Here is a 54,851-nt window from a genome sequence, read left to right on the forward strand (position 1 = left end):
CCGATGCCCTGTAGGAGCGGCCCATGGCCGCGACTGCCGTCGCGTGGGACCTGCCGCGTCGGGTCCGCGCCCGGTCGCGGCCATGGGCCGCTCCTAAAGGATGCGAGACCCGCGGCTGGGGTGGGGTCGTCCATGTCGGCCTTGTCGGCGAGGAAGGCGGTACGGCAGCGCGCTTGGCCGCTTGGCTGGCCGAAGAAGATCGCTGGAGCACAGCATTCCCCGGCTTGGGTCTCTCCGGTCCATTCCCCGCCGCCGACGTCGTCCGATGCCCTGTAGGAGCGGCCCATGGCCGCGACTGCCGTCGCGTGGGACCTGCCGCGTCGGGTCGCGCCCGGTCGCGGCCATGGGCCGCTCCTACAAGGGATACGGGATCCCGCGGCTGTGGTGGGGTCGTTCGTGTCGGCCTTGTCGGCTAAGAGCGATGGGACGGGCCGGGCCAGTCGCAGCTCAGTGGCTGGGGGACGCCGAGCCTTTTGCGGCCTGCTCGATCACATCCGCCACCGCCTTGGGCTGGGTGAAGTACAACGCATGGCTCGCCTTGACATAGCTGATCTGCGCGCCGATGCGCTGCGCCATGTGCACCAGCATCGCCTGGTCGAAGGCCTTGTCTTCGGTGGCGATCACCGCCCAGCTGGGCTTGCTGCGCCACGCGGCGTGCTGCACGGGGGTTTCGAACTCGGCCATCGTGATCGGCACCTGCGAATCGCGCAGGAAGGCGGCGTCCTTGTCGCTGGCGTCGTGGGCGAAGCCGGCCTTGAACTTCTCTCCGTTGAGGTAGCCGATGCCGTCGGGGTGCACGTCGATCACGAACTCGGGCGTGGCGGCGAAGCCCTGGTACTGCTGCGCGGTGGTCTCGCCGGCGTCGGGCGCGAGCGCCGACACGTAGACCAGGCCGGCCACCTTGTCGTGCACGCCGGCTTCGGTGATCACGGTGCCGCCCCAGGAATGACCGACGAGGATCGCGGGACCGTCCTGGCGGTCGAGCACGCGGCGGGTGGCGGCGACGTCGTCGGCCAGCGAGGTGAGCGGGTTCTGCACGATGCTCACGCGATAGCCGCGGGCGGTGAGGTCGTCGTACACGCCGCGCCAGCCGCTGCCGTCGGCGAAGGCGCCGTGCACCAGCACGATGTTGCGCACGGCATCGGTGCCGGGATCGGGGGTGGGCGCTGTGGCCTGCGCATGGGCGACGGCGGTGGTGGCCATGGCGGCGGCCAGGAGGGTGGGGAAGATGCGGGTCATGGCGGTGTCCTCGGTGGAGTGGCTGGCCGCCGCGTCAGGGTGGCCGGTGACGTCACTGTGCCGGGGCGGCCGACGTGCAGGCTGCCTCGGCGTCCGGGAGACTTGATCGGGCGTACGTCGCGGCACGCCGCTTGCATGGCGGACGGATGCGGACGCCCGCGTTCCCTCGGAGCGCCCGCAACGTCCGGCCCGTGGGGCCGTTCCTGGAATCCGGTGCCATGCCCAGCCTTCAGAGCCAAGCCAACGTCCTCGCCGGCCCCTGGCCGGCCCAGACCCCGCCGCGCGCCGCGCCGGCACGCACGCCCGAGCGCCGCAAGCCGGCACCCGCCGGCGATCCGGTTGCGCTGCGCGACGGCCTCACGCCCGCGCAACTGGTCACCCTGGAAGCGATGGAAATCTTCCGCTGGCGCCTGGCCTTCGTGCGCCGTCCGCTGTTCCAGGCGCCGATCCCGGTGCTGTTCGACAAGGACGACACCCGCCACGTGGTGATCCGCGAAGACGGCACGCTCGACGAGCATCCGACGTTGAAGCTGCGCGGCTGAGGGTTGGGGAAATGTCCACGGCCGGGATGACGACGGCGCTTCGAGTCCGCTACGACGGACGGGAGGCCCGGCAACGAGAAGTGTCGACCGGGGTGGCGACCCCGAGCGCCGGCAACTGGTGCACTATTGCCTCGGGGACGTCGCCTGGCCGCGGACCGGCCGGCCGCTCCGGGGGAAAAATACGCGGCAGGCGGAAGGGTCTGGCAACGGGGGCGGTGACGCCACGGGCAGCCCGACCTGCCCGGGCCGTTTTCTCGTTCGACACCAACAATCATCCACGCGCAAGGGGAATGTCATGAAACGAACCTGTGCCACGTCCACCAGTTCGATCGTCGTATGCGTGCTTTTGCTGCTGGCCAGCGGCAGTGCGTTCGCCCAGGCTACCCGCACCTGGGTGTCGGGCGTGGGAGACGACGCCAATCCCTGCAGTCGTACCGCGCCCTGCAAGACCTGGGCGGGGGCGATTTCCAAGACCGCCGCCAGCGGCATGATCAACTGCCTGGACCCGGGCGGGTTCGGCGCGGTCACGATCACCAAGTCGATCACCATCGCGTGCAAAATCGTCGAAGGTTCTGCGCTCGCGGGCGGTACCAACGGCGTCCTGATCAATGGCGCGGGCATCGATGTGGTGCTGCGGGGGCTCGACATCGACGGAAGCCCGGCCACTTCGCCCGGCCTCAACGGCATCCGCTTCATCCAGGGCGCGTCATTGCTGGTGGAGGACTCCACGATCCGCGACTTCAAGGGAGGCGCCCCGTACGGCAACGGCATCCAGATCAACCACGCATCGGGTATCGCCAAAATCCATATCGTCGACTCGTCCATCAGCGGCAACGGCAGCGGCACTGCCGGGGCGGGCATCCAGATCAGTCCCACGGGCTCGGCCGGCGCCAACGTCACCATCACCGGCACGGTGCTCACCGGCAATACCGTGGGGATTCGCGCGGATTCGGCCGGCACCACCGGGCAGATCCACGTGACCGCCGCCGGCAGCACGATGAGCGGCGCGCCGTACCACGGCGTGGTGGCGCTGGGTTCGGGCGGTCAGGTCCGCATGATGCTCAACGATGTGGTCGTGGCCAACAACGCGGGCGAGGGCGTGCGCTCGGTCGGCACCAACGCGGCGATACGCATCGGCAGCTCGGTCGTGACGGCGAATGGCACCGGCCTGGTGGTCGCCAGCGGAGGTCAGATCCTCTCCTATGGCAACAACCAGATCAACGGCAACACGGTGGACGGCGCCGCCACTGCCGCCGCGCTGAGATAGCGTCCGCGGACGCGGTGGCGGCCATGCGAGAGCGCGCCATCGTGCGGCGGGGCGTTTGGCGCCAGCCGCGCGCATGGCCGCGGCATACACGGGGCGGCCGGGGCGCGCGCGACGCGCGTCTACCGGGCGTCCGCGGCACCGCACCTCATCGATGGCCGGCTCTCGGCTTCGTGTCCTAGCGGACCTGGAGCTGGCCGCAGACGCTGGATTTCCCCGCGACGTCGAGCTGCACGACATCGCCACTGCGATACAGCGACAGTTCTTCACCCAGGTAGGCGTCGCGCCCCCCGTACGAGGCTTCCTCCGCGCGCGTCAGCATGGTCGAACCCGACGCCAGCTTGACCAGCGCGCTGTGCCTGTCGTAGGTCACGGTGAGGCCGCGGCCGTCGTCGCAGGAGTAGACCACCATGCTTCCGGGAGACGAGGCCATCCCGTCCGTGGGCCGCGCCGGCGCGGCCGGCCCGGATGGCGGCAAGGTCGCGACGGTCGGCCGCTGCGTGACCGGCTGCACCGGGTCCGCAGGCTCCGCCGGAGGTGGCGATGGCCTGCAGGCGGCCATCAGGAGGGCCAGGATCCCCAGGCAAGCCGGACGCGCGCGATTCATCGTGATGTTTTCCTCGACCCGTTGTTGCACCATCATAGTCTTTGGTGGCGTGCAGGCATCGGGCCGGCGGCCAGAGCGAGCGGACGACATGACCATGCATCGACGACTTCCGTGCCGACCCGCATCCGGAGCGTCACCTGAGGCGCGCAGATGACCCAGCCTGTCCCGGGTGTCGCGCCGAAGACCCATGGCCTGGCGCTGGACATGAAGCCGGGCGATGAACACTACCGGGCCTACGTCGGTCCGCCGCGCGACTACGACCTTGTATCGGCGATGGTGTTCAACCTGCTCACCTGCACCGGCCTTCGCCAGCACCACCGGGTGCTGGACATCGGTTGCGGGTCGCTGCGGGTGGGGCGGCTGCTGATCCCGTACCTCAACGCAGGCCACTACACCGGCATCGAACCGAACCGCTGGCTGGTGGAGGACGGGATCGCCAACGAGGTCGGCTCCGACCTCGTGCGCATCAAGCAACCGGTGTTCTCCTTCCGCGACTCGCTGGACGAGTTCCAGGCACCGCTGGCCGTGGACGTGGCGGTCGCACAGTCGATCTTCAGCCACTGCGGGCACGACCTGCTCAGGCAATGGCTGTCGCAGGTGTCGGCCCACCTGGCAGGGAACGGTGCGCTCTTCGCCACCTTCCTCGTGAGTACGCAGGATTTCGCCGGGACGGGGTGGGTCTACCCGGGTTGCGTGAAGTACAGGCCGGAGACGCTGGAGGAGTGGGCGGCAGAGTGCGGTCTGCGCTTCCGCCTGCTCGACTGGTTCCACCCGCGGCAGCAATGGGCGCTGTTTTCCAGGCCAGGCTACGACGCATCGCTGATCGATGGTGGGCCGATCTCCTGGAACCGGCTCGCAACGCGGGAAGGCCGCTAGCGCGCCTCGCAACGCGTTCGCAACATTGCGCGAACGCTGCCTGCACATGCCTAAATGCGCGGCGCTGCGCGTTCAGAAAATTGTCCTGCCGTAACACGCGCTTGTCACGGCGTGGCGCGCACCTTGACGCACGGCATCGAGCCGGACCCTCAAGGAGCATGTCAATGACGAACGACAACCGCGATCCGCATCGCGACGCCAAGCGCGACGCCGACAACGACGCCAACCGCGATCCCATCACCGGCGCGCCCGGCGCGCATCCGGTCGGTACCGGGATGGGTGCCGCCGCCGGCGGCGTGGCCGGTGCGGCGATCGGCTCGGTCGCCGGCCCGGTCGGCACCGTGGTCGGCGCCGCCGCGGGCGCGGTGGCGGGTGGCCTGGGCGGCAAGGCCGCGGCTGAGAAGGTGAACCCCACCGTCGAAGACGCGTACTGGCGCGAGAACTACACGAAAGAGCCGTACCACAACCAACAGTTCGGTTACGACGACTACGCGCCAGCCTACCGCACGGGCTTCGAGGCCAGGTCGCGTTATGCCGACCGCAGTTTCGACGAGGCCGAGCCGGAACTGCGTAGCGAGTACGAACGCGGCCGCGGCAATTCGCGCCTGGAATGGAACGACGCGCGCGAGGCCACCCGCGCCGCCTGGCATCGCGTGGAACGGGCGCTCCCGGGCGATGCCGACGGCGACGGCCGCTGATCGCGGCGAGGGCGCAGGAGCGAGGCAGGGAACGCCAGACCAGCGAAACCACGAGGCCCCCGCTGCGGGGCCTCGTGCCCGCCTGTCGCATGTTCTGAAGGCGCGAGGTCGCACAGCCGTCCGCGCGCGGGCCGCGACGCAGGCATCGCATGCGCAGAGGTCACGCGCTAGATGGCGATGCGGTTGCCGAAGTCGCGACAAGGTTCCGCCATCGCTTCACCGCTTTCGCCGAATGTTTCACCGGTTCTTGAGGGCGCGAAACGTAGCGTTCGCAACTCAGGAAATTCCCCGACATCCACTGGAGCACATCACATGTCCGTCAAGAATTTCGAAGAATTGTTCATCCACGAGCTCTCCGACACCTACAGCGCGGAGAAGCAGATGTCCAAGGCGCTGCCGCGGCTCGCGCGCGCGGCCGACAACCCGAAACTGGTCGCGGCCTTCGAGGCCCACCTGGAAGAGACCCTGGTGCAGATCGAGCGCATCGACCAGATCGTCGAGCTGATGGGCATCAAGCTCAAGCGCATCAAGTGCGCCGCGATGGAAGGCCTGGTCGAGGAGGGCAAGGACGTCATCGACTCGATCGAGAAGGGCCCGCTGCGCGATGCCGCGCTGATCGGCGGCGCGCAGAAGGTCGAGCACTACGAGATCGCCGCCTACGGCACCCTCGCCGCGCTCGCCAAGCAGCAGGGACAGCGCGATGCGCTCAAGCTCCTGCTCGAGACGCTGAAGGAAGAGAAGGCGACCGACGAGAAGCTGACCATGCTGGCCGAGCAGGGCGGCAACGAGCGCGCGCAGATGGACAGCGAGGCGGCCTGATTGCGCCGTGCCTCATGCGCTTCGCGCCACCGACCACCGGTTGGCGCGACGGCGCGGCGGGACGATCGGGCGCCCGTCGAGGGCGCCCGTTCTTCCGGAACCCGATGGACTCCGATCGCGCTTCAATCCGTCCGCAGGCGGTCGGGCACGTCGAAGATGCGCAGGGCGACCTCGCGCGTCACCACCTTGTAGAGCGTGCGATCGACTTCGCGGGAAATCTCGTCCCAGAGCGAGGTGTCGTACAGATCCCGGCACGCGTCGCTCAGGTGCAGGAACTCGCCATGCGCCTTGTAGGCTTCGAGCGGCGGGGTGAGGCCGCGGGGGACGACGACGAGCGTGCCGTCCTGGCACTCGAAGAGGGAAAACGACACAGCAACTCCATGCGGCCACGGATTGCGACGGGTGCACTGGCCCCCTGTTGCAAAGCAAATCTAGCGCCATGCACGCGCCAGCCGGATGAACGGCGTGCCGGGACCATTCAGGTAGATGCCATGCCGCGACCCCACGAGGGTGCGAGGGGCGGGAGAGGCCTTCGTCTCTCCTCCTGCGACACCTCCCGGACAGGCTGGCGCGCATCACGAGGCTCCCGATGACCAGACACCACGCTCCCCTTGCCCGCGTCGTCGACGCCATCGCCTTCGCCGCGCATGCCCATCGCGCGCAGCGGCGCAAGGACCTCGATGCCACGCCCTGCATCAACCATCCGGTCGCGCTGGTGCGGATCCTGGCCGTCGAGGCGGGCATCGACGATACCGACGTGCTCTGCGCCGCGGCCCTGCACGACTACCTCGAGGACTGCTGCGGCGGCGATGACGGCCAGGCGAGCGTCGACGAAGGCCGCGACCTGCTGCGCAGGCGTTTCGGCGACGCCGTGCTGCGCCTGGTGGACGCCGTCACCGACGACAGGGCCCTGCCCAGGGCCGAGCGCAAGCGCCTGCAGGTGGCACACGCCGCGCAGATGCCGCACGGCGCCCGGCTGATCAGGCTGGCCGACAAGATCGCCAACCTGCGCGACCTCGTCGAATTCCCGCCTGCCGACTGGCCGGCGTACCGCCGCCGCGAGTACTTCGACTGGGCCGCGAGCGTGGTCGATCGCCTGCGCGGCACGCATGCCGGGCTGGAGGCGTTGTTCGACGCGGCTCGCGCGCTGGGCCCGGCGCCGCCGGTGCATGCCGACGCCCCGGCCGGCATCGCGGCCATCGGGGACGCCAGCCTGCACGCCGCGCAGTAGCGCCGCTGCCTGCGCCCACCGCGCAGGCGCGCTCCGGGGCCCGGGCCGTCGCTCGCGAGCACGTCCCTTTCCGGATCGTGGCCAGGCCGCACGCGTCTGAGATGGCGCAGCGTTCACCGCTCGCGCTGCGCGACGCAGCGGCATGCCGTCGCATGCGCACGACCCGCCGCCGGGCGCGTCGCGACATCGGCTGCACGCGCGGTGCGCAATGGTCGGGCTCGACATCGTTCCCCGGGTCGCCGCCCATGCACCTCATCCAGCTCTTCCTCCCCCTCCGCGACCACGATGGCGAGGCCTTCCCGAAGGCGCTCTACGACACCGTCCGCAGCGAGCTCACCGATCGCTTCGGCGGCGTCACCGCCTTCCTCCGGGCACCTGCGGTGGGTGCGTGGGAGGACGACGGCGGCGCGGTGCAGCGCGACGAGGTGGTGCTGTTCGAGGTGATGGCGGCGCATGTCGACCATGGGTGGTGGGCGACGTACCGCGAAACGCTGGAGCGCCGGTTCCGGCAGGACGAGGTGCTGATACGCGCGAGTGCCGTGGAGCGGCTGTAGGCGGCGAGCGCGGGTCGGGGAGCCGCCGGGCGCCAAAGGTCGGGAGCGGCGCCGCGGATGGACCAGCGCTGCCGGCAGCGCTGGCGCGCGTTCGCCTCCCCGGGGCCGGGGGCGGGCGAAGGAAGAGCGCGCCGCGAATCGGGGGCCAGGCCGCGATCAGGCGTGCAGGCTATGCCGAGGTGTCGAGCGAGACGTCGATCTGGTCGAGCCGCCAGTCGATGGCATGCGCGATCGCGCGTACTTCCTCCACCTGGGCCGCGGTGAGGGTGCGGTTGCCCAGCAGCACGATCCCGGAGAGGTTGAAGCCTTCCTCGTGCAGGCGCACGCCGCAGCCTTCCATCCAGGGCAGGGCGGCGATCTCCCTGCACAGGCGGGCGGGCAGCGGATCGGGATCGCTGCGGTCGAGTTGCTGCGGCCGCGCGTCGTGCAGGTCGCGGACCGCACCGCGCAGGTTGCTCACGCCGTCGTGGAGGATGCTGCCGGCGATCGCCAGCGCGGCGACGGCATCCGCCCACCACAGGCCGAAACCGATGCCGGCGACGCCGACGATGCCGGCGGCCGCGGTCATCCAGTCGGCCTTGCCCATGTCCGCGTCGGTATGCAGCGGCTTGAGCGAGAGCTGTTTCGCCAGCGCGAGCTTCTTGCGGCCGAGGACGATCGGCGGCACCGCGGAGACCGCCAGCGCCGCCATCATCGCCCAGCCCTGCCAGACCACGTGGCCGGCCACCACCACCGTGCCCACCACCGGGCGCGTGGCGCTGAGCAGCGTGTGCAGGCCGTCGTACACCAGCGCAAGCCCCACGCCGGCGAGCGCAACGGCGGAGATCAGGAAGTTCACGTCGAACGCGCGCTCGCGTCCGGTGATGTATTCGTGGTCCACGCCCTTGCGGCGGAATCGGCTGGCCACCAGGAAGGCGATCGGCGGCACCAGGCTCAGCAGGTCCTCGACCAGCGCGGTCTTCATCGCCTGCGAACCGCCCATCGCGAAGTACATCAGCGCCGACACCAGCGACATCCACAGCAGTGTCCATCCGCACAGGCGTTCGGCGCGGCGCAGGGCGTGCTGCTGTTCCGCCGGCAGTGCGCGGGACGGTGGGCGCTTGGCGATGCTCATTGCGCGCCCTCGTGCCGGACGAGGTGGCGGTCGAAGGCGAGATGCCATTGCGACTGGCCCGGCGGCAGCGCGATCCGCCGCTCCGGCAGCGGCGCATCTTCCGCGGCGCGCTGGTGCAGCGGTCGCGACCAGCCCACCTTCGGCGTCCACGGCGAGGTGCGGTGGTGGCCGCCGATCACCGCGTGCAGCCGGGTGCGTTCGAGATCGCGCATCAGCGCGTCGTGGCCGCCCGGCTTCCAGGTCACGCGGTAGCCGTGCGCGTCGGCGAAGCGCTGGACCAGTTCGGCCTCGGGGCCGGTGACGTGACCGTCGGCCGCCACCTGCACGTAAGGCGGGTCGTGGCTGGCGCCGACGCGCATGCCGGCGTGGGCCGCCTGCGCGGTGAGGTCGTCGGCATCGCGTGGATAGCGGTCGCACGCCGACAGCGCGAACAGGGCCGCGAGGGCGCATGCGCAGAACGAGGTGGATCTGGCCATGCGGCCTTATGGACGTTGTGGCGTGAACAGGCTGTCGCTGTGGCCGGGAAGAACCGGGTGCTCGCGCGCGACAGGCGTCAGGCAGCCCGTGCTCCGGTGCGCGGATCCGGTCGCGGAGCCGCTTCGCCGGTCTCCGGCGCATCGACGACCGGTGCCACATCGTGCGGCGGTGGGGGCGCATGCAGCGTGTCGGATGTCGACGGCCACGCGGTGAAGCCGAACTCCGCCAGTACGCGGGCGGCCTTGAGTTGGAAGCGGAAGGCGTCTTCGGGCCGGCAACGCGCCTTCAATGCCTGGATGTCGGCCAGCACCCGCGCGTGGAAGTGTTCGTCGTCGGTCAGCGTCATGCAGGCCTGCAGGCGGCGGGTGAACTCCGCCACGCAGTCGTCCAGGAGCCCGGATGCGTGCGTGGAGGCCGCAACTTCCTCGTCGGTGGGCGGCGTGATGCAGGCCTGCCGAATGACGAACGCATCGGTGCGGTCGATCCGGATGTCCGGGGCGGCGTCTGTATCGTGCCCGGACGCGATGGATCGATGCGGTGGCCACGCTGGCCGGGTGGGAGTCGTATCGGTGGCAGGCCCGGTGTCTGCGGAGCGGGAATCGTGCGCCGGGTAGGGATCGTGCGAACAGGAATCCTGGTCCCGGTGGACGGGGTCCCGATGGACCCGGATGGAGGAATCTTCCATGGAATCGAGGTCCACGACTGTGCTCCCAATGCGCTGCAATGACTGGTGGAGGTGAAGAGTGGGCCGGCGCTCGCCATGGCGTCGTGAAAACGCGTGTCGTCGAGATTCAGCTGCATAAACGTTCGCGGCGAAGGTCGATTCCCTTGAATGTGAATGCAAGGTCGCCGCACGCGTTGGCTGAGCATCGTGTGGCGTGTCCTGCCTGCGGCCGACTTTCTGCCTGTCTGGAAGCAGGCGTTGAACACGGAGGATGCGTGATGAGCGGATGAAGAGAAATCATCCGGACCCCACGTTGCGTCCCCGGCGTGAACGTTTCCTGATGCGGCCCCGCACGCTCAATGCGGCTTTCACGCGCCGCCATTCATAGTCGACCGCGTACACAAACCTGTACCACCACGCCGCCCGATCCGGCTCGCCGGGCGGCAGGCACGGCCCGCGGCAGGGCGGGCCCCTGCGACACCGTGCTGCCTGGCGAAGCTGCTGCTGGATCGCCGTCCGAGTCGGAGCGAAAGGAATGGTTTGCATGTCACCTTCAGATGGCTCGGACAATCAGGATCTGCGCGTGTCGACCGGCAACCGCGGTCTCGACAGCATCCTCGGCGGCGGCCTCGACCGCGACCGCATGTACCTCTACGAAGGCCGGCCCGGCGCGGGCAAGACCACGCTGGCGATGGAGTTCCTGCTGGAGGGCGCGCGCCAGGGCGAGCGGGTGCTGTACATCACCCTGTCCGAGACCGAGCGCGAACTGAAACTGGTCGCCCGCCGCCACGACTGGGACCTGGCCGGCGTGGACATCGTGGAACTGGTGCCGCCCGAGACCACGCTCGACCAGAGCCAGGAAATCACGCTGCTGCACCCCGCCGAGCTCGAGCTTGGGGAAACCACGCGACTGATCCTCGACCGGGTCACCGCCTCCAACCCCAGCCGTGTGGTGATCGACAGCCTGTCGGAACTGCGGCTGCTGGCCCAGAGTTCGCTGCGCTACCGGCGCCAGGTGCTGGCCCTCAAGCAGTTCTTCGCCAACCGCAACTGCACCGTGGTGCTGCTCGACGACATGACCTCGGCCGAGAACGACCTGCAACTGCATTCGATCTCGCACGGCGTGGTGCTGCTGGAGCAGCTGGCGATCGATTACGGCGCCGAGCGCAGGCGCCTGCGAGTGGTGAAGATGCGCGGCATCGAGTTTCGCGGCGGCTTCCACGACATCAAGATCTGCAAGGGCGGCATCGACGTCTACCCGCGGCTGGTCGCCTCCGAGCACCACACCATGTTCTCGGGCGAATTCACCCCCAGCGGCAACGCCGCGCTCGACGAGCTGCTCGGCGGCGGCCTGGAGCGCGGCACCAATGCGCTGCTCATCGGCGCCGCGGGCGTGGGCAAGTCCTCGCTGGCGCTGAACTACGCGGTCGCCGCGGCGGAGCGGGGCGAGCGCAGCGCGATCTTCGCCTTCGACGAGGGGCGCGGCACCATCGAGGCGCGGTCGAAGGCGCTGGGGCTCAACCTGTCGGCGGCGATCGACGAGGGCCTGGTCGTCTTCCAGCAGATCGACCCGGCCGAGATGTCGCCGGGGGAGTTCGCGGCCATCGTGCGCCGGCGCGTGGAAAAGGACGGCGCGCGCGTGGTGCTGATCGACAGCCTCAACGGCTATCTCAACGCGATGCCGGACGGGCGCTTCCTGATCCTGCAGATGCACGAGCTGCTCACCTACCTCGCGCAACAGGGCGTCGTGACGATCCTGGTCCTGGCCCAGCACGGGATGATGGGGCCGACCGAAGCGCCGCTGGACATCAGCTACCTCAGCGATGCGGTGCTGATGCTGCGCTACTTCGAACATGCCGGCCAGGTGCGGCGTGCGCTGTCGGTGGTGAAGAAGCGCAGCGGCCACCACGAACAGACGATCCGCGAATTCCAGCTGGGTAGCAGAGGCCTGGTCGTAGGTCCGCCGCTCAAGGACTTCAGCGGCATCTTTACCGGTACACCCGTCTATACCGGCAGCGAAGAACCCTTGCTGGATGGCCGCGCCGGTGCAACGGGCTAAGGCCGGCGGCCAGACCATCCTGGTCTTCGCCCCCACCGGGCGCGACGCCGCCACCGCGGCCGACCTGCTGCATCGTGGCGGCATGGAAACCCGGATCTGTCCGGACTACGCCTGCCTGCTGGCCGGGCTGGACCAGGCGGCAGCGGTGTTCGTGGCAGAGGAAGGCCTGTTCGGCCAGCCGCCCGACGCACTGGTGGACTGGGTGCGCGGGCAGCCGCCGTGGTCGGACCTGCCGTTCGTGATGCTCACCAGCCTGCGCGACCATCCCAAGGTGGCCGCCTGGCGCCAGCAGATGATCGAGCGGCTGGGCAACGTCTCCCTGATCGAGCGACCGGTGCAGCCGATCACCCTGGTGAGCGTGCTGCAGGCCGCGCTGCGCGCACGCCGGCGGCAGCTGGAAATCCGCGTGTTGCTCGATGCGCGCGATGCCGCGGCCGCCAACCTGGAGGTGCAGGTGGAGCATCGCACCGAACAGTTGCGCCACGTCAACGAACGGCTGCGCGAGGAGATGGCCGAGCGCGTGCGCGTGGAGCAGTCGCTGCGGCATGCGCAGAAGATGGAGGCGCTGGGCCAGCTCACCGGCGGCGTGGCGCACGATTTCAACAACCTGCTGATGGTGGTGACTGCGGGTCTGGACATGCTGGAGCGTCACGAGGACCCGGCGCGCCGCGCGCGCTTCATGTCGGCCATGCGCCAGGCCACGCAACGCGGCGCCGCGCTCACGCGCCAGTTGCTCACGTTCTCGCGCAGCCATGCGCTGCGTTCGGAGACCGTGGACCTGTCGCAGCTGATCGGCAACATGAGCGAACTGCTCGACCGCAGCCTGCGCGGCGACGTCGACGTGGCCGTGGAACTCGCGCCGGGGCTGTGGCCGGTGTTCGTCGATCCGGGCGAGCTGGAACTGGTGATCCTCAACCTCGCGGTCAACGCGCGCGATGCGATGAACGGGAGCGGCTCGATCACCATCGCCGGCAAGAACGTGGTGAAGGGCGGCGACGGCCCCGGACCGGGCCGGGAGTTCGTGCGGCTGTCGGTGCGCGACACCGGCGCGGGCATGACAGAGGAGACCCGCGAGCGCGCGTTCGAACCGTTCTTCACCACCAAGGAGGTCGGCAAGGGTTCCGGCCTCGGGCTGGCGCAGGTGTACGGCTTCGCCAAGCAGTCGGGCGGGCGCGTGACGATCGACTCGGTGCTCGGGCAGGGCACCACGATCACCCTGCTGCTGCCGCGGTCGCGCCAGGGCGTGGCCGCGGCCGGCGAGGACATGGCGACGGACGGGCCGGCCTCGGCGCCGGGCCACTGCATCCTGCTGGTGGAAGACGATGCCGAAGTGGCGACGCTGGTGGAGGAGATGCTGCGCGCGATCGGCTACGACGTGGTCCATGCGATGAGCGCGAAGGCCGCGCTGGGCGCGCTGGCCGACGGTCGCAGGATCGACCTCGTGTTCTCGGACATCATGATGCCCGGCGACACCAACGGCATCGAACTGGCGAAGGAGCTCAGGCGCCGCAGGCCGGAGCTGCCGGTGCTGCTGACCAGCGGCTTCGCCGAATCCACCGGGAGCGAAGCGGTGGCGCTCGGCATTCCGGTGCTGCGCAAGCCATATGCCATCGAAGAGTTGCGCACGGCGGTGCAGCAGCAGTTGGCGGCGTTCGCCAGGGAAGCCTGAGCTGGCGCGAGCGGGTGGTGCCCGCTGTCGGGCCCAGTGCGGCTCGGCGGATCAGTTCGCTTCGAGCGATGCCTGCAAGGCGGTGGCCAGCGCCGCGTCGCCGCTCACCAGTTCGCGCCAGCGCAGTTCCAGGCCGTTGCGGTGGCCCTTGCGGACCAGCTTCAGTCCCTCGGGATCGAGGGTGAGGGTGTAGGGCTGGTCGTCGATCTGCAATTCGCGCCGCAGGGGCTTGTCGAGGGGCGTCATGTGCGTACCTCCGGTCGAGTGGGCGGGCCGCTGGAAAGCGGGACAGGCCCGCGCACGCTACGGCGCCGCCTGCTCGCGCAGTGGCAGGTTGGTCAGCGCCTGTTCCAGCTCGCGCAGGCCGAAGGGCTTCTGCACCAGCACCGCCTTGGCATGGCGCGGCGGCAGGATGGCCTGGCCGTAACCGCTGGCGAACAGGAACGGGATGCCGCGCGCGGCCAGCGCATCGGCGATGGGGAACGAACTGTCGCCGGACAGGTTGATGTCGAGGATGGCGAGGTCCAGCTCGTGGCGCTCCAGCGCCTGGGTCGCGGTTTCGACCGAGTGCGCGGTCGCCTCCACCCGGTAACCGAGTTCCGGCAGGAGGTCTTCGAGCACCATCACCAGCAGCGATTCGTCTTCGACGATGAGGACCCGGCGTGTCATGGCGTTTCTCGCGTGGCGTCGTGGGGAAGCAGGGTACGGATGCGGCAGTGCACGCCTTCGGGCGGGAAGGCGAGGGCGACCTCGCCGCCGAGGTCGTGGCCGAGTCCGCGTTCGAGCAGGCGCAAGCCGAATCCGCTGCGGGTGGGAGGCTCGACCACGGGCCCGCCGTGCTCCCGCCATTCCAGCAGGAGGCGTCCGCCGGCGTCTCCCTCGCGCGTCCAGTGGATGCGGACCCCACCCCCCGGCACCGACAGCGAACCGTACTTTACCGCGTTGGTGCACAGCTCGTGCAGCGCCATCGCCAGCGCGACCGCGCGTCGGGGATCGAGATCGGCGAGAGGGCCCTGCACGTCGAAGCGCCGGGCCTCGACGTCCATGCAATGCGAAACGCCGATGCGCACGATCTCCTCGACGCTCGCGCCCTTCCACTTCTCGAGGGTCAGCACGTCGTGGGTGGCGGCCAGGGCGCGCAGCCGCGATTCCACCATCTCCGTCGCCAGGGTCTTGTCCGGGCAGCTGCGCAGCGTCTGCGACACCACCGCCTGGACGATGGCCAGCGTGTTCTTGACCCGGTGGTTGAGTTCGTCCACCAGCCGCTGCAGTTGTTCCTCGTGCCGCTTGCGGTCGGTGATGTCGGTCGCCGCGCCGAACCATTCCGCCACCTCGCCGTCCTCATGGCGCAGGGGCACGGCATGGGTGGCGATCCAGGACCATTCGCCCGGCGCGAGTTCGACCCGATGCTGGACCTCGTAGGGCATCAGCGAATTGCGCGCGCGGCGGATGGCCTCGGCCACGCGCTCGCGATCTTCCGGATGGATGCGCTCGGCCGACCACCCGGCGAGATCGCCACGGGGCAGCGTGCCGGCGGCGCGCCCGCCGACCACGGCGACCTGTCGCCAGTCCGGCGTGATCCGGTAGATCAGGTCCGAGGTGGCGTTGACCATCGCACTGAAGCGCTGCTCGCTCTGGCGCAGGGCCTCTTCCTGGCGCTTGCGGTCGGTGATGTCCCGGGTGGTGCCGGCGATGGCCTCGACGGTGCCGTCCGGTCCCAGCACCGGGATGAAGATGTAGTCGTAGACCCGCCAGCCCAGCGTGGCGTGCCGGAACGGGACGTCGTTGCGGATCGGGGCGCGCGTGGCGACGACGCGTTCGATCTCCTCGTCGTGCATCGCCGCGTGCCAGGGTTCGTAGCCCAGCTCCAGGCAGGTCTTGCCCCTCGCCTCGTCCCAGCCGAGCCCCCACATGGTCAGCAGCGCCTCGTTGGCGTAGATGAAGCGATGCTGGAGGTCGAAGACGTAGACCAGGTCCGGGGTGGCGGCCAGGAGGGTCTCGTACAGGCGCAGCCTGGCGCTGTCGGTGATCCCGTCGAACGCTTCGTTCCCGTTCCGGGCTCGTATCGGACCGTCCAAGACGGGCTCCCCCCTCGGTCTGCAGCCGCCAAATGCGAATAGGGAAATGTAATGGCTTTTTCCGGGCTGCCGGTGAAGGTCGCGTTCATCCCAGCATGGCGCGTGCGACCGGCGGGAGCGCGGCGCATCCGTTCTTCGCCACATGTCCGCACATGGCGCACGGCCTGCTGGACGCATGCGGATGGATCGCACTTCGTTCCGTCGCCGGTGCGCGCGCACCGCGGGGCGCGTTGCGCCATGGGTGGCCCTGCGGCATGCGGGCGCTCACACCGCCTGGCCGGCCGGGACGCGACAATGGCGGGCTCCCCTCCGGCTCCCGCGCGCGCACTTGTCCCCCAAACGCCTGCTTCCGCTGATCGTCGCCACCGCGTTGTTCATCGAGAACATGGACTCGACGGCGATCTCGACCTCGCTGCCGCAGATCGCGGCCGACCTGGGCGTGGAGCCTGTGGCGCTGAAGCTGGCGATCACCACCTACATGCTGGCGCTGGCCGTGTTCATCCCGGTGAGCGGCTGGGTGGCGGACCGCTTCGGCGCGCGCCGTGTGTTCATCGCCGCGATCGCGGTGTTCCTGCTCGGTTCGCTCGGCTGTGCGGCGAGCGACGGGCTCGGACAGCTGGTGGCCGGGCGCTTCGTGCAGGGCATGGGCGGGGCGATGATGGTGCCGGTGGGGCGGCTGGTGCTGCTGCGCAGCGTGGAGAAATCCGAACTGGTGCGTGCGCTGAGCTGGCTCACCATCCCGGCCATGCTCGGGCCGATGCTGGGGCCGGTGCTCGGCGGCGCGATCACCACCTACGCGCACTGGCGCCTGATCTTCCTGATCAACATCCCGATGGGCCTGCTGGGCATGTGGCTGGCGTGGCGGCACATCCCGGAGCTGCGCCAGGCGGTGGGGCCGCTGGACGTGCGCGGTTTCCTGCTGTCGGCCAGCGGGCTGGCGCTGGCGATGTTCGGGCTTTCGGCGATCGGCCGCGGCCTGGTGCCGGGCGCGGTGCTGGCGGCGTGCATGCTGGCCGGCGCCGGGCTGCTCGCGGCCTATGTGCGGCATGCGCGCACGTATCCGCAGCCCCTGCTGCGTCTGGATCTGCTGCGCGTGCCCACCTTCCGCGCGGCGGTGTGGGGCGGTTCGCTGTTCCGCATCGGCATCGGCGCCACGCCCTTCCTGCTGCCGCTGATGCTGCAGCTGTCGTTCGGCCTCGATCCGCTGGAGTCGGGCTTGGTCACCTTCACCTCGACCGCCGGCGCGATGGTGATGAAGGTGGTCGCGCCGCGGATCCTGCACCGCTTCGGCTTCCGCCCGGTGCTGGTGTGGAACGGGCTCGCTGCCTCGCTGATGCTGTGCGGCTTCGGCCTGTTCCGCGCCGACACGCCGTATCCGCTGATGGTGGGCGTGCTGCTGGCCAGCGGCTTCCTGCGTTCGCTGCAGTTCACCAGCCTCAACGCGATCGCCTATGCCGACATCGACCAGGCGCGGATGAGCCAGGCCAGCAGCCTGGCCGCGATGGCGCAGCAGATCGCGCTCGCGCTGGGCGTGACCATCGGCGGCTTCGCGCTGAGCCTGGCGGGCACGCTCACCGGCCGCCCGGACGAGGCGCCGATCAACTTCACCTTCGCCTTCCTCACCGTGGGCCTGGTGTCGGTGGTCTCGACCTGGCAGATGCGCAGGCTGGCGCCGGATGCCGGCGCGGAAATGGCCGGCCACGCGCAGGCCGGGCGCGAGGTGGCGGAGCCGAAGGTGGAGTCGCGGCCGCAGGGGTGAGATGCGCAGGCGAAGCGGATCCGAGCCGCTGGAGCGCGTCGCCATGCCGGGTTCGCGCGTCCCGTGCGTGCAGGTGACGCAGCCGACGCGGCGCCCGCTCAGTCGATGACCAGCAGCCTCGCGCCCGTGATGCTGAGCCAGCGGTGGCGACCGGAGCGGTCGCCGAGCTGGCAGGTCATGCCCGGCCGCAGCACGATCGAGCGGCCGCCGCCGAGTTCGGTTTCCAGTTCACCGTCCAGGCAGACCGCCACGTGGCCCTTGTCGGACCAGTGGTCGGACACGTAGCCGGCGCTGAATTCGATCAGGCGGATGCACATGTCGGCGAACGACTGGATGCGCACGTCCGCCCAGCCGTGGTCGCCCGGGAAGCGGGTGGCGGGCAACGAGTGCCAGTCGGTGGCGCAGAAGGGGAAGGGGGTCAGGCGCATGCGCGTTTCCGGCGGCGGCGCGGGGGCGCCGCCGCCGGTGGGATCGGGTCAGGCCGCGGCGCGCCACTGCATCGCGCTGCGGCGTTCGGCCTCAAGTGCGTCGGCGAGCATGCGCTGGCCCGAGCGACGCGCCGAATCCAGCAGCGTGAGTTCGACCAGGTCGCGCTGCGCCACGCTGCCGCCCAGGCGATGGGTCAGGCCGCGGATCGGGCGAAGCAGCTCGACTACGCGACTGTGGTCGTCGTGACCATGCGCGACGATGGCCCGGCACACGGCGTGGCCGGCGTCGGTCAGCCCGGTGCGGTAGTCGCCGCCGGCCTGCGCGCCCGCCTGCGCCTGCAGCTTGCGTTCGACCAGGTCGCTGCGGCCGGCACCGACGAACGCCATCAGCGCATGCCAGTCGTTGAACGCGCTCCACTGCTCGTCGGCGTAAGGCGCCCACCGGTTGGCGAGGTCTCCCCAGCGGTCGCCCAGCGGTTGTCCGCGCAGGCGCAGTCGCCACAGCATCGAGTGCGCGTCCTCTCCGCTTCGCGGCGTCTGGCGATCGCCGCCGCGGTTCGGTTGCGCGGCCCTTGCGCGACTGGCGTGCGCGGGCCCGCGGCGGCTGCTCGTCGCCGCCCGTCCGCGCGCGTGAGCGCCGCGATTCGACGCACCGTCGCGTAGAGCCACATGCCGTCGCCACGCTCAGGTTGCTGAATTGCCCTCACGCGTCCTGCATGAAAGCGGGTCCACGGTAGCGCTTCGGACAACGACGCGCGGCACGAGGAACACGATGACCCACAACCACGGAAAGCACGATCCCGGGCAGCCGGATCGGAACGAGCCGGACCGCAAGCACGCGCCGCGCCGCGACCCCGACCAGCCGCCCGGCGAGCAGCCGCGGCAGGATCCGGGTTCGGGTCCCGATCGCGACCCCGAACTGCAGGGGCATTGAAGCAAACCCATGGCCAGCGACGAGAAGCAGGGTCCCGAGGACGGTGCCGCACGCGAGCAGCGGTCCTATCCTCACGGGAGCGGGGACCGCAACAGCTGGTCGCCCTTCGGCAAGCAGCGGATGCCGATCCACGAGGGCGGCACCCAGCGTCATGCGCCCCCGGAGCCGGAGAAGCCGCCGCCGAAGTCGCGATGAGGGCCACTCGATCGCGCGCACCGGCTGCCTACGCACCGCGCGAACGGGGCGTGCCCGCCGCGCCCTCCGTCGCGCTCGATCTTTCGAAAAGTCCAAGGCCTGCGCGGCGCCTACTGCGGCGCAGACGGCAACGCGACCCGCGTCGCCATGGCGAGCGAAGCGAAGTCGACACGTTTGCCGGTACCCGCCAGGCGACGCGTAACGGGATGCCGCGCGCTGCGGCGCCCGCCGCCTGCCCGATCCCGATCCACCCGTTTCAACGTCCCACGACATGCCTCACGGCAAGGAATCCACACATGTTCACCCACAACAAGAAACTGCAGTACACCGTCCGGGTGTCCGAGCCCAACCCCGCGCTGGCGAACCTGCTGCTCGAGCAGTTCGGCGGACCGCAGGGCGAACTCGCCGCGGCGATGCGTTACTTCACCCAAGCGCTGGCCGAAGACGATCCGGGCCGCAAGGACATGCTGCTCGACATCTCGACCGAGGAGCTCAGCCACCTGGAGGTCATCGGTTCGCTGGTGTGCATGCTCAACAAGGGCGCCAAGGGCCGGCTGGCCGAGGCGGTCGAGGAAGAGGGCGAGCTGTTCCGCTCGCTGCAGGGCGCGGGCAACGATTCGCACCTCACCCAGGTGCTGTACGGCGGCGGGCCGGCGCTGATCAATTCCGGCGGCCAGCTGTGGACCGGTGGCTACATCGACAGCATCGGCGAGCCGACCGCGGACCTGCGCTCGAACATCGCGGCCGAGGCGCGGGCGAAGATCGTCTACGAGCGGCTGATCAACGTCACCGCCGATCCGGGCGTGAAGGAGGCGCTGGCCTTCCTGATGACGCGCGAGATGTCGCACCAGAAGTCGTTCGAGAAGGCGCTGTACGCGATCGAGCCGAACTTCCCGCCAGGCAAGCTCGCCGGCATGCCGGAGTTCGAGGAGATGTACGTCAACGCCTCGCAGGGCGAGGGCGACATGCGCGGGCCCTGGAACAGCGACGAGAACTTCGACTACGTCAGCGATCCGGCGCGCTTCATGGCGGTGGACGGCGGCGACGGCACGGCCAGCGTGCGCCTGCCGTCGGCGCAGAAGAAGCTGGTCGACGAGATGGCCGCGCGTTCCACCTCGGCGCCGGATGCCAATCCGGTGACCGGCATCGAGCTCGGCAAGGCCGAGGGCACGATGGCGCGCACCACCAGGGTCGAACTGGCCGCGGAGGCTGCGCCTGTGGGCAGGAAGCCGCCAGCGAAGGGCAGGTCGGCGGCGAAGCCGGCGGCGGCCGCGAAGAAGTCCAAGCCCAAGCGCTGAGTCGACCAGGCAGGAAAGACGCCCGCCATGGTCGGATGCGACCCGGAGCAAGGCCGCTGCCGCACCGCCTGCGCACCTGCGTAGGAGCGCCTTCAGGCGCGACCGCGTTCCCCGCTCACTCGATTGCACCGCAAGCGCGTTCGCGCCGAGGGATTGGATCGCCCAGCGAGGGATTGGATCGCCCAGCGAAGACGCGCTCGCGTTTCCCCGCCTCCGGTGCATGTGAAACGCGCGGCATCTGCCGATCGGGGGCGCTCCAGGCGGAAAACCGAATGCGTCGTTCCAGGGTCGCACCCGAAGGCGCTCCTGCGGGAGGGTCGAGGGACCCCGTGGCGGCTGCGTTCATCGGGCGTGGGCCTGTTGCACCGAATCGACCGCCGTGGGCACGGCTGTCGCTGCAGGTCACGCCATCTTGATCCGCGCTCGCGGAAGGTAGTGCTCCGATTCCAGTGGAGATGCACATGACCATGGTTCCCTCCGAAGCGCTGGTCGTCGTCGCCGATGGCGGCGGCGCGCGCCTGTTCCGCAACCGCGGCGACGAGCGTTCGCTGGCGCTGCACCAGGTGGAGCTGCGCGAGCTGATGAACATGGACGACGACGGCCCGGCGGGCAGCATGCCGGGCGAGTCGACCGGGCAGCAGATCGACGAGGCCACGTTCGCCAAGCAACTGGCGCTCGCGCTCAACGACGGCGCGCTCAAGCACCAGTACGAGGCGCTGGTGCTGATCGCCGATCCGGGCACGCTGGGGCGGATGCGGCCGCTGCTGCACAAGGAGGTGCAGGCGCGGATGGTGACCGAGCTGGCCAAGACCCTGACCAATGCGCCGGTGGAGGACATCGAGCGCGCGCTTCGGCCGTCGTGACCTACCAGGCGCAGTACGCCGCGCAGGAACCGGCGCGCGCGGAACTGGACGCGATGTCCGGCATGGTGCTGCTGGAGTTCGGCGCGCCGTGGTGCGGGCATTGCCGCGCCGCGCAGCCGGCGTTGCAGGCGTTGCTGGCGACGCGCGAAGACGTCGCCCATCTCAAGGTCGAGGACGGTCGCGGCAAGCCGCTGGGCCGCGCCTTCGGCGTCAAGCTGTGGCCCACGCTGGTGCTGCTGCACGCCGGCCAGGAACAGGCGCGTGTGGTGCGGCCGCTGTCGCGCGAGGACCTCGCGCCGCTCGCGGCGGCATTGCAGGGCCCGACCTGATTCCCCTGGCGTGGAAATCCCGTTGCGTTGGTACGGTGGGCGCCCACAACCCGCGTGCGATTCCCCGCGCGCGATGCGGTGGCGGAGATACCGCGACTGCTCGGATCAGGAGCCGGAACTCCGCGGCGCTGCACCCAGTCCCGCATCCGGTTCCGCGCGCCGTCGCGGTCTTCGCAGGTCGAGCCAGAGGCTGTAGGCGGCGGTGAACGCGGGGAACAGGTTCTGCAGCACGCCCACCGCATCCTGCTTGCTGGAGAACAGGAAGTAGGCCAGGGTCATCGAACTGCCCAGCAGGCTCATCACCCAGAACGCGCGCGGGATGACCGGCGCGCCGGCGTTACGCGCCGCGACGAATTGCACCAGCCAGCGCAGCGCGAACAGGGTGGCGCCCGACAGGCCGATCAGCTTCCAGGGGCTGACATGCAGCCCGGTCCAGGCCAGCGCGGTCAGTTCCTGGTTCATCACGTCCATCGGTCCGTCCTTCATGGAGTTCGGCGGCGCGCATCTGCGCGGCGTTGCCCCTGCGGACCAGCCAGAGCACGCCCAGCAGGTCCTGCGCGCCGGCGATGGCGCGCGAGAGGTTGTCGTACTTGGATGCACCGGCGCGCCGCGGCCGGTGGCCGACGGGAACGCTGCGCGTGCACCAGCCGGCACGCTGCATCAGGGCGGGCAGGTAGCGGTGCATGTGGTCGAAGGCGGGCAGGTCGAGGAACGCGGCACGCTCGAACAGCTTGATGCCGCAACCGGTGTCCGGGGTATCGTCGCGCAGCAGCGCGGCGCGGATGCGGTTGGCCCAGCGCGAGGCCAGGCGCTTGCTGCCGGTGTCGCGACGTTCGACGCGCCACCCAGCCAGCAGCTTCACCCCGTCGGGCGATGCGTCGCGCACCGCCAGCAGCCGCGGGATGTCGGCCGGATCGTTCTGGCCGTCGCCGTCGAGGGTGGCGATCCACGCGCCGCGCGCGGCCTTGACCCCGCTGCGGACCGCGGCGCTCTGCCCGCTGCGGCGCGGATGCGCGAGCACGCGCAGGCGTGGCATCGTGCGCAGCTTCGCGCTCAGTACGGCCAGGGTGCCGTCCTGCGAGCCGTCGTCGACGCAGACGATCTCGTATTCCGGCAAGCCCTCGACGCACGCGATCTCGTCCAGCAGGCCGGCGATGTTGTCGCGCTCGTCGAGCACCGGGATGACGATCGACAGCAGCGGCGGCATGGCGCTCACGCGCGGGCCTCCGTGCCTGCGAGCCGGCCGACCCGGCCCGCTGGCCGGCAGGGCGCGAAGACGTCGCGCTCGGCGCGGTATTCGCGGGTCGACACGTCCATCGCGCCGAGCAGTGAATGGAACAGGTGGTCGTGGCTGACCGGGCGTGTGGCATGGCGCGACAGGCAGCCGGTGTCGATCCCGGTCGCCGACGCGAATCCCGGCGACAGCCAGGCGACCATCGGTACCTGCACCTGTTCGCGCGGCGCGATCGCCCAGGGAAACCCGTGCAGGTACAGGCCGTTCTCGCCCAGCGATTCGCCGTGGTCGGAGACGTACAGCAACGCGGCGTCGTAGTCGGGCTGGCGACGCAGCAGTTCGATGGTGGTCGCCAGCAGGTGGTCGGTGTAGAGCAGCGCGTTGTCGTAGGCGTTGACGATCTGCTGGCGGCTGCAGCGGCCGAGGTCGGCCGAGGCGCACACCGGCCGGTAGCGCTGGAAAGGAGGCGGGTAGCGGTCGCGGTAGCTGGGCCCGTGGTTGCCGAGCATGTGCAGCACGACCACGCGGTCGCGCCTGCCGTCGCCCAGCCAGGATTCGGGCCGCGACAGCAGGACGCCATCGCGGCAGCGCGGAGCGTCGCAGAAGACCGGGTCGCGCGCGTCGCCAGGGCGATCGACGGCCAGCCCGTCGCAGACGCCCTTGCAGCCGGACTGGTTGTCGCGCCAGAGCACCGACACGCCGGCGTGGGCGAGCAAGTGCAGGATCGACTCGTGCCCGCGGATGGCGTCGCGATCGTAACGCTCGCGTCCATAGGGCGAGAACATGCACGGCAGCGCCACCTCGGTGCTGGTGCCGCAGGCGGTCACGTCGGGGAAATTGACCACGCCGGGTGTGCGCGCGAGTCGCGGCGTCGTCTGCCGCGCGTAGCCGTTGAGGCCCCAGTTCGCCGCGCGCGCGGTTTCGCCCACCACCAGCACCAGCAGGCGCGGTTTCGCTCCCATCGCACGGGGCAGCAGCATCGCGTCCTGCGCGACCGGCTCGAGCTGGCGCGGCCTTCCCGCGTCTTCCGTGACCAGCTTGGCGAGCGAGACCACGACGTTCGCCGGGTTGACCAGGTACCGGACCTCGCGGTGATTGCGCAGCAGTGCGCTGAGGTTTCGCGAACAGCCCAGCGCGGCGACGAGCGCGAGCAGGCCGATGCCGGCCAGGAACGCCAGCCGGCGGACGATGGCCTGGGCCGGCGTGGTCGGGCGCAGGCGCACCCGCCACAGCACCAGCAGCGGAGGAACGGCCCAGAGCAGGCTCGCGAGCAGGCCCGCGGACACGAACTCGGCGGATTCACCGGGATCGGTGTGCAGCACGTTGCGCACCATGTCCGCGTCGATGTGGATGCCGTAGGCGCGGGTGTAGTGCGAGGCGAGCGCGGAGACCAGCAGCATGGCCGCGATCGCGGGCCTGGCCAGGCGGTGCCATGCGATGGCCGACAGCAGCACCGCGTTGGCGGCGAACACCAGCACGAGCAGGGCGAGCGCCCAGGGCGCTGAGCGCAGCGGATGGTCGACGGCGGCATGCCAGAAGGCGGTGTTGTTGCACAACGCGAAGTACGCACTGGTGCCGGCGATCAGGGTCTCGGCCCGCAGGCGCGGGCGCATCCGCGCGACTCCGGCGAGTCGCGCCATGGGGCTGCCGTCCGCCGAGGGCAGGCGCAGTGCGTGCGTGTTCATGCGCGCGGAACGCGGCAGCGGCGGCCGCAGGCAGGAGGCGTTGCGAAGGGCATGGAGGCGGCCGACATGCGGCTGGAGGCAATGTGCGCATGCTTGCGGCGGCAACGTCGGAGCCGGGTCGGAAGCTTGTCGGAGCGGCGTTAATCGACGGCGTCGTCGCCCGGGATCGTCTGCGCGTTCGCGTGCCGTTCATCCGCGCCGGTCGCGGCGCCGGCCGGGCAGCCGGGCACCATCGCGGTGGCCGGCACCAGCCACCAGGTGCGCCGGTTCGACACGCCGACGCGCTCGGCGCGGACGCGGTCGACGCACGGATCGAGTGCTTCTTCGAGCACGAACAGCCAGCGGCGCTCGGGCGCTGCGGCGAGCCAGACGGCAGCCTCGCGCCATTGCGCCGGCCACGGCCGGTTGAAGCCGAAGACCGCGGTGTCGCGCCCCGCCTGCAACAGGTGCTGTTCGCGCCACCCCAGCAGGCCGAGTTCCGCCTCCGGGCCGATGCGCCCGTCCACCTGCTGCATGAGCGCGCGCGCCGAACTGCCGGCATCGATCGCCGGCATCAGGCCCACGCCGTGGACGGTCCACAGCCCCGCCATCGCCAGCAGCGTCGCGGTGCCGACCCCGCGCAACCGCGAACCCGCGGCCCAGGCGAGGCAGCCGGCGGTCCAGGCGCCGAGCACGAGCAGCCATCGCCCGATCGCCGCCAGGACTTCGGGACCTGCCTCGTGACGCGCGCCGATCCGCTGCCACCAGCTCGCGGGCTCGGGCCAGGCCGCCAGCCCGGCCGCGAGGGCGACGATCGCCATCGCTGCCAGCCACGCGGCGAGCGTCAGTCGTACGTCGCGGCGCCGCAGCAGCCCGGGGAGCAATGGCGCCGCGGCGATGGCCAGTACCGGCAACACGGGCAGCACGTACACGTCGCGCTTGGCCGGGCTGAGACTGAAGAACAGCAGCACCAGCGCCGCCCAGCCCAGCAGCAGCCGCCAGCGCGGATCGCCGCGACGCAGCCGCCGCCACCAGGCCGGCAGCAGCCAGGGCAGCAGCAGCGTGCCGGGCAGCCACAGGGTGGCCATCACCTGCAGGTAGTACCAGGCGGGCTTGAGGTGATGCCAGGGATCGGCGTAGCGGGTGCCGGTCTGCTTCCAGAGGATGTCGGCGGCATAGGCCCGCAACTGTGGATCGTCGCTGCCCAGGACCGTCGCCAGCATCGGCGCCAGCCACAGACCCGCACCGACGAGGAAGCCGGCCACGCCCGCCGCGACATGCCGGCCCGGGTGTCGACCGGTCGAGGCGGGCGCTTGCGTGCGCGCGGCCAGCCAGGGCAGCGCCGGCAGCACCAGCAGCGGCAGGAAGCCCACGCCCTTGGTGACGGTGCCCAGGCCTGCGGCGAAGGCGCCCAGCGCGAGCAGGCGCGGGTCGCGCCGCTGCAGCACGTACTGCACCAGCGCCCAGAGCGAGAGCATCATCATCGCCAGCAGCACCATGTCGATCTGAGCGCGCTTGGCCTGCAGCCCGAACTGCAGGCAGGCGAACAACGCCAGCAGGGCATGGCGGCCGGTGGCCGGGTGCCAGAGCCGTCGCGCAAGATCATGGGTGAGCCACAGCGCCAGCAGCGCCGCGATCCACGACGGCAGCAGGAAGGAAGTGCGCCAGTCGCCGGTGACCCGCTGCGCGCCGGCGAGCAGCCACATGAACACGGGCGGCTTGTCGGCGTAGAGCTCGGTTCCGCGGCGCGGGAACAGCCAGTCGCCCGATTCGACCATGTGCGCGGCGACCAGCGCGAAGCGCGGTTCGTCGGCGGGGTGCGGGTCGCGCATGCCTAGCCCCGCCAGCAGCGACGCCGCGAGCAGCAGGACCAGCAAGGGAAAGCCCGGCGATCGGAAGATGCGGCGCATGGGGAAACGAAGGGGAGGCGGGTCCATCCTCCGCGGGCGGCGTCGAAGAAACGTCGGAACGCTCCGACAGCATTCCGACCATCGCCATGGCAAGCTGGCAAGCGCTGGACCCAGGCACCGGAGGACGATCGTGCGATTGCTGGTGGTGGAGGACAATCGCAACCTCACGGCCAATCTCTTCGACTATTTCGAAGCCCGTGGCCACGTGCTCGATGCGGCGCCCGACGGGGTGACCGGGCTGCACCTGGCCACCACCCATCCCTACGACGCGATCGTGCTCGACTGGATGCTGCCGCGCCTGGACGGGCCGGAGTTGTTGCGCCGCCTGCGCAACGAGCACGCCTCGGACGTGCCGGTGATCATGCTGACCGCCCGCGACGAACTGCCGGACAAGATCTCCGGCTTTCGCGCCGGCGCCGACGACTACCTGACCAAGCCCTTCGCGCTGCCGGAACTCGAGGTGCGGCTCGAGGCCATCCTCGCCCGCAGCCGCGGCCGTGGGCGCCGCAACGTGCTGGAGGTCCACGACCTGCAGCTCGACCTCGGCACCCTGGAAGCCACCCGCGCCGGCAAGCCGCTGCACCTGTACCCGGCCTGCCGCAAGCTGCTCGAGGTGCTGATGCAGGCGAGCCCGGCGGCGGTCACGCGCGAGCGCCTGGAACAGGCCTTGTGGGGCGATCAGCCGCCCGACCGCGACATGCTGCGCTCCCACATCTACGAACTGCGTCGCAGCGTGGACGGGCCGTTCGCGGAGAAGCTGATCCATACCCTGCCGCGGACAGGCTACCGCCTGGCGCTGGCCCGTCCGCCGGGAGGCGGGGATGGCTAGGGCGTCGCTGGGCCGGCGCACGTTCGGCTGGCTGCTGGGTTTCGTCGCCATCGCGACGCTGGCGCTGTTCGCCGTGGTCCACCACGTCCACGAACGCGCCGAACACGCGGTGTGGAGCGCGCTGCTGGGCACCGAGATGGACAGCATCGTCCAGCGCATGCAGGCCGACGCCGACTATCGCTGGCAGGACTCCGATACCTTGCGGCTGTTCCTGCCGGACGAACGCAAGCCGCCGCCCCTGGCCGGAATGGCGCCCGGGCTGTACGACGCGATCGATATCGACGGCGAGCGCAGCACCGTGCTGGTCCGGGACGTGGAGGGCATCGGCAGGCTGGCGCTGGTGCTGGACATCACCGATTTCGAGGCGCTGGAACAGCTGGTGACGCGCTGGAGCCTGTTGGCCGGCGCGACGCTGGCGCTGATCGCGCTGGCCATGGCATCGCTGGGCACGGCGCGGCTGGTGCGGCCGTTGAGCCGGCTGGCCGAGGACATCCAGCGCCTGCGCCCCGAGGCCACGCAGCAACGGGTGGTGGTGGACAGCCATGGCAGTTCGGAGCTGTACGTGATCGCCGACGCGCTCAACGGCTACCTCTCGCGCCACGAGCTGTTCGTCGAGCGCGAGCGGGTGTTCATCGATACCGCGAGCCACGAATTGCGCACGCCGCTGGCGGTGATCGCGGGCGCGACCGAACTGGCGTTGCAGCAGCCGGGCATGCCCGAGGCCGCGCGTGCGCAGGTGCTGCGCGCGCAGCGCACGGCCCGCGGCGTGGAACAGCTGATCTCGTTGCTGCTGGTGCTGGCGCGGGATCCCGGGCGCCTCGCGGGCAGCCACGACCGCATCGCGCTCGACGAACTGATCGTCGAGATCGTCGACGATCACCGCTATCTGCTGCAGGACAAGGAACTGGAGATCGACGTGCAGGGCCTGCCGCACTGCGAGGTGCTGGCGCCGATCGGGATCGTACAGGCGGCGATCGGCAACCTGCTGCGCAATGCGATCGAGAACAGCGACCAGGGCACGATCCGGGTGTCGCTGTCGAACGATGCGACCGTGACCATCGAGGACCCGGGCCACGGCATGTCCCCCGAGGAGATCGCGCGGATCTACGCGCGGATGGCCCGCGGCAGCGGGCGCGACGGCGGCGGGATCGGCCTGGACCTGCTGGCCCGCCTGTGCGCACACCTCGGCTGGGCGCTGGACATCAGCTCGCAGCCGGGGCGTGGCACGCGCGCCATCCTGTCGATGCGGCCCGTCGGCGCGCGGGAGGACGCGATCCGCGGGTGAGGCGCAGGTGGCGGGCAGTCGCCCGCCGGTCCGCGGCGACCTGGGTCGGGGCGCGGGCCTACGCGAGCATGCGCAACTTCGGCTCGCGCGCCCATTGCCGGGTCTTCGCCGCGGCGACGAAGCCCCGCGCATCGGCCGCATCGACGATGCCCGCATCCTTGCCGACGTTGCCGGCCTTGAGCAGCGGCGCGGCGCCTGCATCGAAGGCGATGGCCTTCAAGTGCGCCCAGGCGAACGCGACGAAGTCCACGGCCGCCGATTCCTTCGCCAGCTTCTTGCCCGCCGCCTCGCTCAGCAGCACGGCCACCGCATCGAACACCACCGACGGGGTCCCGGCCAGTTGGCCGTCCGCAGGCTGCTTCTTACCGTCCGACAGCACTGCGCCGCCGAGCTTCGGCGCCACGATCTTCACCGTCGCACCGGCCGCCTCGGCGGCCTTGCGCAGCGCCTTTAGCGCGGCCGCGTCGCTGCCCTCGTCGATCAGGATGCCGACCGTGCGATGCTCGAGCGTCTCGCGCATGCGGCCGATGATCCGCACCTCCGGCGCGGGCGGCATGTCGGTCGGTGGCATGGCGGCCTCGGGCGCGGGCGGCACGCTGTCCATGCCGAGCCCGTCGGCGACGCGCTGCGCCAGCGATTGGTCGATGTGGACCAGGTGCCCGACCATGCGCTCGCGCACCTTCGGCGTCTCCACCTTGGACAGCTCGAACACCAGCGCCGAGGCCAGGTGCGCCTGCTCGGGTTTTTCCAGGTTGCGGAAGAACATCCGCGCCTGGCTGTAGTGGTCGGCGAAGCTCTCGGGACGCACGCGGCCTTTCACGCCGTCGTCGGGCATGGTCGCGTGGCTGCGGAACCCGGCCTGCAGGTCCGCGCGCGGGCTGTCTTCCTGCAGAGAACTGGGCTCGTAGTTCACCCGGCCCTTGTGCACCTGCATCTGCATGTGGCCGTCGCGCTGATGGTTGGCGAACGGGCACTTGGGCTGGTTGATCGGGATCTGGTGGAAGTTCGGCCCGCCCAGGCGGATCAGCTGGGTGTCGAGGTAGGAGAACAGGCGGCCCTGCAGCAGCGGGTCGTTGCTGAAGTCGATGCCGGGCACGATGTTGGCCGGGCAATAGGCCACCTGTTCGGTCTCGGCGAAGAAGTTGTCGGGCCAGCGGTCGAGCACCATGCGGCCGACGATCTGCACCGGCACCAGCGCTTCGGGAATGATCTTGGTGGGGTCGAGGTGGTCGAACGGGAACGCGTCGGCCTCTTGTTCGGTGAACAGCTGCACGCCCAGCTCCCACTCGGGGAAATTACCGGCCTGGATGTTCTCGAACAGGTCGCGACGGTGGAAGTCGTTGTCGGCGGCCTGCAGCTTCAACGCCTCGTCCCATACCGTCGACTGCAGGCCGAGCTTCGGCCGCCAGTGGAACTTGACGAAGGTGCTCTCGCCCTTGTCGTCGAGGAAGCGGAAGCTGTGGATGCCGAAGCCTTCGATGGTGCGCAGCGAACGCGGGATGGTGCGGTCGCTCATCGCCCACATGATCATGTGCATCGATTCGGGCGTGAGCGAGATGAAGTCCCAGAACGTGTCGTGCGCGCTGGCGGCCTGCGGGAAGGCGCGATCGGGTTCCATCTTCACCGAATGCACCACGTCGGGGAACTTCATCGCGTCCTGGATGAAGAAGACGGGGATGTTGTTGCCGACCAGGTCGAAGTTGCCTTCCCCGGTGTAGAACTTCACCGCGAAACCGCGCACGTCGCGCGGGGTGTCGACCGAACCGGCGCCACCGGCGACGGTGGAGAAGCGGGTGAACACCGGCGTGCGCTTGCCCACTTCGGTGAAGAGTTTCGCGCGGGTGTACTTCGCCAGCGACTTCTTCAGTTCGAAGTAGCCGTGCGCGGCACTGCCGCGGGCGTGGACGATGCGCTCGGGGATGCGTTCGTGGTCGAAGTGGGTGATCTTCTCGCGGAGGATGAAATCCTCCAGCAGCGTCGGTCCGCGCGGGGTGGACGTGAGCGAATTCTGGTTGTCGGCGATCACCACGCCCTGGTTGGTGGTGAGTTGCGGGCGTTCGCCGCCGGCCTGCTGCTGCAGCTCGTCGCCCTGGCCGCGCGGGGCGTCGGCGTCGGGATCGGCGCCGTTGGCGGGGCGGCCGACGGAACCTGCGGGCTTGTCCTTCGCAGGCCTGGCGGCGCGCGGCGGCTGCCTGCCCGGCGGAGTGGCGGTGGGGGTGCGTGTTCTGGCCATGGCGCGCTCCTGCTGAAGGTCCGTTCGATCATGGCGCGCGTGGCGTGATCGCGATGCATTCGCGCGTGGCGGAGCGATGAATGACTGGCGCTGCGGCGTTCAGCGCGGAACCCCGCCCGGCATGGACCGCGTGTCGCGCATCCTCCTCCGGTGGTAAACGCGTGGAGTGCGGCGATGTCGCACGACCGGACCGGCGCTCCGTGTATCCAACGACGCCCCCGGAGAAGCGCCTTCAGGCGCGACCACCGTCACGGACGTGTGTTGGCACCTGGCGCCGCGATCGCGGCTGAAGCCGCTCCTACCGCAATCGTACGCGTAGGAGCGCCTTCAGGCGCGACCCCCGTCACGGACATGTGCGGGGCATCCTGGCATCGCGATCGCGGCTGAAGCCGCCCCTGCCGCGCCCGCGCCGCCCGCAATGGATCAGTCCTGCGCGCTGCAACACGCAGCCCGCGGGCCCTGCTCGTAGCGGTCGCGATGGCGCACCCAGGCCATGGGATAGGGCAGGTGGCCTTCGTCGCGGCCTTTCGGTGAGAGGTCGATCAGGCGGTAGGCGCCCATCATCGCCTCGACGCCGCGACCGTAGGTGGAATAGGTGTGGTAGACGTTGCCTTCGGCGTCGCGCGTGAACAGGCTGATGCCCGGCGCCTCGTCGTGCGGGAACGCCACCTTCCTGTAGTTGTACGGCACCTTGCCGTCGACGCGCTGCTCCGGCATGAAGCTCACGCCGAAGTCGCGGTTGAAGCTGTTGCCGTGCGAGGAGACCCAGGAAAAGCGCCAGCCCATGCGCAGGCGGAAGCGCTCGATCTCGTCCAGCGGCGCGCGCGAGACCGCCACCAGGGTGATGTCGCGCTGCGCAAGGTGCGGGATCAGGCCGTCGTGGTGGTCGGCCATGAACGAGCAGCTCGGGCAGCCCGCGTCCCAGCCCGGGCCGAGCATGAAGTGCTGCACCATCAGCTGGCCGCGACCCTCGAACAACGCGGCCAGTGGACGCGGACCCCGCGCGGTGTCGAACACGTAGTCGGTCTCCAGGCGCACCCAGGGCAGGGCGCGGCGTTCGCGCGCGATGTCGTCCTGCTGGCGGTTGAGGTCCTTCTCGCGTTCGAGCAGGACCAGGCGCTGTCGGGTCCATTCCTCGCGCGAGGCGATGCGGGGCGCGGCTGCGGGGCGTTCGGCGGGACGTGCGTTCATGCGTGACTCCTTGCGGATGGATCGTGGGGGAAGGCGCGCGCGGTCGAGCCGCGCGCCGGTGGGCGGGCAGTCGCTGGGAATGCGGGAGCGCGCGGCAGAGTGCGGCGCGAGCGAAAATCAGGCGGTGGCGCGCGCCGGGCGACGTACGGCGCGGAGCCTGCCGCCGCCGCCGCCGCCGCACCAGAACAGGCCGTCGTCGTCGGCTTCCAGGCCGCTGACGCCGATGCCCTCCGGCATGCGCAGGCGTTCGAGCACGGCGCCATCGGCAGGATCGATGCGGCGCAGTTCGCTTTCGTCGCCTTCCCAGACGCCGTGCCAGAGCTCGTCGTCCACCCAGGTCACGCCGGTGACGAAGCGGTCGGATTCGATGCTGCGCAGGATCTTCCCCGTCTCCGGATCGATCTGGTGGATGCGCCGCTCGCGGTACTCGCCGACCCACAGGCTGCCTTCCGCCCAGGCCATGCCCGAATCGCGGCCTTCGCCTGGCGCGGGAATGGTGTGCAGCACCTGTCCGGTGGCGGGATCGATGCGGTCGATGCGCGATTCGGCGATCTGGTACAGATGGGTGCCGTCGAAGGCGGTGCCGGCGTCGCCGGGGCGTTCGAGCACGCGCACGGTCTCGCCGCTCGCCGGGTCGATCGCAAGCAGGCGGGTGCCCACCGCGGCCCATACGTTGCGGCCGTCGTGGCTGACGCCGGCGACCGATCCGTCGCCGTCGAACGGGCCGAATTCGTGGACGATCTCGGCCGGCTGCGCGGCCACCTCTTTGCGGGCTGGGGAGGTGCGGGTGTTCATGCGTGGGCTCCTGTCGATGCGCCGGATTGGCGTTGCAGTGGAATCTACGCAGGCGGCAGCGTTGCGGGGAGTAACAATGTCGTCGCGAATCCGCCGGCCGGCGCGGCTAGCCATCGGCGGCTGCGGCCGCCGCCGCTGGCGCACACCTGGCCGCCCGATTCGAGCGTGGCCAGGGCGCGCTGCACGCTGCGCTGGCTGGTGCCGAGCGCCAGCGCCAGCGCCGAGGTGGACCAGGCTTCGCCGTCCGCCAGCAGCGCGAGCAGCGAGGCGTCTTCGCCGTCGATCGGCGGCGCGAGCAAGACGACTTCGCGCGCCTCGTTCGGCGCCAGGACGAAACCGCGCGCGGTGGCGTCGATGCCGGTCCAGGGTTCGGCCAACGCGCGCAAGCGGCCGAGTTCCACCCGCAGGCGTGCGCGGTGGGTCTCGTCGGGGTGGCGGGTGCGGAACGCGGCGGCGATCAGCGCATCGCGCCCGGCATCGCCCGGCCACGCGGCAGCGAGCGCGCGCGCCAGCGCGAACAGCACCGGACGGCGCGCCAGCGGCAGCCACGCGTCGGCCACGCGCAGGCCACGGCGGCAGCCGTCGACCACCAGCGCGCCGGAGTCGAACAATGCTTCGACCTCGTGGAGCTGCAGTGGGTGTTCGCCATCGGCCGAGATCCGGCGTGCGACCGGCTGCCGCAAACGGGCCTGTGTGGCGTCCACTTCGGCGATGAGCGCGGGGATGCGTGCGCGTCCGGCCGCGGCGTGCGCCTGCGCCAGCGCCTCGCGCGCGACCGTGCTGCGCAGCGAGCGCAGCGCCAGTTCGGCGGTGGCGAGGCCGGCGATCGCCGCGAGCGCCGGCGGCAGCAATGCGCCGTCCAGCCGCCGCAGCTCGCTGCGCGCCTCGCCGAGCCGGCCGAGCAGCAGCAGCCGGCGCACCGCGATCAGGCGCGCATGCGCGGCGTTGCCCGGGTCGCCATGCCGCTCCAGCGTCGCGGTCGCGGCCGCGAGCGCGCGCGGCGCGCGCTGCAGGTCGCGCATCGCCAGCGCGACCTCGGCATCGGCGACGGTGCAACGCGCACGCGCCAGCGCCTCGTGTGCGCCGAAGCCGCGCGCGGCGCGCTGCAGCAGTTCGCGTGCGCGGGCGTGCTCGCCCAGTTGCGCCATCGCGGTGCCGCGCAGCGCCAGCGCCGGCGGATCCTCGCGCAGCGCGACGCGCTTGAGCGCGCCCAGTGCGTCGCCGGTGGCGAGTGCGCGGGCCGCGGCGGCGATCAGGGAGTCCATGGCGCGAGGTTACGACGTCGCGCGGCGGCGGTCAGGCCAGTCGGCGCTCCCAGCCGTCGCGGCTCGTGTCGACCGGTTCGTCGAGGTAGCGCAGCTCCACGCCGGCGCGGCACGCGAGTGCCGCCAGTTCGGCGCGGGCCACGTCGAAGGCCAGCTGCAGCGCCTGCAGCGAATCGACGCCCATCGCCTGGCGCAGCGTGACGGTCTCGCCCACGCTCAGGCGCAGCGGGCAGCGCCAATCGGTGCCGTCGACCACGGCGACGTCGCGTTGCGGTTCGCCGAATTCCACGCGCACGAGGATGTCGCGGCCGCGCTCGCGGCAGGTGAAGGCGCGTTCGGCGATGGTGCGGGTGAATCCGGTCGGGATCGGGGGCAGCGTGGCGTCGGGCATGCGGGCGATGCTCCTTCAGGCGGCGGGCTCGGACCAGGCGGCGAATTCGTTGCCGCCGGGCTCGGTGAAATGGAAGCGGCGTCCGCCGGGGAAATCGAAGACCGGCTTGACCACTTCGCCGCCGGCCGCGACCACCTTGGCCAGGGTCTCCTCCAGGCGCGCGCTGTAGAGCACCACCAGCGCGCTGCCCCGATCGGTGCGCGCGGCGAGGTCGGCGCGGAAGAAGCCGCCGTCTAGGCCGGCACCGGAGCCGGAGAAGGCGATGTAGTCCGGGCCGTAGTCCTCGAAGGTCCATCCGAAGGCGTCCTCGAAGAAGCGGCGCGTGGCGTCCGGGTCGCGCGTGGGGAATTCGACGTAGTTGATCTGTTCGTGGGCAGGCATCGGGATCTCCATCGCGGGGAAGGCTGCCTGTATAGCGTCGCGTCCCGCCGCGCGGCAACCGGCGCGACGGCGTCCGCGACGGTAGCATTCGCGCATGTCCAAGCCCGCCAAGCGCATCCCATGGAGACCCGTGCTGCTCTACGGCGGCCTGCTGGCGCTGGGCACGCTGCTGCTGCAATGGCTGGATTACCAGCGGCTGGCACGCAGCCATGCCTCGTTGTTGTACGAGGGCCTGCTGGCGGCGGGATTCCTCGCGCTCGGGGCCTGGCTCGGCGTGCGCTTGCTCGCCAGGCGCGTGCCGCCGGCTGCGTTCGAGGGCAACCGGCCGGCGCAGGCGGCGCTGGGGATCAGCGACCGCGAGCTGGAGGTGCTGGCCGAGATCGCCGCCGGGCATTCGAACAAGGAGATCGCGGCGCGGCTGCACGTCTCGCCGAACACGGTGAAGACCCACGTGGCGCGCCTGCTGGACAAACTCGGCGCGCGGCGGCGCACCGATGCGCTGCGCCGCGCGCGCGAGCTGGGGCTGGTGCCCTGATGCGAGGGCGATCGCGTCGCTGGCGCGACCCGCACGCCTGGGCCTAGGCGGTCGCGGACTCGGGCAGCTTCGCCACCACCTTGATCTCCGAAGCGGAAGCCGGACAGCCAGGTCACGCCGGTCGCGGTGAGCGCCGGATGGGGCCCCTCGCCCAGGTACTCCTGCACCACCGGCCAGATGATGTCCATGGTCCGCTCCGGGTCGACCATGAAATAGGTGGTGTCGACCACGTCGTCGAACGTGCAGCCGGCGGCCGCGAGGATCGCATCGAGGTTGGCGAAGGCCAGGCGTACCTGGGCGGCCAGGTCCGGTTCGGGGCTGCCATCCTTGCGGGCGCCGACCTGTCCGGAGACGAACAGGAAACCGTTGGCGCGGATCGCGGGCGAATAGCTGTGGCGCGCGTATAGCGCATGGGGGGTTGGGGGAAGACGACATCACGGGTGTTCATGGAAATCTCCGAAGTCTGGTCGGGGGCCCAGCTGGGCCTGCCCAAAATCTGATGGTTCGCCGCATCCGAATAAACCGCCATATCCCGACAGGAATATTCGTAGTATCCAAACAATAGACTCTGCCCCGGAGCTGCCCGGATGGACCGGTTCGACGCGATGCAGGCCTTCGTCCGGGTGGTCGAGACCGGCAGCTTCACCCGCGCGGCGGAATCGCTGCGGATCAGCCGTACCTCCGCCACGCAGCTGGTGCAGCAACTCGAGCAGCGGCTGCGTGTACGCCTGCTCAACCGCACCACGCGGCGGGTGGCCCTGACGTCCGAGGGCGCGGTGTTCTTCGAGCGCGCGGTCCGGCTGCTGGCCGACGTCGCCGAGGCCGAATCCAGCGTCGCGGGTGCCGCTGCCACGCCCCGCGGCCGCTTGCGGGTGGACGTGCCCAGCCCGTTCGCACGGCTGGTGCTGGTGCCGGCGCTGCCGGACTTCCACGCCCGCTACCCGGACCTCAGCCTGGAACTGGGCGTGAGCGACCGCGTGGTCGACCTGGTGGACGACAACGTCGACTGCGTGGTCCGCGGCGGCGCGCTCGCCGACCAGTCGCTGGTGGCGCGCAAGCTGGTGGACCTACGCATGGCCAGCTTTGCGGCGCCGGCCTATCTCGCCCGCGCGGGCATGCCTGAGCATCCGCGCGAGCTGTCCGGAGACGGCGCCCACCGCCTGGTCGCGTTCCAGTCGATGCGCAGCGGCAGCCAGGTGCTGCCGCTGCGCATGCAGCGCGGCGACGAGCGCGTGCAGGTGCGCGGGCGCCCCGTGCTGGCGGTGGACGACGGCAACGCCTACGTCGCCGCCGGGGTAGCCGGGCTCGGCGTGCTGTGCATGCCGGCGTATCTCGCCCGCGGCCACCTGGCGTCCGGCGAGCTGGTGGAGGTGCTGCCGGACTGGCGGATGGATCCGCTGCCGCTGTCGGTCGCGTACCGGCCCAACCGCCATGTCAGTGCGCGGCTGCGGGTGTTCGTCGACTGGCTGCTGGAGGTGGTGGCGGCGCAGCGCCTGGAGACCTGACCTCGTCGCTTGATCGCGTAGCCCGGGTAAGCGAAGCGTACCCGGGACGGCCGCCTGGCGTGGCAATCGGCTCCCGGATGCGGCCTTCGGCCTTATCCGGGCTACGTATCTGGAGACCGGCCTCGTCGCATGGCGCTCCGATCGGTTGGTCGACGCGCGCGCCAACCGATCGCGTAGCCCGGGTAAGCGAAGCGCACCCGGGGACGGCCGCGTGGCGTGGCAATCGGCTCCCGGATGCGGCCTGCGGCCTTATCCGGGCTACGTATCTGGAGACCTGACCTCGTCGCATGGCGCTCCGATCGGTTGGTCGACGCGCGCGCCAACCGATCGCGTAGCCCGGGTAAGCGAAGCGCACCCGGGACGGCCGCCTGGCGTGGCAATCGGCCGCCTGGCGTGGCAATCGGCTCCCGGATGCGGCCTTCGGCCTTATCCGGGCTACGATCCGGGCCTGGTGTGCGAGGACCGTAGCCTGACCCGCTCGAACCACCGTACGGAGGGGCGATCGGCGCAGAATCACCCTTCCGGGCGATTGCCGCGGGGGCATCGCGGCCCTGGAATGGCGGCCCCAGGGTCCAAACCGGAGGTCCACATGTTCCGCATCGTGTTGAAGTACGGCGTCATCGCAGGCCTCGTGGTCGGCGCGGCGCTGGTCGGCGTCAGCCTGGCCTACGACGGGCAGCCGCCGCCCGACTGGGGCATGGCGGCGGGGTTCGCCTCGATGCTGGTCGCGCTGTCGGCGGTGTTCGTCGGCATCAAGCACCAGCGCGATACCGCCGGTGGCGGGGTGATCCGGTTCTGGCCGGCGTTCGGGCTGGGGTTGGCGATCAGCCTGGTCGCCAGCCTGATCTACGTGGCGGCGTGGGAACTGTCGCTGGTCCTGATCGACAACGATTTCGCGGCGATGTTCGCCGCGCAGATGGTCGAGCGCGCACACGAGAAGGGCCTGAGCGGAGAGGCCTTGGCCGCGGCCGTGCAGAAGGCGCGGGAGTTCGAGACGATGTACCGCAATCCCCTGGTGCGCTTGCCGATGACCTTCGTGGAGATCTTCCCGGTCGGGCTGCTGGTGTCGCTGGTGTCGGCGCTGGTGCTGCGCAATCCGCGGGTGCTGCCGGCGCGGGCGTAGCGTTGCGTGGCGTGCGGCGGGAGGTTCCCGCCGCCGCCGGGCCTTCAGGCGCGGTAGCCCGGATCGACTTCCTGCACGTTGCCGCGGGCGCGGACGACGATGCGCGGGCGCAGCCAGCCGGCGAATTCGGCTTCGCCGAGGGAGCCCTCCGCCAGGCCGAGCATGGCGACGTACTTTTCCTCGTCCGTGGCGGTCAATTCGCCGTCGTTGAGGGCGATGAAAGCGCGGTAGCAGACATGCGCGGTGCGCTTGTTGCCGTCCACGAACGGGTGGTGGCGTGCCAGGCCGTAGGCGAGGCTGGCGGCCAGGTCGGCGAGGTCGGGGGAAGGATCGCCGTAGGCATGCCGTTGTTGGGGGCGGGCCAGGGCGGAATCGAGCATGCCTTCGTCACGCACGCCGCCGCTGCCGCCGTGTTCGGCCAACTGACGGTCGTGGATGGCCAGTGCCAGCGGCTTGCCGATCCAGACGATCATGGCCGGATCACTGCGCCAGCTTGTGCAGGACCTGGCGATCTTCGCGCATGACCTGTTCCGCCACTTCCATCTGGCTGGCCAGCTCCGGATCGAACGCCGTCAGGCGGACGCCATCCGGCGTCTCCAGCGCGTACAGCTCGTCGCCCTTGCCCACGCGCAGGCGGGCGAGCAGTTCCTTGGGCAGGATGACCCCGGCGGAGTTGCCGATGGCGGTGATCTTGAGCTTCATGGCGGCGCGGCCCTTGTTATAACGAAAGTTATTATTGCGCCGTCGCGGTGCGGCCGCAAGCGAGATGCCGGGTGTGTCCAGTCTCGCGCGCTGCGCCGAGAAGGTGTACAAACGTACACCCATGAGCCCCGACACCCTTCCGCCGCAACGTGCCGTCGTCCTCGACTTCCTGCGCCGGGAACTGGCGGCCGGGCGCGCGCCGAGCCTGGCCGAGATCGCCGACGCCTTCGGCTTCGCTTCGCGCAACGCGGCGTACAAGCACGTGCAGGCGCTGGTGGCCGAGGGACTGCTGGAACTGGACACCGGCCGCAAGCGCGGCCTGCGCCTGCCGGGGCGGCCCCACCAGCTGCCGCTGCCGGTGCTGGGGCAGGTGGCGGCGGGCCAGCCGATCGGTGCCGACATCGGCAGCGACACGCTGCTGCTGCTCGACCGTGCGCTGTTCTCGGAGAAGCCCGACTACCTGCTGAAGGTTAAAGGCGATTCGATGCGCGACGACGGCATCTTCGACGGCGACCTGGTGGCGGTGAAGCGCTCGAACGAGGCGCGCAACGGCCAGGTGGTGGTGGCACGGATCGATGGCGAGATCACGATCAAGCGTCTGGAGCGCTCGAAGGCGCGCATCCGCCTGCTGCCGCGCAATCCCGAGCACGCGCCGATCGAACTGCGCGCGGGCCAGGATTTCGCGATCGAAGGCGTGTACTGCGGCCTGGTGCGGCGGGGCTGAGCGATGGCCGCGCAGGTGTCCCTCGAACAGATGCTGGCCGCGCGCACGCTGTGGCATGCCGGGCGCCAGGCCGAGGCCGCGCCCGACGGCGAGCCGACCGGTTTCGCGGCGCTCGATGCCTTGCTGCCGCAGCACGGCTGGCCACGGCGCGCGCTGACCGAACTGCTGCTGCCGGCCGATGGCGTCGGCGAGCTGGCGCTGCTGCTGCCGACGCTGGCGCGGCTGACCCGGGCCGGCGGCACGGTGGCGGTGGTCGCGCCGCCGTACCTGGCGTATGCGCCGGCATGGCAGGCGGCGGGTGTCGAGCTGTCGCAGCTGCAGTTGATCGACGCCGCGCCACGCGATGCGCTGTGGGCCTTCGAACAGTGCCTGCGCAGCGGCGCCTGCGATGCGGTGCTGGGCTGGCCGGCGGGCGCCGATGCGCAGGCACTGCGCCGGCTGCAGGTGGCGGCCGACAGCGGCCGATGCCTCGGCTTCGCGCTGCGCGACCGCAGGCACGCGGCCAATCCCTCGCCGGCGGCGTTACGGCTGGAGGCGGTGCGGGAAACAGGCGCATCCGTCGCTGCCGCTGGCCATGGCATCGTCTGGCAGGTGCGCAAGTGCCGCGGCGGACCGGTGCCGTCGCAGGCGTTCGTGATGGGATCGGAACCGGCGACCGTGACATTCGCTTCCCCCGCTGCCAGCGCGCAACGGGCTCCTTCCCATGCGCCAGCCGATGCCCCCTCTCCCGCTTGCGGGGGAGGGTTGGGGTGGGGTCCTCACCGCCTCGAGGCGAATCGAACGCAGTCGCTGCCGCCCACCCCCATCCCGGCCTTCCCCCGACTGCGGAGGGAGCAGCAGGCCGGTCCCCTCCAGGCGCTTGGGAAGGCGCAAGCCGGTCGCGTCCCGACCCATGCCCCGGCCGATTCCCTCTCTCCCGCTTGCGGCGAAGGGTGGGCGTTGGGGCCTTCCAGCCTCGACGCACATCGAACACCGCCGCCGCCGGTTCCCATCCCGGCCTGCAACAAGCGGGGGAAGGCGCAGGCCACGTCCATTCCGGCGCGCGGGAAGACGCATGCCGCTTCGCCCATGCAGCCCAGCCTCCATCTCGTCCAGGGCCCGGCGCCCGTCGCACGTGGCTGACCCCGATGCTCTGGGCCTGCGTACTGCTGCCGCAACTGGCGCTGGATGCCGTCCTCCGGCGCCTGCCTGATCCCGACGCGCCGCTGGCCCTGGTCGGCGGCTCCGCGCAACTGCGCACCTTGCATGCAGTGAACGCATCCGCCGCGCAGGCAGGATTGCGCGCGGGCATGCGCCTCACCGCCGCGCATGCGCTGCTGCGCGATTTCGCGATGGTCGAATACGACCCCCGGGCCGAGGCGCGCTGGCAGCGCTTCCTCGCCGCGTGGGCGTACCGGCACAGCTCCCTGGTCAGCGCGCAGTGGCCAGGCTGCATCGTGCTGGAGGTGCGCGGGAGTTTCCGCCTGCTCGGTCCCTGGCCGCGGATCGAGGCGCGGCTGCGCGAGGAACTGACCGCGCTGGGATTCGGCCATCGCATCGCGCTGGCGCCCACGCCGCGCGCCGCGCACGTCTTCGCCGGGCTGCGCGATGGTCTGGCGCTGATGCACGCCGGCGTGATGGCCGACGTGCTCGACCGTGTCCCGGTGCGGCGCGCACGCCTGCCCGACGAGGGCGGCGAACGCCTGCAGCGCATGGGCATCCGCGACCTGCGCACGCTGCGCGCCCTGCCACGCGATGCGCTGCGCCGCCGCTTCGGCCTGCCGCTGCTCGAACACCTCGATCGGCTGTACGGCCAGGCCGACGATCCGCTGGCGTTGCATGCGCCGCCGGACCATTTCGATGCGCGGGTGGAACTGGGCTACGAGGTCGAGAGCCACATGGCGCTGCTGTTCCCGCTGCGGCGGCTGGTGGGCGACCTGTGCACCTACCTGTCGGTGCGCGACGGCGGCGTGCAGCGCTTCGTGCTGCGGCTCGAGCACGAGGGCGGCCACACCGACGTGGACGTCGGCCTGCTGGCCGCCGAGCGCGAGCCGGCGATGCTGTTCGAACTCACCCGCAGCCGGCTCGAGCGCGCGCGCATCCCCAGGCCGGTGGTGGGCCTGCGCCTGATCGCGCGCGAACTGCCGCCCTTCGTGCCCGCCTCGCGCGACCTGTTCGATACGCGCAACCAGCAGCAGTTGCCGTGGCCGCAACTGCGCGAACGCCTGCGCGCGCGCCTCGGCGACGAGGCGGTGTACCGGGTGGCGCCGGCGGGCGATCCGCGGCCCGAACGTGCCTGGCGCCGGGTCGAAGGCGACGACGCGCGCATCGACGAAGCACCGCCGCGTCCGCCGCGTCCGGCGTGGCTGCTGCCCCGGCCGGTGCCGCTGCGCGACCCGCATCCGCGCATCGTCTCCGGCCCGGAACGGCTGGAAAGCGGCTGGTGGGATGGCGCGGACGCGCGCCGCGACTATTACGTGCTGGAAACCTCGCTGGGCCAGCGCGCCTGGGCGTTCGCGCCGCCGGGCGAGCAGGGCGGCTGGATGCTGCAGGGCTGGTTCGCATGAAGACGTTGCGTGCCTTGCGCGCCTGCGGCGCGCCCTCATCCGGCCTTTCGGGCCACCTTCCCCTGCATGCGGGAGAAGGGAACACCCAGGGCGATGCGCCTGGTTCCTTTCGCAAGCGTGGCGAGGGAAGGCGGGTCGTCGCAGGCGGGGCAGGACCATGAGCGCCGACGACGACGTCGACCGCGACACCCCCGGCGGCCGTCCGCCGCGCGCCTGGGAAACCGCGCAGCGCCTGCGCCTGTCCGCAGCCGCCAACGACGATGCGCCGCCGGACGACAGCCTGCCGGCCTACGCCGAACTGCACTGTCTTTCCGACTTCTCGTTCCTGCGCGGCGCGGCCAGTGCGGAGGAACTGTTCGAGCGCGCACGCGCCTGCGGCTACGAGGCGCTGGCGATCACCGACGAATGCTCGCTGGCCGGCATCGTGCGCGCGTTCGAGGCCTCGCGGGCGACCGGCCTGAAGCTGGTGGTCGGCAGCGAGTTCACGCTCGCCTGCGGCACGAAGCTGGTGCTGCTGGTGGAGAAGCAGTGCGGCTACACGCGCCTGTGCGAACTGATCACGCGCGGGCGCCGCGGCGATGCGAAGAAGGGCAGCTACCGGCTCTCGCGCAGCGATATGGCCGATGTGCTGGGCGGCATCGACCCGGAAGCGTCGGGCCTGTTCGCGCTGTGGATCCCGTGGAGCGACCCCGATGCGACGCAGGCGCGCTGGCTGCGCGGCCTGTTCGGCGCGCGCGCCCATGTCGCGGTCGAGCTGCATCGCGAGCACGACGACGCCGCGCGCCTGCAGGCCCTGCTCGCGCTGTCGGACAGCTTGGGGATGACCCCGGTCGCCGCGGGCGACGTGCACATGGACGTGCGCCGCCGCCGCGCGCTGCAGGACACGATGACCGCGATCCGCCACAACCTGCCGCTGGCCGAATGCGGCGAGCACCTGTTCCGCAACGGCGAACGCCACCTGCGCACGCGCCGCGCGCTGGGCAACATCCACGGCGTCGTGCCGGGCGGGCATGCGCTGCTCGACAACGCCGCGCAGCTGGCGCGGCGCTGCAGCTTCCGCATGGACGAGGTGACGTACCGCTATCCGGCCGAACTGGTGCCGGAAGGCCACACGCCGACCACCTGGCTGCGCGCGCTCACCGAGGCCGGCATGCGCGAGCGCTGGCCCGACGGGGTGCCTGCGCGCATCGTCCGGCAGATCGACGGCGAACTCGAACTGATCGCCGAGCTGGGCTACGAGGCGTTCTTCCTCACGGTCGAGGACATCGCGCGCTTCGCCAGGTCGCGCGACATCCTGTGCCAGGGGCGCGGCTCGTCGGCGAACTCGGCGGTGTGTTTCGCCCTGGGCATCACCGTGGTCGATCCCGCCGAGAGCCGGCTGCTGATGGCGCGCTTCCTGTCGAGGGAGCGCAACGAGCCGCCGGACATCGACGTCGATTTCGAGCACGAACGGCGCGAGGAGGTGCTGCAGTACGTCTACGCCAAGTACGGGCGCGAACGCGCGGCACTGGCCGCGACCGTGATCCGCTATCGCGGCAAGAGCGCGGTGCGCGACGTGGCCCGCGCCTTCGGCCTGCCGCCCGACCAGATCGCGCTGCTGTCGGAGTGCCATGGCTGGGGCAACGGCGGCGCGCCGATGGAACAGCGCCTGCGCGAATCCGGATTCGATCCCGGCAACGTGCTGCTGCGGCGCGTGCTGGCACTGACCGGACAGTTGCGCGGCCACCCGCGGCATCTGTCGCAGCACGTCGGCGGCTTCGTGATCGGCGACGCGCCGCTGTCGACCGTGGTGCCGGTGGAGAACGCGGCGATGCCCGACCGCACCATCATCCAGTGGGACAAGGACGACCTGGAGACCATGAAGCTGCTCAAGGTCGACTGCTTGGCGCTGGGCATGCTGACCTGCATCCGCAAGGCGGTGGCGCTGGTGGAGAAGCACCGCGGCTACGCGATCGAGCTGGCGCGGCTGCCCGTGGGGGACAAGCCCACCTACGAGATGATCCAGGCCGCCGACACCATCGGCGTGTTTCAGATCGAATCGCGCGCGCAGATGAGCATGCTGCCGCGGCTCAAACCCGAGTGCTTCTACGACCTGGTGGTGGAAGTGGCGATCGTGCGCCCCGGGCCGATCCAGGGCGGCATGGTGCATCCCTACCTGCGGCGACGGCAGGGCAAGGACCCGGTGACGTATCCGTCCGAGGGCATCCAGGACATCCTCGGCAAGACGCTCGGGATCCCGCTGTTCCAGGAACAGGTGATGGAGCTGGTGATCCATGCCGGCTATTCGCCGGAGCAGGCGGACGGACTGCGCCGTTCGATGGCGGCATGGCGGCGCGGCGGCGACATGGAGCCGCATCGCGTGCGCATCCGCGGGCTGATGGAAGGCAAGGGCTACGCCTCCGAATTCATCGACCAGATCTTCGAGCAGATCAAGGGCTTCGGCTCCTATGGCTTCCCGCAGAGCCATGCCGCCTCGTTCGCCAAGCTGGTCTACATCAGCTGCTGGCTCAAGCGCCACGAACCGGCGGCGTTCGCCTGCGCGCTGCTCAATGCGCAGCCGATGGGCTTCTATTCGCCGAGCCAGATCGTGCAGGACGCGCGGCGCGGGCATGCCTGCGGGCGTGGCGCGATCGAGGTGCGGCCGGTCGATGTGGCCCACAGCGACCGCGACTGCACGCTCGAAGGCGGCCACCTGCGCAGCGGCGACAGCGACAGCGATGGCGATGGCGGGCAGGCGGCATTGCGGCTGGGACTGCGACAGGTGGCGGGGCTGTCCGCGGCAGCGGCGGATGCGATCGTCGCCGCCCGCGCGCAGCGGCCCTTTGCCGACGTGCGCGACCTGTGCCAGCGCGCATGCCTCGACGAGAAGGCGCGGCATGCGCTGGCCGAGGCCGGCGCGCTGCAGTCGCTGGCCGGGCATCGCCATGCCGCGCGCTGGGCGGTGGCGGGCGTGGAGCGGCAGCGGCCGTTGCTGCCGGGTAGTCCGGACGAGGATGAAATCGCGCTGCCGGAACCGGGCCCGGGCGAGGACGTGCTGTCGGACTATCGCGCGACCGGCCTCACCCTCGGCGCGCATCCGCTGGCGTTGCTGCGCGGACATCTGCGCCGGCAGCGCGTGCTCGACTCGCTCCAGCTGCGCGCGCTGCCGCACGGGCGCGGCGCGTACGCGGCCGGCATCGTCACCCAGCGCCAGCGCCCGGGCACCGCCAAGGGCACGATCTTCGTCACCCTCGAGGACGAGCACGGCATGGTGAACGTGGTCGTCTGGGAGCACGTCGCGCTGCGCCGGCGCAAGGCACTGCTCGGCGCGCGGCTGCTGGCGGTGCGCGGCCGCTGGGAGCAGGTCGATGGCGTGCAGCACCTGATCGCCAGCGACCTGCAGGACATGAGCCACCTGCTCGGCGAGCTGCACACCAGCTCGCGCGATTTCCGTTGAGCGGGCATTGGCTCCTTCCTCGGCAAGCATGGAAGGGAACACCCGGGGCCATGCGCCGCGTACCGCCAGCGTGTCGCTAGACGACCTGTTCGCGCCGGCGATGCTGCAACTGGTGGAGGACGCGCAGGGCGGGGCGCGCTACTGGCCCGGCTTCGTGGAGGCGGCCACGGCACGGCACTGGTTCGAGACGCTGGCGGCACAGGCCGACTGGCGCAGCCTGCGCCGTCCGATGTACGACCGCGTGGTCGACGTGCCGCGCCTGCTGGCGAACTATCGGGTCGATGCGCTGCCCGACCATCTGCCGCTGGCCGACATGCTGGCGCGCGTGCGCCGCTGCGTGCCGGCCCCGTTCACCTCGATCGGCATGAACCTGTACCGGGACGGCAACGACAGCGTCGCGATGCACGGCGACAAGCTGCACTCGCTGCGCGATGGACATCCGATCGCCCTGGTCTCGCTCGGCGCGCCAAGGCGGATGCTGATCCGCGCGTGCGCGGACCATCGCGACCGCATCGCCATCGACCTGATGCCCGGCAGCCTGCTCGCGATGAGCCACGCGATGCAGACCACCCACGAGCACGGCATTCCCAAGGTGCGCCATGCGGCGCCGCGGATCAGCGTGGTGTTCCGAGCGCGGCCGGGTGGGGATGGCTCGCTGCAGGAGTGACTTCGGGTCGGGAGCCGATGGGGCGTGCATGGACGGGCATTGCCGTTGCCGTTGCCGTTGCTGTTGCGTTGGCTTTCCGAGCCGTAAAGCGAGCCGAGCATCGCAGGGCGGCGGGGCCGGAGAGCGGCCCATGTCTGAGCGCAGCGAGTTTGGGCCGCGTGCCCCGCCGACCGAGAAGCGCAGGCTCGCGTCCGGCGAAAGCGGTTTGACCCGCGCCTTCCGGCGCTCGCCCTTCGGGCCGGCTTCGCCGTTCTCCGCTGCTTCGCAGCTGCGTGGTGACTTTTGCCAAGACAAAAGTCACCCGCGCGACAGCGCGGAAGCTGTTGCAGTTGCTTTTCTTGCGAAACGAGCAAGTACTTCGAAGACAAGAGCAAGAGCTTTCGCCCGCTGCGCGGCCGAGTTCCTTTTGACGGGCCAAAAGGAACCAAAAGCCCTTTCGCCGGACGCGAGCCGTCGCGGCTGCGCCGCGCCGGTGCCCTGCGCTCCTCGCCGGTGGCGGCACGGCGCCCAAACTCGCTGCGCTCAGACATGGGCGCCTCTTCGGCCGCCACCGGCTGCGGTGCTCGGCTCGCTTTACGGCTCGGAAAGCCAATGCAACAGCAACAGCAACAGCAACGGCATGAGCAACGGCATGCGGGTGGCTTGCGCGCGCACCCTGCCGGCGGCCCGCCAGCTGCAGCGACAATCCCCGCAGCAGCGATGTACGCAGAGTCCGCGCGAGCGCATCGACGCCCTGAGCCCGGTCATGCCGGCTGCGATTCGCCCATCCAGGTGCTGCGGTACGCCGGCCGCGACTGGAAGTCCTGCAGCCACCGCTGCACGTTGGCATGTCCCTCCACCGGCACGCCGCAGTAGGTGCTGTAGGTCACCACGCTCGCCACCGTCAGGTCCACGAGCGAGAACGCATCGCCGAGCAGGTAGGGCGCCCTGGCCAGCTGTGCGTCGAGCCGGCCGAGTGCGGCATCGATCCGTGCCAGGGCGTCCGCGGCCAGCGGGGGATGGTGCAGTCCGGCATCCACCTGGGGGCTCTGCGCGTAGTTCAGCACGTTGAGCAGCGCGCCGTAGCTCACGTAGGCCCATCCGGTCCAGGACAGTGCGAGCAGCCGTTCGGGCGTGCCCATCGCAGGCCACAACCCGCGTTCGACGCCGTGGCGGTCGCCCAGCCATTGCAGGATCTCCAGCGTCTCGAACAGCGGCGTTCCGTCCACCACCAGCGTCGGCACCACGCCGTGCGGATTGATCGCGAGATAGGCCGGCGATTTCTGCTCGCCCGAGGCCAGATCGAACATCACGGTATCGCACTCGATCCCGAGTTCGGCGATGGCGTGGACCACGGGCGTGGCGCTGGACATGGGGGCGGCGAACAGTTTCAGGGACATGGCGTACGGCTCCTGGAGCGGAAGGGAAAGGGGTGCGGGACACCGTGATGGCGGCTCCGTCGCAGGAACAGGCTAGCTGCCATTGCGGACAGCTTCTGTCCTCGATCCATGGCATCCTTGCGGCCATGATCGGCACCTCCTCGCGCCTGCTGCGCCTGCTGGCCCTGCTGCAGTCCCGCCGCTTCTGGACCGGACGCGAGCTCGCGGCGCGGCTCGACGTCACCGAGCGCACCGTGCGTCGCGATGTCGACCGGCTGCGCAGCCTCGCGTATCCGGTGGCATCGAGTACCGGACTGGCCGGCGGCTACCAGCTCGCGGCGGGAAGCAACCTGCCGCCGCTGCTGCTCGACGACGACGAGGCCCTGGCGGTCTCGCTGGGCCTGCGGCTTGCGACCATCGGCACGGTCGCGGGCATGGAGGATTCGGCGTTGCGCGCCCTGTCCAAGCTCGAGCAGGTGATGCCATTGCGGCTGCGCACGCGCGTGCGCAACCTGCACGCGGCGGTGCAGCCGCTCGGCGCCGCCGGCCCGAGCGTTCCGCACGAAAGGCTGGTGGCGCTCGCGGGCGGGTGCCGCGAACTGCAGCGGCTGCGGTTCGAGTACGCCGACAACGTAGGCCGTGCCAGCAGGCGCGAGGTCGAGCCGCACGCGCTGGTCGCCACCGGCGCGCGCTGGTACCTGCTGGCCTGGGATGTCGGTCGCGGCGCCTGGCGTACGTTCCGCGTCGATCGCATCGCCGGCGATCTGCGCGCAGGCGAGCGCTTCCTGCCTCGGCGGGTGCCCGGCGGCGATGCCGCCGCGTACGTGTCGCGCGCGATCTCGGTGGAGCCGTATGCGGTGAAGGCCAGGATCGTGCTGCATGCGCCGCTGGCGCGGATGCGCGAGCGGATCCCGCCCTCGGTCGGACGGTTGCGGAAGATCGATGCGCAGACCTGCGAGCTGGAGGTCGGCGCGCAGCGGCACGACACGCTGGCGTACCACCTGGCGACGCTCGACGTGGACTTCAGCGTGCTCGAGCCGCTCGAACTGGGGCGGTACCTCCGCCAGCTCGCGTCGCGGCTGTCGCGCGCCGGAACGGCAACGCCGAATCCGGTGTCGGCCGGACGGGGGAGCCGGCGCCGGGCGTCGCGATGATGCCGGCCCGCGTCACGCGTTGCGCTTCACCCAGTCCAGGAAGGCATCCATCCACTGCTGCAGGAACTCGCGGCTGCCTTCGGCGATGCCGCCGGCATCGTCGAGCACGTCGTCGGCCTTGAGGAAGGCCTCCGGCTGGCCGAGCGTGGGCATGTCCAGGTAGGCCAGGATCGTGCGCAGATGCTGCTGCGCGCAGGCGGTGCCGATCGCGCCGACCGACACGCCGATCACGCCGGCGGGCTTGTCGGGGAATGCGCTCTCGCCATAGGGCCGGGAGGCATGGTCGAGCGCGTTCTTGAGCACGCCCGGAATCGAACGGTTGTATTCCGGGGTGACGAACAGCAGTCCGTCGGCATCGCGGATCTCCTGCTTGAGCCGCTGCACCGGCGCCGGCGGCGAGTCGTCGTCGTCCTGGTTGTACAGCGGCAGGTCGTCGATGCGCAGGCGCCGGAACTCGATGTCGCCGGGCGCCAGTGCGGCCAGCGCATCGGCGAGCTTCGCGTTGAACGAATCCTTGCGAAGGCTGCCGACGATGACGGCGATGGTCAGGCTCATGGGGGGCTCCGTGATCGTTGGAATCGGTGCGAGGCGCAGGAGGGATCCGTTGTCGCGGCGAACGCGTTTCAGCGGGTCATGCGTGCCCGGTCCCGCCGGCTCGGACGGGAGCACTGTCGCGCGGACGGCGTGAACGCCACGTGGGCTGCGCCGGTGGCCGGAGCGTCGCGAACACGCCGGGCGGGAGCGCACCTGGCGCTGCAGGGAACGGCAGTCTCCGGTGGGGCACCGCCGGGCCGGGCCGCCACGATGCGGTACCGCCGCACTGGACGGTCGACCAGCCGGGCATGCCCGGACTTCCATGCGATCGGCCCTTGGCCGCTCCCTCGCGACCCGGGAGCGAGGCTCGAGCTCCTGCCGTCTTTCGCGGTGCGTTGACGACCCCTCTGCCACGTTGCCGTGCACCAGGCAGGGGCGATGCGATGCAGTCCAAACACCTCAGGTTCGGCAGGGGCTTCCGCCCGGCGTTCTCGGCACGGGGCGTGCAGGCGGCGGAAATGGTCATTCCCCCCGGCGACTCCGAAGGCGGCCCGGATAACCTGCACCGCGGCGCCGACCAGTGGGTGTACGTGGTCTCGGGTACCGGCCTTGCGGTCGTGGAGGGCGCGCGGCGCCGGTTGCGCGCGGGCAGCCTGCTGGTCATCGAACGCGGCGAGCGGCACGAGATCCGCAATACCGGCCGTACCCTGCTCAAGACACTGAACCTGTACTCGCCGCCGGCCTATCGCGACGACGGCGAGCCGTTGCCCGCGGGCCGCCGCGCGCCAGGCAAGCGCAGTTCGGGCTAGACCCGGGCAACACGACGTGGACCTGAAGAGCGGCTACCCGTGGTGGGCCGTCAAGAACGGCCTGCTGCAGGCGTTTCCGCCGCTCGAACAGGATCTGCGCTGCGACGTGCTGGTGGTGGGCGGAGGCATCACCGGCGCGTTGACCGCCGACGCGTTCGCGCGGCATGGCCACGAGGTCGCAGTGGTCGAACGGCGCGACATCGCGTGGGGCAGCAGCGCCGCGAGCACGGGCCTGCTCCAGTACGAGATCGACGCCCACATGGTCGACCTGGCCAGGGAGTACGGCGAGGACGCCGCGGTGCTGGCCTACCGTGCCTGCGCCGAAGCGATCCCGGCACTGCAGACGCTCGCGCGCGAGCTGCGCGATGTCGGTTTCGGAACGGCCCGCAGCCTGTATTTCGCCAGCCGACGCCGCGACGGGCCCGGCCTGCAAGCGGAATACGCACTGCGCGCGAAACACGGTTTCGAGGTGACGTGGCTGCCGTCGCAGGAGCTCGAGGCGCGCTACGGCATCCAGGCGCCCGCGGCGATCCTCAGCCGGCTCGGCGGCCACCTCGATCCCTACCGGACGGCCTATCGCCTGCTCGGCCGGCTGCGCCGGCGCGGCAGCGGCGTGTACGACCGCACCGCGATCGTGCATGTGCAGACCACTTCGCGCGGCATCGTCGCGACCACGTCCGGCGGTGTCCGCATCCGGGCGGCCCACCTGGTGTTCGCCGCCGGTTACGCGAACCAGAAATGGCTCAAGCAGGACGTTGCGCGCAACCGCAGCAGCTATGCATTCGTCACCGATCCCGTCGACCGTGGACTGCTCGGCGAACTGCGCAGGACGATGGTGTGGGAATCCGCGAGGCCTTATCTGTACATGCGCCCCACCGGCGACGGTCGCCTGCTGGTCGGGGGCGAGGACGATGCCGTGGACATTCCGGCCAGGCGCGATGCCCGCGTCGGGAAGAAGGCGCGCGTGCTGTACAAGCGGGTGTCGAAGATGTTCCCGCACCTGCCCTTGCGGCCCGCGTTCTCCTGGGCCGGGACGTTCGCCGAAACGAAGGATGGCTTGCCGTACTTCGGCGCGCATCCGCAGCATGGTCCGCGGGTGCTGTTCGCGATGGCCTATGGCGGCAACGGCATTACCTATTCGATGGCAGGCGCGCGATTGCTGCGCGCATTGGTGGAGCGCCGGCGGCATCCGCTTGCCCGGCTGTTCGCGTTCGACAGGTAGTGATCGCGTTCGCCCATGGCACGGGTCGGGCTGGACAGGCACCGGTCCTGCTTGCGCAGCCGCAGCGCGAGGGGCATGGTGTCCGGACGATGTGACAGGGATGACGGCAATGGCTGCAGAACGGCAGGCGCGTTCGCCCGGTTCGGCGTCCACGGTACGTGCCGTGGGAATCGCGGTGGGGGTGCTGCTGATGGTGGGGCTGGCGGTGCTGCTCCAGCACGATCGCCAGGCGCGGATCGACGCCGCGCACCGCCAGAGCCTGGCGCTGGCCACCGGCGTCGACCGCCTGCTGCACTATGGCCTGCGCAACCTTTCGCGGGCGATGGAAGGGATCGCCGCCGACGTCGCCACCTGGGCCGCGGCGCCCGCCGGGGACGACGTCCCGATCAGGGAGGCCATCGCAGGCGTGGTGGACCGGCATCCGGAACTGCATTCGATCGTGCTGGTCGATGCGCAGGGTCGTGCGCTGTCGGAAGGTGCAGGCGATCCCGAGCTGCCCGGATGGGTCGCGCGGGGAGACGGGAATGCCCGACTGGTGGTGGGGCCGCTGCAGGCCGACGGCGGCGGCGGATGGTGGCTGCTGCTGGCGTCTCCATTCGACCGGGACCGATGGCTGCTCACGCGGATGCGGACCACGGAACTCGAACGCATGATCCGCGACCTCGACATCGGCCGCGACGGCAATGTCGCCGTGCTGCGCGAAGACGGCCTGGTGCTGGCGCGCTTGCCCGACGAGGGTGAAGGCACTTTCGTGGGGCGACGGGTCGACGTGCCTGACGCCGTCCGCGAGGGGGCCGGATCGATGTCGCTGGAAAGGGCGAGCGTGCTGGACGGTATCGAGCGCGCACAGGCATTCAGCGCCACCAGCGGCTACGCGTTGGTCGTGGCCGCGGGTCTCGGCCTGGGCGAAGCGCTGAGCCCGTGGTATCGGCTCGCCGTCATCGCTTTCGGCATCGCGCTGCTGTACTGGGGAGGGCTGGCCTTCCTGGTCCGGCGGCTGTCCAACGCCGCACGCGCGCAGGAATCGCTGGTGCGGGAGCTGGAGGCGCAGGCCGACTGGCTGGACCAGGCTCAACAGGCCGCGCGTACCGGCGTCTGGCAGTTCGAGTCGGAGGACCAGCGCGTCCGGGTGTCGGCGCACACCGCGGCGATGTTCGGTTTCGAGCCCGCTCCCATGGTGCAGCCGGCCGCCACGTTCTTCGGCCGTATCCATCCGGACGACCGGGCCCGGGTGGAAAGTCTGTTCGCGCAGGCGCTGCAGACCGGCGCCTCCTACGTGGCCGAGTATCGTGTTGTGCTCGACGACGGCCAGGAGCGCTGGATCAGCGCCCGCGGCGGCATGTCCGGGGAAGGCGACGGCGTGCGTCGCATTACCGGCACGGTGGTGGACATCACCGACCGGCACGAGGCGCAGGCGCGCATCGAGCGTGCGGAAACGCAGTTCCGCGCCCTGTTCGAGCGCAACCCGCTGCCGTTCTGGGTGTTCGACGCCGAGACCCTGCGCTTCCTCGCCGTCAACCAGGCGGCCGTTGCCTCGTACGGCTACAGCGCCGACGAGTTCCTGTCGATGACCATCCTCGACATCCGGCCGCCGGAGGAGGCCGACGCGGTGCTGGAATCGATGCGCCGGCGTTCTTCGGACCAGGACGTGGATGGCGTGTGGACCCACATGCGGCGCGATGGCAGCCGCCTGGAGGCACGCGTCTTCAGCAGCGGCATCGAGTTCGGTGGCAGGCCGGCGCGACTGGTGCTGGCCGAAGACGTGAGCGACCGCGTCGCCTACGAACGCGACCTGGCCTGGCGCGCGACGCACGACGCCACGACCGGCCTGAGCAACCTCGCGGCGCTGACGCAGCAGCTCGATGCGATGGCGGCAGACGGCAAGGCGACGCGCTATGCCATCGCCTACGTGCGCTTGCGCGAGCTGGAGCTGGTGGCGCCCACGCTCGGGCAGCGCGTCAGCGAGGCCCTGCTGCGCGAAATCGCCGCGCGCATCGCCATGGTCGGCGCCGAGTACGGCATGGCCGGCTACTGGCCCGGCCAGTCGTTCGTGGTGGTCGCGCTGGATGCCGGTCGCGGTGGCGCGATGCTCGCGGCGCTGGAACGCGCCATCGCCACGCCGGTCGAAATGGAAGGCGGCGCGCCTCCGATCGAGGCATCGATCGGCATCGCCGAAGGTCCGGATCCGGGCGAGACCGCCGAGCAGGTGGCCGGGCACGCGGCGCTGGCGGCGCTGCAGGCATGGCAGGACCAGGTGCCGACGCTGTCGTTCGACCGTGCGATGGCGTCGCAGGCGGCCGAACGCATGGTGCTGGCGCGACGCCTGCGCGAGGCGCTGGACAAGCGCGAGTTCGAACTGCATTTCCAGCCGATCCACCGGCTCGTCGACGACAGGCTGGTGGCGGTGGAGGCGCTGCTGCGGTGGCGGCAGGAGGGCGGCTACGTTCCGCCCGACGTGTTCGTGCCGCTGGCCGAGGCCTCGGGACTGATCCTGCCGATCGGGCGATGGGTGCTGGAAGAGGCTGCGCGCAGCCACGGACGGCTTGCCGCGCACGGCCTGGCGCAGGTCGCGATCGCGGTCAACGTATCGGCCGTCCAACTGCTGGCCGACGGCCTGTCGGAGGCGATCCTGGACCTGCAGCGCAAGTTCGATCTGCCTGCGGGCGCGCTGCATGTGGAGCTGACCGAAAGCGTGGTGTTGCGCCGGCCGCAGGCCGCGCGCGTGCGCATGCTGCAGTTGCGCGCCGCGGGCGTGCGCATCTCGATCGACGATTTCGGCACCGGCTTTTCCAGCATGGCCTACCTGCGGGACCTGCCGCTGGACTGCCTCAAGATCGACCGCAGCTTCGTGCAGCAGGTGCATGCCGACGAGCGCAACGCCTCGATCTGCCGCGCCCTGATCGCGCTGGCGCGGGGCCTGGGGCTGGGCACGATCGCCGAGGGCGTGGAGAGCGCCGACGAGCTGGAATGGCTGCGCCGCAACGGCTGCGAGCAGGCACAGGGCTACCACCTCGGCCGCCCGGTGCCGCTGGACCGGCTGCTCGAGTCGATCGGCACTCCCCGATAGCGCCGGCAGCGGCGCGGCCGCCGGCGGCGACCTCGACGGTCAGGCGTCGGCCTGCTCCTTCCAGGCGTCCACCGGGATGCAGGCGCAGAACACGTTCTTGTCGCCGTGCACGTTGTCAACGCGCGCCACCGGCGGCCAGTACTTCTGCTGGCGCAGGGTGGCCAGCGGGAACACCGCCAGCTCGCGCGGGTAGGCGTGGGTCCATTCGCTGGCGGCGGCCATGGTCGCGGTGTGCGGCGCGTGCTTGAGCGGGTTGTCGTCGCGGTCGAGGCGGCCGTCCTCGATGGCGCGGATCTCGTCGCGGATCTGGATCATCGCATCGATGAAGCGGTCGAGTTCGTGCAGCGATTCCGATTCGGTCGGCTCGACCATCAGCGTGCCGGCCACCGGGAAGCTCAGCGTCGGCGCATGGAAGCCGAAATCGATCAGGCGCTTGGCCACGTCCTCGGCGGTGACGCCGGTGGCCTTCTCCAGCGGGCGCAGGTCGAGGATGCATTCGTGCGCGACCAGGCCGTTGCGGCCTGTGTACAGCGTGCGGTAGTGCGGCGCGAGGCGCGTGGCGATGTAGTTGGCATTGAGCAGGGCGACCTGGGT

52 protein-coding genes and 5 pseudogenes (1 of these 57 running past the window's edge) are annotated in these 54,851 nt (G+C 70.7%); 29 read left to right on the top strand and 28 right to left on the bottom strand.

Annotated features, from left to right (window positions below):
• Positions 1-447 precede the first annotated feature (447 nt).
• Positions 448-1,239, bottom strand: coding sequence for an alpha/beta fold hydrolase (locus tag JMO03_RS19980; RefSeq protein ID WP_202845530.1), 792 nt, complete (start codon positions 1,237-1,239; stop codon positions 448-450).
• Between the two features lie 218 nt (positions 1,240-1,457).
• Between JMO03_RS19980 and JMO03_RS21270 the strand changes: the two genes are divergently transcribed.
• Together JMO03_RS21270 and JMO03_RS19990 are read left to right on the top strand one after the other, a co-directional pair.
• The gene (locus JMO03_RS21270; protein WP_238346356.1) at positions 1,458-1,781 is read left to right on the top strand and encodes a hypothetical protein; all 324 of its coding nucleotides are present in this window, start codon (positions 1,458-1,460) and stop codon (positions 1,779-1,781) included.
• Positions 1,782-2,076: 295 nt separating this feature from the next.
• A complete protein-coding gene (locus JMO03_RS19990) occupies positions 2,077-3,048 on the top strand; it encodes a right-handed parallel beta-helix repeat-containing protein (protein WP_202845531.1) in 972 nt (323 codons plus the stop codon).
• 175 nt (positions 3,049-3,223) lie between these two features.
• Here JMO03_RS19990 and JMO03_RS19995 read toward each other — a convergent pair whose 3' ends face one another.
• Positions 3,224-3,478 carry a hypothetical protein gene (locus JMO03_RS19995; RefSeq protein WP_202845532.1) on the bottom strand — a complete coding sequence of 85 codons (255 nt, stop codon included), beginning with the start codon at positions 3,476-3,478 and terminating at the stop codon, positions 3,224-3,226.
• Between the two features lie 324 nt (positions 3,479-3,802).
• Between JMO03_RS19995 and JMO03_RS20000 the strand changes: the two genes are divergently transcribed.
• The 3 genes from JMO03_RS20000 (at position 3,803) to JMO03_RS20010 (ending at position 6,045) form a co-directional block, all read left to right on the top strand.
• Complete coding sequence (locus JMO03_RS20000; RefSeq protein ID WP_202845533.1) at positions 3,803-4,528, top strand: class I SAM-dependent methyltransferase; 726 nt, start codon at positions 3,803-3,805, stop codon at positions 4,526-4,528.
• A 164-nt stretch (positions 4,529-4,692) separates the two neighbouring features.
• The gene (locus JMO03_RS20005; RefSeq protein ID WP_202845534.1) at positions 4,693-5,226 is read left to right on the top strand and encodes a glycine zipper domain-containing protein; all 534 of its coding nucleotides are present in this window, start codon (positions 4,693-4,695) and stop codon (positions 5,224-5,226) included.
• Between the two features lie 312 nt (positions 5,227-5,538).
• Positions 5,539-6,045 carry a YciE/YciF ferroxidase family protein gene (locus tag JMO03_RS20010; RefSeq protein ID WP_202845535.1) on the top strand — a complete coding sequence of 169 codons (507 nt, stop codon included), beginning with the start codon at positions 5,539-5,541 and terminating at the stop codon, positions 6,043-6,045.
• Between the two features lie 122 nt (positions 6,046-6,167).
• Here the strand turns inward: JMO03_RS20010 and JMO03_RS20015 are convergent, their stop codons facing one another.
• Positions 6,168-6,416, bottom strand: coding sequence for a hypothetical protein (locus tag JMO03_RS20015; RefSeq protein WP_202845536.1), 249 nt, complete (start codon positions 6,414-6,416; stop codon positions 6,168-6,170).
• Positions 6,417-6,634: 218 nt separating this feature from the next.
• Here JMO03_RS20015 and JMO03_RS20020 point away from each other — a divergent pair, with 218 nt between their 5' ends.
• Positions 6,635-7,276 carry an HD domain-containing protein gene (locus tag JMO03_RS20020; protein WP_202845537.1) on the top strand — a complete coding sequence of 214 codons (642 nt, stop codon included), beginning with the start codon at positions 6,635-6,637 and terminating at the stop codon, positions 7,274-7,276.
• A gap of 152 nt (positions 7,277-7,428) precedes the next feature.
• Complete coding sequence (locus tag JMO03_RS20025) at positions 7,429-7,830, top strand: hypothetical protein (protein WP_238346357.1); 402 nt, start codon at positions 7,429-7,431, stop codon at positions 7,828-7,830.
• A 169-nt stretch (positions 7,831-7,999) separates the two neighbouring features.
• On the opposite strand, the gene JMO03_RS20030 is transcribed toward JMO03_RS20025, so the two are convergent.
• The 3 genes from JMO03_RS20030 to JMO03_RS20040 all read right to left on the bottom strand — a co-directional run bounded on the left by JMO03_RS20030 (position 8,000) and on the right by JMO03_RS20040 (position 10,121).
• A complete protein-coding gene (locus JMO03_RS20030; RefSeq protein ID WP_202845538.1) occupies positions 8,000-8,944 on the bottom strand; it encodes a cation efflux transmembrane domain-containing protein in 945 nt (314 codons plus the stop codon).
• On the bottom strand, positions 8,941-9,420 hold the full coding sequence (locus JMO03_RS20035; protein WP_202845539.1) for a transporter substrate-binding domain-containing protein: 480 nt from the start codon (positions 9,418-9,420) through the stop codon (positions 8,941-8,943). The genes JMO03_RS20030 and JMO03_RS20035 overlap by 4 nt, the downstream gene beginning before the upstream one ends.
• 77 nt (positions 9,421-9,497) lie before the next feature.
• Positions 9,498-10,121 (bottom strand): hypothetical protein, encoded by a 624-nt coding sequence (locus tag JMO03_RS20040; RefSeq protein WP_202845540.1) that lies wholly within the window; start codon positions 10,119-10,121, stop codon positions 9,498-9,500.
• Between the two features lie 508 nt (positions 10,122-10,629).
• On the opposite strand from JMO03_RS20040, the gene JMO03_RS20045 reads away from it, so the two are divergent.
• Together JMO03_RS20045 and JMO03_RS20050 are read left to right on the top strand one after the other, a co-directional pair.
• Entirely contained in the window at positions 10,630-12,144 is a 1,515-nt protein-coding gene (locus JMO03_RS20045; protein WP_202845541.1) for an ATPase domain-containing protein, read from the top strand.
• Entirely contained in the window at positions 12,119-13,813 is a 1,695-nt protein-coding gene (locus JMO03_RS20050) for an ATP-binding protein (protein WP_202845542.1), read from the top strand. The genes JMO03_RS20045 and JMO03_RS20050 overlap by 26 nt, the downstream gene beginning before the upstream one ends.
• 51 nt (positions 13,814-13,864) lie before the next feature.
• On the opposite strand, the gene JMO03_RS20055 is transcribed toward JMO03_RS20050, so the two are convergent.
• The 4 genes and pseudogenes from JMO03_RS20055 to JMO03_RS21280 form a co-directional block, all read right to left on the bottom strand.
• The gene (locus JMO03_RS20055; protein ID WP_202845543.1) at positions 13,865-14,059 is read right to left on the bottom strand and encodes a hypothetical protein; all 195 of its coding nucleotides are present in this window, start codon (positions 14,057-14,059) and stop codon (positions 13,865-13,867) included.
• Between the two features lie 57 nt (positions 14,060-14,116).
• A complete protein-coding gene (locus JMO03_RS20060) occupies positions 14,117-14,482 on the bottom strand; it encodes a response regulator (protein ID WP_202845544.1) in 366 nt (121 codons plus the stop codon).
• The gene (locus tag JMO03_RS21275) at positions 14,479-15,426 is read right to left on the bottom strand and encodes a sensor histidine kinase (RefSeq protein WP_238346373.1); all 948 of its coding nucleotides are present in this window, start codon (positions 15,424-15,426) and stop codon (positions 14,479-14,481) included. Before JMO03_RS21275 ends, JMO03_RS20060 begins: the two co-directional genes overlap by 4 nt.
• Positions 15,427-15,450: 24 nt before the next feature.
• A pseudogene (locus JMO03_RS21280) lies at positions 15,451-15,843 on the bottom strand (PAS domain-containing protein); the annotation flags it as partial.
• 376 nt (positions 15,844-16,219) lie between these two features.
• On the opposite strand from JMO03_RS21280, the gene JMO03_RS20070 reads away from it, so the two are divergent.
• The gene (locus tag JMO03_RS20070) at positions 16,220-17,650 is read left to right on the top strand and encodes an MFS transporter (protein ID WP_202845546.1); all 1,431 of its coding nucleotides are present in this window, start codon (positions 16,220-16,222) and stop codon (positions 17,648-17,650) included.
• A 98-nt stretch (positions 17,651-17,748) separates the two neighbouring features.
• Here JMO03_RS20070 and JMO03_RS20075 read toward each other — a convergent pair whose 3' ends face one another.
• Entirely contained in the window at positions 17,749-18,078 is a 330-nt protein-coding gene (locus tag JMO03_RS20075; RefSeq protein WP_202845547.1) for a DHCW motif cupin fold protein, read from the bottom strand.
• Between the two features lie 48 nt (positions 18,079-18,126).
• Complete coding sequence (locus JMO03_RS20080) at positions 18,127-18,585, bottom strand: tetratricopeptide repeat protein (protein WP_202845548.1); 459 nt, start codon at positions 18,583-18,585, stop codon at positions 18,127-18,129.
• Between the two features lie 265 nt (positions 18,586-18,850).
• Between JMO03_RS20080 and JMO03_RS20085 the strand changes: the two genes are divergently transcribed.
• From JMO03_RS20085 to JMO03_RS20105, 5 genes and pseudogenes are all read left to right on the top strand, one after another.
• The gene (locus tag JMO03_RS20085; protein ID WP_202845549.1) at positions 18,851-19,012 is read left to right on the top strand and encodes a hypothetical protein; all 162 of its coding nucleotides are present in this window, start codon (positions 18,851-18,853) and stop codon (positions 19,010-19,012) included.
• A gap of 9 nt (positions 19,013-19,021) precedes the next feature.
• On the top strand, positions 19,022-19,207 hold the full coding sequence (locus JMO03_RS20090) for a hypothetical protein (protein ID WP_202845550.1): 186 nt from the start codon (positions 19,022-19,024) through the stop codon (positions 19,205-19,207).
• Between the two features lie 296 nt (positions 19,208-19,503).
• A pseudogene (locus tag JMO03_RS20095) lies at positions 19,504-20,406 on the top strand (manganese catalase family protein); the annotation flags it as partial.
• Between the two features lie 560 nt (positions 20,407-20,966).
• Positions 20,967-21,368, top strand: coding sequence for a host attachment family protein (locus JMO03_RS20100; RefSeq protein ID WP_202845552.1), 402 nt, complete (start codon positions 20,967-20,969; stop codon positions 21,366-21,368).
• Positions 21,365-21,697, top strand: a complete 333-nt coding sequence (locus tag JMO03_RS20105) for a thioredoxin family protein (protein ID WP_425491872.1) — start codon at positions 21,365-21,367, stop codon at positions 21,695-21,697. The genes JMO03_RS20100 and JMO03_RS20105 overlap by 4 nt, the downstream gene beginning before the upstream one ends.
• A 105-nt stretch (positions 21,698-21,802) precedes the next feature.
• Here the strand turns inward: JMO03_RS20105 and JMO03_RS20110 are convergent, their stop codons facing one another.
• From JMO03_RS20110 to JMO03_RS20125, 4 genes and pseudogenes are all read right to left on the bottom strand, one after another.
• Entirely contained in the window at positions 21,803-22,168 is a 366-nt protein-coding gene (locus tag JMO03_RS20110; RefSeq protein ID WP_202845553.1) for a lipid-A-disaccharide synthase N-terminal domain-containing protein, read from the bottom strand.
• 49 nt (positions 22,169-22,217) lie between these two features.
• A pseudogene (locus tag JMO03_RS20115) lies at positions 22,218-22,904 on the bottom strand (glycosyltransferase family 2 protein); the annotation flags it as partial.
• Positions 22,905-22,909: 5 nt separating this feature from the next.
• The gene (locus JMO03_RS20120) at positions 22,910-24,616 is read right to left on the bottom strand and encodes a phosphoethanolamine transferase (RefSeq protein WP_202845554.1); all 1,707 of its coding nucleotides are present in this window, start codon (positions 24,614-24,616) and stop codon (positions 22,910-22,912) included.
• Between the two features lie 140 nt (positions 24,617-24,756).
• Positions 24,757-26,505, bottom strand: a complete 1,749-nt coding sequence (locus JMO03_RS20125; RefSeq protein WP_202845555.1) for a glycosyltransferase family 39 protein — start codon at positions 26,503-26,505, stop codon at positions 24,757-24,759.
• 130 nt (positions 26,506-26,635) lie between these two features.
• Between JMO03_RS20125 and JMO03_RS20130 the strand changes: the two genes are divergently transcribed.
• On the top strand, positions 26,636-27,334 hold the full coding sequence (locus JMO03_RS20130) for a response regulator (RefSeq protein ID WP_202845556.1): 699 nt from the start codon (positions 26,636-26,638) through the stop codon (positions 27,332-27,334).
• On the top strand, positions 27,327-28,619 hold the full coding sequence (locus JMO03_RS20135; RefSeq protein WP_202845557.1) for a sensor histidine kinase: 1,293 nt from the start codon (positions 27,327-27,329) through the stop codon (positions 28,617-28,619). Before JMO03_RS20130 ends, JMO03_RS20135 begins: the two co-directional genes overlap by 8 nt.
• Before the next feature lie 58 nt (positions 28,620-28,677).
• On the opposite strand, the gene JMO03_RS20140 is transcribed toward JMO03_RS20135, so the two are convergent.
• From JMO03_RS20140 to JMO03_RS20165, 6 genes are all read right to left on the bottom strand, one after another.
• Positions 28,678-30,852 carry a catalase gene (locus JMO03_RS20140; RefSeq protein WP_202845558.1) on the bottom strand — a complete coding sequence of 725 codons (2,175 nt, stop codon included), beginning with the start codon at positions 30,850-30,852 and terminating at the stop codon, positions 28,678-28,680.
• A gap of 423 nt (positions 30,853-31,275) precedes the next feature.
• A complete protein-coding gene (locus JMO03_RS20145; protein ID WP_202845559.1) occupies positions 31,276-32,043 on the bottom strand; it encodes a DUF899 domain-containing protein in 768 nt (255 codons plus the stop codon).
• Between the two features lie 117 nt (positions 32,044-32,160).
• Complete coding sequence (locus JMO03_RS20150) at positions 32,161-32,838, bottom strand: Vgb family protein (RefSeq protein ID WP_202845560.1); 678 nt, start codon at positions 32,836-32,838, stop codon at positions 32,161-32,163.
• A gap of 44 nt (positions 32,839-32,882) precedes the next feature.
• A complete protein-coding gene (locus JMO03_RS20155) occupies positions 32,883-34,103 on the bottom strand; it encodes a helix-turn-helix domain-containing protein (RefSeq protein WP_202845561.1) in 1,221 nt (406 codons plus the stop codon).
• A 31-nt stretch (positions 34,104-34,134) separates the two neighbouring features.
• Positions 34,135-34,494 (bottom strand): DUF6968 family protein, encoded by a 360-nt coding sequence (locus tag JMO03_RS20160; protein WP_202845562.1) that lies wholly within the window; start codon positions 34,492-34,494, stop codon positions 34,135-34,137.
• Between the two features lie 15 nt (positions 34,495-34,509).
• The gene (locus JMO03_RS20165) at positions 34,510-34,875 is read right to left on the bottom strand and encodes a VOC family protein (RefSeq protein WP_238346358.1); all 366 of its coding nucleotides are present in this window, start codon (positions 34,873-34,875) and stop codon (positions 34,510-34,512) included.
• Between the two features lie 94 nt (positions 34,876-34,969).
• Between JMO03_RS20165 and JMO03_RS21440 the strand changes: the two genes are divergently transcribed.
• Positions 34,970-35,410, top strand: a complete 441-nt coding sequence (locus JMO03_RS21440) for a response regulator transcription factor (RefSeq protein WP_202845564.1) — start codon at positions 34,970-34,972, stop codon at positions 35,408-35,410.
• Between the two features lie 43 nt (positions 35,411-35,453).
• Here the strand turns inward: JMO03_RS21440 and JMO03_RS20175 are convergent.
• Positions 35,454-35,858, bottom strand: a pseudogene (locus JMO03_RS20175) (RidA family protein).
• Positions 35,859-35,997: 139 nt separating this feature from the next.
• Between JMO03_RS20175 and JMO03_RS20180 the strand changes: the two are divergent.
• On the top strand, positions 35,998-36,915 hold the full coding sequence (locus JMO03_RS20180; RefSeq protein ID WP_202845565.1) for a LysR family transcriptional regulator: 918 nt from the start codon (positions 35,998-36,000) through the stop codon (positions 36,913-36,915).
• 589 nt (positions 36,916-37,504) lie between these two features.
• A complete protein-coding gene (locus tag JMO03_RS20185; RefSeq protein ID WP_202845566.1) occupies positions 37,505-38,038 on the top strand; it encodes a DUF4199 domain-containing protein in 534 nt (177 codons plus the stop codon).
• A 44-nt stretch (positions 38,039-38,082) separates the two neighbouring features.
• Here the strand turns inward: JMO03_RS20185 and JMO03_RS20190 are convergent, their stop codons facing one another.
• Both JMO03_RS20190 and JMO03_RS20195 read right to left on the bottom strand, forming a co-directional pair.
• Positions 38,083-38,511, bottom strand: a complete 429-nt coding sequence (locus JMO03_RS20190) for a type II toxin-antitoxin system death-on-curing family toxin (protein WP_202845567.1) — start codon at positions 38,509-38,511, stop codon at positions 38,083-38,085.
• A 7-nt stretch (positions 38,512-38,518) separates the two neighbouring features.
• On the bottom strand, positions 38,519-38,740 hold the full coding sequence (locus tag JMO03_RS20195) for an AbrB/MazE/SpoVT family DNA-binding domain-containing protein (protein ID WP_202845695.1): 222 nt from the start codon (positions 38,738-38,740) through the stop codon (positions 38,519-38,521).
• 121 nt (positions 38,741-38,861) lie between these two features.
• Between JMO03_RS20195 and lexA the strand changes: the two genes are divergently transcribed.
• The 5 genes and pseudogenes from lexA to JMO03_RS20220 all read left to right on the top strand — a co-directional run bounded on the left by lexA (position 38,862) and on the right by JMO03_RS20220 (position 46,113).
• On the top strand, positions 38,862-39,464 hold the full coding sequence (lexA, locus tag JMO03_RS20200; RefSeq protein ID WP_202845568.1) for a transcriptional repressor LexA: 603 nt from the start codon (positions 38,862-38,864) through the stop codon (positions 39,462-39,464).
• A 3-nt stretch (positions 39,465-39,467) separates the two neighbouring features.
• Positions 39,468-40,091: pseudogene (imuA, locus tag JMO03_RS21290) on the top strand (translesion DNA synthesis-associated protein ImuA); the annotation flags it as partial.
• A gap of 500 nt (positions 40,092-40,591) precedes the next feature.
• Positions 40,592-42,010 carry a Y-family DNA polymerase gene (locus tag JMO03_RS20210; RefSeq protein WP_202845570.1) on the top strand — a complete coding sequence of 473 codons (1,419 nt, stop codon included), beginning with the start codon at positions 40,592-40,594 and terminating at the stop codon, positions 42,008-42,010.
• A gap of 157 nt (positions 42,011-42,167) precedes the next feature.
• Positions 42,168-45,446, top strand: a complete 3,279-nt coding sequence (locus JMO03_RS20215) for an error-prone DNA polymerase (protein ID WP_202845571.1) — start codon at positions 42,168-42,170, stop codon at positions 45,444-45,446.
• Between the two features lie 28 nt (positions 45,447-45,474).
• Positions 45,475-46,113 (top strand): alpha-ketoglutarate-dependent dioxygenase AlkB, encoded by a 639-nt coding sequence (locus JMO03_RS20220; protein ID WP_202845572.1) that lies wholly within the window; start codon positions 45,475-45,477, stop codon positions 46,111-46,113.
• Between the two features lie 743 nt (positions 46,114-46,856).
• Here JMO03_RS20220 and JMO03_RS20225 read toward each other — a convergent pair.
• Positions 46,857-47,492 (bottom strand): glutathione S-transferase family protein, encoded by a 636-nt coding sequence (locus tag JMO03_RS20225; protein ID WP_202845573.1) that lies wholly within the window; start codon positions 47,490-47,492, stop codon positions 46,857-46,859.
• Positions 47,493-47,617: 125 nt separating this feature from the next.
• Between JMO03_RS20225 and JMO03_RS20230 the strand changes: the two genes are divergently transcribed.
• A complete protein-coding gene (locus JMO03_RS20230; protein WP_202845574.1) occupies positions 47,618-48,625 on the top strand; it encodes a helix-turn-helix transcriptional regulator in 1,008 nt (335 codons plus the stop codon).
• A 12-nt stretch (positions 48,626-48,637) separates the two neighbouring features.
• Here JMO03_RS20230 and JMO03_RS20235 read toward each other — a convergent pair whose 3' ends face one another.
• On the bottom strand, positions 48,638-49,180 hold the full coding sequence (locus tag JMO03_RS20235; protein ID WP_202845575.1) for an NADPH-dependent FMN reductase: 543 nt from the start codon (positions 49,178-49,180) through the stop codon (positions 48,638-48,640).
• 422 nt (positions 49,181-49,602) lie between these two features.
• Between JMO03_RS20235 and JMO03_RS20240 the strand changes: the two genes are divergently transcribed.
• The 3 genes from JMO03_RS20240 to JMO03_RS20250 all read left to right on the top strand — a co-directional run bounded on the left by JMO03_RS20240 (position 49,603) and on the right by JMO03_RS20250 (position 54,257).
• Complete coding sequence (locus JMO03_RS20240) at positions 49,603-49,968, top strand: cupin domain-containing protein (RefSeq protein ID WP_202845576.1); 366 nt, start codon at positions 49,603-49,605, stop codon at positions 49,966-49,968.
• A gap of 16 nt (positions 49,969-49,984) precedes the next feature.
• A complete protein-coding gene (locus tag JMO03_RS20245; protein WP_202845577.1) occupies positions 49,985-51,190 on the top strand; it encodes an FAD-dependent oxidoreductase in 1,206 nt (401 codons plus the stop codon).
• A 109-nt stretch (positions 51,191-51,299) separates the two neighbouring features.
• The gene (locus JMO03_RS20250) at positions 51,300-54,257 is read left to right on the top strand and encodes a bifunctional diguanylate cyclase/phosphodiesterase (protein ID WP_202845578.1); all 2,958 of its coding nucleotides are present in this window, start codon (positions 51,300-51,302) and stop codon (positions 54,255-54,257) included.
• A gap of 39 nt (positions 54,258-54,296) precedes the next feature.
• On the opposite strand, the gene gcvP is transcribed toward JMO03_RS20250, so the two are convergent.
• A protein-coding gene (gcvP, locus tag JMO03_RS20255) for an aminomethyl-transferring glycine dehydrogenase (protein ID WP_425491873.1) crosses the window boundary here: on the bottom strand, positions 54,297-54,851 show its end. It continues 2,400 nt past the right edge of the window; 555 of the gene's 2,955 nt are visible here — the last part of the coding sequence; the start codon falls outside the window, past its right edge; its stop codon occupies positions 54,297-54,299.

The organism is Luteimonas saliphila (genome assembly GCF_016774335.1).
In the GTDB taxonomy this organism is placed as follows: domain Bacteria; phylum Pseudomonadota; class Gammaproteobacteria; order Xanthomonadales; family Xanthomonadaceae; genus Luteimonas; species Luteimonas saliphila.

Excerpts from the sequence above, each read along its gene's own strand:
- JMO03_RS19980 (WP_202845530.1), bottom strand. The coding sequence starts at position 1,239 with ATGACCCGCATCTTCCCCACCCTCCTGGCCGCCGCCATGGCCACCACC.
- JMO03_RS21270 (WP_238346356.1), top strand. The coding sequence starts at position 1,458 with ATGCCCAGCCTTCAGAGCCAAGCCAACGTCCTCGCCGGCCCCTGGCCG.
- JMO03_RS19990 (WP_202845531.1), top strand. The coding sequence starts at position 2,077 with ATGAAACGAACCTGTGCCACGTCCACCAGTTCGATCGTCGTATGCGTG.
- JMO03_RS19995 (WP_202845532.1), bottom strand. The coding sequence starts at position 3,478 with ATGGCCTCGTCTCCCGGAAGCATGGTGGTCTACTCCTGCGACGACGGC.
- JMO03_RS20000 (WP_202845533.1), top strand. The coding sequence starts at position 3,803 with ATGACCCAGCCTGTCCCGGGTGTCGCGCCGAAGACCCATGGCCTGGCG.
- JMO03_RS20005 (WP_202845534.1), top strand. The coding sequence starts at position 4,693 with ATGACGAACGACAACCGCGATCCGCATCGCGACGCCAAGCGCGACGCC.
- JMO03_RS20010 (WP_202845535.1), top strand. The coding sequence starts at position 5,539 with ATGTCCGTCAAGAATTTCGAAGAATTGTTCATCCACGAGCTCTCCGAC.
- JMO03_RS20020 (WP_202845537.1), top strand. The coding sequence starts at position 6,635 with ATGACCAGACACCACGCTCCCCTTGCCCGCGTCGTCGACGCCATCGCC.
- JMO03_RS20025 (WP_238346357.1), top strand. The coding sequence starts at position 7,429 with ATGCGCACGACCCGCCGCCGGGCGCGTCGCGACATCGGCTGCACGCGC.
- JMO03_RS20030 (WP_202845538.1), bottom strand. The coding sequence starts at position 8,944 with ATGAGCATCGCCAAGCGCCCACCGTCCCGCGCACTGCCGGCGGAACAG.
- JMO03_RS20035 (WP_202845539.1), bottom strand. The coding sequence starts at position 9,420 with ATGGCCAGATCCACCTCGTTCTGCGCATGCGCCCTCGCGGCCCTGTTC.
- JMO03_RS20045 (WP_202845541.1), top strand. The coding sequence starts at position 10,630 with ATGTCACCTTCAGATGGCTCGGACAATCAGGATCTGCGCGTGTCGACC.
- JMO03_RS20050 (WP_202845542.1), top strand. The coding sequence starts at position 12,119 with ATGGCCGCGCCGGTGCAACGGGCTAAGGCCGGCGGCCAGACCATCCTG.
- JMO03_RS20055 (WP_202845543.1), bottom strand. The coding sequence starts at position 14,059 with ATGACGCCCCTCGACAAGCCCCTGCGGCGCGAATTGCAGATCGACGAC.
- JMO03_RS20060 (WP_202845544.1), bottom strand. The coding sequence starts at position 14,482 with ATGACACGCCGGGTCCTCATCGTCGAAGACGAATCGCTGCTGGTGATG.
- JMO03_RS21275 (WP_238346373.1), bottom strand. The coding sequence starts at position 15,426 with ATGGTCAACGCCACCTCGGACCTGATCTACCGGATCACGCCGGACTGG.
- JMO03_RS20075 (WP_202845547.1), bottom strand. The coding sequence starts at position 18,078 with ATGCGCCTGACCCCCTTCCCCTTCTGCGCCACCGACTGGCACTCGTTG.
- JMO03_RS20080 (WP_202845548.1), bottom strand. The coding sequence starts at position 18,585 with ATGCTGTGGCGACTGCGCCTGCGCGGACAACCGCTGGGCGACCGCTGG.
- JMO03_RS20085 (WP_202845549.1), top strand. The coding sequence starts at position 18,851 with ATGACCCACAACCACGGAAAGCACGATCCCGGGCAGCCGGATCGGAAC.
- JMO03_RS20090 (WP_202845550.1), top strand. The coding sequence starts at position 19,022 with ATGGCCAGCGACGAGAAGCAGGGTCCCGAGGACGGTGCCGCACGCGAG.
- JMO03_RS20100 (WP_202845552.1), top strand. The coding sequence starts at position 20,967 with ATGACCATGGTTCCCTCCGAAGCGCTGGTCGTCGTCGCCGATGGCGGC.
- JMO03_RS20110 (WP_202845553.1), bottom strand. The coding sequence starts at position 22,168 with ATGGACGTGATGAACCAGGAACTGACCGCGCTGGCCTGGACCGGGCTG.
- JMO03_RS20120 (WP_202845554.1), bottom strand. The coding sequence starts at position 24,616 with ATGAACACGCACGCACTGCGCCTGCCCTCGGCGGACGGCAGCCCCATG.
- JMO03_RS20125 (WP_202845555.1), bottom strand. The coding sequence starts at position 26,505 with ATGCGCCGCATCTTCCGATCGCCGGGCTTTCCCTTGCTGGTCCTGCTG.
- JMO03_RS20135 (WP_202845557.1), top strand. The coding sequence starts at position 27,327 with ATGGCTAGGGCGTCGCTGGGCCGGCGCACGTTCGGCTGGCTGCTGGGT.
- JMO03_RS20140 (WP_202845558.1), bottom strand. The coding sequence starts at position 30,852 with ATGGCCAGAACACGCACCCCCACCGCCACTCCGCCGGGCAGGCAGCCG.
- JMO03_RS20145 (WP_202845559.1), bottom strand. The coding sequence starts at position 32,043 with ATGAACGCACGTCCCGCCGAACGCCCCGCAGCCGCGCCCCGCATCGCC.
- JMO03_RS20150 (WP_202845560.1), bottom strand. The coding sequence starts at position 32,838 with ATGAACACCCGCACCTCCCCAGCCCGCAAAGAGGTGGCCGCGCAGCCG.
- JMO03_RS20155 (WP_202845561.1), bottom strand. The coding sequence starts at position 34,103 with ATGGACTCCCTGATCGCCGCCGCGGCCCGCGCACTCGCCACCGGCGAC.
- JMO03_RS20160 (WP_202845562.1), bottom strand. The coding sequence starts at position 34,494 with ATGCCCGACGCCACGCTGCCCCCGATCCCGACCGGATTCACCCGCACC.
- JMO03_RS20165 (WP_238346358.1), bottom strand. The coding sequence starts at position 34,875 with ATGCCTGCCCACGAACAGATCAACTACGTCGAATTCCCCACGCGCGAC.
- JMO03_RS21440 (WP_202845564.1), top strand. The coding sequence starts at position 34,970 with ATGTCCAAGCCCGCCAAGCGCATCCCATGGAGACCCGTGCTGCTCTAC.
- JMO03_RS20180 (WP_202845565.1), top strand. The coding sequence starts at position 35,998 with ATGGACCGGTTCGACGCGATGCAGGCCTTCGTCCGGGTGGTCGAGACC.
- JMO03_RS20185 (WP_202845566.1), top strand. The coding sequence starts at position 37,505 with ATGTTCCGCATCGTGTTGAAGTACGGCGTCATCGCAGGCCTCGTGGTC.
- JMO03_RS20190 (WP_202845567.1), bottom strand. The coding sequence starts at position 38,511 with ATGATCGTCTGGATCGGCAAGCCGCTGGCACTGGCCATCCACGACCGT.
- JMO03_RS20195 (WP_202845695.1), bottom strand. The coding sequence starts at position 38,740 with ATGAAGCTCAAGATCACCGCCATCGGCAACTCCGCCGGGGTCATCCTG.
- lexA (WP_202845568.1), top strand. The coding sequence starts at position 38,862 with ATGAGCCCCGACACCCTTCCGCCGCAACGTGCCGTCGTCCTCGACTTC.
- JMO03_RS20210 (WP_202845570.1), top strand. The coding sequence starts at position 40,592 with ATGCTCTGGGCCTGCGTACTGCTGCCGCAACTGGCGCTGGATGCCGTC.
- JMO03_RS20215 (WP_202845571.1), top strand. The coding sequence starts at position 42,168 with ATGAGCGCCGACGACGACGTCGACCGCGACACCCCCGGCGGCCGTCCG.
- JMO03_RS20220 (WP_202845572.1), top strand. The coding sequence starts at position 45,475 with ATGGAAGGGAACACCCGGGGCCATGCGCCGCGTACCGCCAGCGTGTCG.
- JMO03_RS20225 (WP_202845573.1), bottom strand. The coding sequence starts at position 47,492 with ATGTCCCTGAAACTGTTCGCCGCCCCCATGTCCAGCGCCACGCCCGTG.
- JMO03_RS20230 (WP_202845574.1), top strand. The coding sequence starts at position 47,618 with ATGATCGGCACCTCCTCGCGCCTGCTGCGCCTGCTGGCCCTGCTGCAG.
- JMO03_RS20235 (WP_202845575.1), bottom strand. The coding sequence starts at position 49,180 with ATGAGCCTGACCATCGCCGTCATCGTCGGCAGCCTTCGCAAGGATTCG.
- JMO03_RS20240 (WP_202845576.1), top strand. The coding sequence starts at position 49,603 with ATGCAGTCCAAACACCTCAGGTTCGGCAGGGGCTTCCGCCCGGCGTTC.
- JMO03_RS20250 (WP_202845578.1), top strand. The coding sequence starts at position 51,300 with ATGGCTGCAGAACGGCAGGCGCGTTCGCCCGGTTCGGCGTCCACGGTA.